The organism is Rhodopila sp., assembly GCF_035548095.1.
GTDB lineage: Bacteria > Pseudomonadota > Alphaproteobacteria > Acetobacterales > Acetobacteraceae > Rhodopila.
Window position 1 is genome coordinate 283,715 of sequence record NZ_DASZUV010000004.1, and the last position, 57,232, is coordinate 340,946.

Consider the following 57,232-nt stretch of genomic DNA (forward strand, 5'->3'; position numbering starts at 1 on the left):
ACTCCTCCACCGCGGCCGCCAGCGTGCCGTCCCCCAGGCCCCGGCGCAGCCAGTGGCTGACCGCACCGACGCGCAGCGCTTGCACGGACCGGCGCTGATCCAGGGTCAGCGCATAGGCCAGCATGCGGCTGTCGAAGATGCTGGCCTCGTTCAGCAGCAGCGGCCGCTGGCTGCGCCGCCGGGGCCGCGCGGCGACGCGGCGCGTACGGGCGGTCGCCGCGTCCATCAGCAGCCGGGTGGGCGAGCGATGGTCGGGATCGTCCTCCACCATGCCGCGCAGCAGGTCGGCCAGATAGGGCGGCAACGAGGCGCCGGCGGCCAACGCGGCGAAGCTGCCAAGCTCCAGCTTGTGGCGGGCGATCGCCGCCGCATCCAGCTCCGCCATCGGTACGCGGCCAATGGCCAGGGTGATCAGCAGCACGCCCAGTGCATAGACATCGTCGGCGATGCCGCCGTCGCCACGCCCGACCGGGTGGCACAGCGCGCTGAACGGCGATTCGAACACCGCGGGCTGATCCAGGGCCGGCGGCGCCACCCAGGCGGCACCCAGGGTGACCGGCTGTGACCAGCCCTGCGCGAAGACGTTGTTGGGGCGGATGGCCCGATGCGTGATGCCCAACCCCTGCAACGCCGCCAGCACCTGCACGGCCGGACGCAGGACCTGCTCCAGCAGCGCGGCTTCCGGCCACGGTGTCGGATCCGCCGAGACCGGGCGGCCCATCGGTGCATTGCAAACCACGTAGTAGCACCGTCCGCCGTTCGGGCCCGGTCCCAGCCCGTGCGCCACCGGCACCATCAGGTTGTCGATCGGCCTGTCGAGCACCGCCAGACAGCGATGACGCGGGCTGGCGAACGGATCGGCTGCGAGAGCCACCAGCCGGCCGTCACCGGCCTTGCTGTCGCTGACCTGGAAAGCCGGGCGGCCGCCACCCAACTCCGGCAAGGGAGTATGCGGATCGATGCGGTACCGGCCATCGATCGACGCGTCGGCGGAATCAGGCAACAGCATGCGGACAAACCGTTTTGGTCGGGCCGCGGCAAGGTAAGGTGACAACGGTTGATCGAAGGTTAACGCGACGCGCGAACTGCAACCGACAAAGCGCCAACAACCAGTCCGGGCACAACAACCAGTCCGGGCTTGCAAAGCGTTGCCGCCGGTCCCCTTCTTCGTCCGCCTGGAACGACCGCAAGAGACCATGAGGACCACCACCACAGCGAGGGCTCGCCGCCCGGGGGATTGGGGCGAGATGTTGGACCTGGCGATCGACCGCGGCGCGGCCGAACCGCTGTTTCGTCAGCTCCATACGGCGATCCGCGACCTGATCGTGCGGGGCGTGCTGCCCGCCCACACACGCCTGCCGGCCACGCGGCGCCTCGCCACGCGACTGTCGCTGGCTCGCGCATCGGTGGTCGCCGCCTATGAGCAGCTGCTTGCCGAAGGGTTCATCGTCGCCCGTGCCGGGTCCGGCACCTATGTCGCCGAACAGGTGTCGCCCACGCCGCCACCGCCCCGCGGGGAAGCCCCCGCGGCTCAGGTCAGGAGCCCTGCCCTGTCGGCCTATGCGCGGCGGCTCAGCCGCTTCGACTGGCGGCAGGCGAGCTTCGAGGACCTGCCCTTCAATGCCGGCCGGTGCGGGATGGATGCCCGCACGCTGGATGCCTGGCGCCGGTTGACGGTGCAGACCATGCGCGGCTTCGACCGCATGCACCTGGGCTATTCAGACCCGCGCGGCACGCCGGCGCTGCGAGAGGCGGTTGTCGAATACCTGCGCATCGCCCGCGCGGTGCGATGCGAGCCCGACCAGGTGATGATCGTCGGCGGCGCGCATCATGCCATCGACCTGGCACTGCGCATCCTGATCGACCCTGGCGACGCCGCCTGGATCGAGGATCCGGGCTATCCCGGCTTCCACGCCGCCCTGGCCGCCTCCGGCGCGCGTATCGTGCCGGTACCGGCGGATGAGCACGGGCTCTGTGTGTCCCAGGGCATCGCCACGGCTCCGGATGCGAAGCTGGCCTACGTCACGCCATCGAACCAGTTCCCGTTGGGCGGCGTGCTGTCGATGGAGCGCCGGCACCAGCTTCTCGCCTGGGCTCGGCAGACCGGAGCCTGGATCATCGAGGACGATTACGACAGCGAGTTCCGCTACCTGGGCCGCCCGCTCGCCTCTCTGCAGGGCATCGATCCGGACAACCGGGTGATCTATGTCGGCACCTTCAGCAAGGTCCTGCTGCCAGGCCTGCGGATCGGCTACGCGGTCATCCCGCCGGCCCTGCTGGATATCTTCATGCGCGCCCGCTACTTCGCCGACCGCCATCCGCCGACGCCCGAACAGATGACCCTGGCGGCCTTCATCAAGGAAGGCTTCTTCGCCAGCCACATCGCCCGCATGCGGCTGATGTACCGCGACGCCAGGGACGCCCTGGTTTCCGCCATCGACGAGCGCCTGCCGGGCCTCGTCGAGGCCGCCTGCCCGGACCACGGCCTGCAGGTGCTGGCGCGGCTCGACGGTGGACTGAGCGACACCGCGGTGGCCGCAGCGGCGTTGCGGCATCGCATCGTGACCCGGCCGGTCAGCCCGATGTACCTGCGTGCCCCACCCGTCCCGGCCCTGCTGCTGGGCTTCAGCGGCCACCGGCCGGACCGCCTGCGCCGCGCGGTGGACTCACTGGCACTGGTGATCGAATCGGAAGCCGACCGAGCGCCGCGGCGCGACCGGCTGCGGCAATGGGAATCCGACGGCCGGCACCGCGGGGACGAGCCGATGTCAGGCTGACGCCGCGCGGCGGATCGTCCGCCGCAAAGTGGACTGGCCCATCATCCGCAAGTGGTCTTCTTCAGCCGCTCCACCCGCACCCTATGATAGCGGGCAATTGAACCGGAGATCGAAACGGATGGAAGAAGAACCCGACGAGCCCATCGTCACCACGGCCGATTCCTACGAGGTAACGCCACGCAACCGCGTCAGGCGGCGGCCGCAACGCGGCTTCTATGACCGGGAGACGGTGCATGGGATCCTCGATTCCGCTTTTGTCTGCCATATTGCCTATACAATCGACGGGCAGCCGTTCTGCACCCCGACCGGTTTCTGGCGGGAGGGTGAGCACCTGTACTGGCACGGGTCGTCGGCCAGCCGGATGATCCGCAAGCAGGCGGAAGGACTCCAGGTCTGCCTGACGGTGACGCATCTGGATGCGATCGTGCTGGCGCGCTGCGGCTTCAACCACTCGGTGAACTACCGTTCCGTCATGGCCTATGGCCGGACATTTCCGATCACCGACGCGGATCAGAAGCTGAAGCTGATGGACAATTTCCTGAACCGGTATTTTCCGGGCCGGGCGGGGCTGATGCGGCCGGCGACGGCGCAGGAGACGAAGGCGACCACTTTCATCGGCATGGAGATCGAGCAGGCGTCGGCCAAGATCCGTGACGTGCACGTGCACGACGATGAGGAGGATTATGCCGTGCCGGCCTGGACCGCGCTGTATCCGGTGCGGCAGGTGCTGGGTGAGGTTGAGGAGTGCCCACGCCAGCTTCCCGGCGTGACGATGCCCGAAGGCATGCGGCCGTACCGGGCGGGCCGCCGCCTTGATGCGGTGTTCCTCGAAACGATGAAGACGTACGAGAATTGAGACCGCGCGATCGGGCCCCGCCGCTCCACGCGGCTTCGGCCCGATCGCCTGACGCCGTTGCACGACGTATGAACCCGCCCGACCGCCGGGCGGCAGGAGAGTTCCAGACCCGAGCACACCAGTCACACAGATCGGAGACAGCCATGCTGCGACGCCGCACCCTGCTTGCCTCGGCCACCGCTGCCGCCCTGCCGCTGCCATCCCTGGCACGGGGCGACGCGTCGAAGGTGCTGACGTTCACGCCGCAGGCAGGGCTGTCGACGCTGGACCCGATCTGGACCACCGCGGCGATCGTCGGCAACCACGGCTACCTGATATTCGACACGTTGTACGGCATCGACAGCAAGGTGCGGGCGAAACCGCAGATGGCCGCTGGACACACCGTGTCCGATGACGGCCGCACCTGGACCATCCGGCTGCGCGAGGGCCTGAAATTTCATGACAACGAGCCGGTGCGCGCGGTGGACTGCGCCGCCAGCCTGCGGCGCTGGTCGGCCCGCGATCCGTTTGGTCAGACCCTGGCGCAAGCCGTGGATGACTGGGTCGCCACCGATGATCGCACCTTGACGGTGAAACTCAGGACACCTTTCCCGATGCTGCCGGACGCGCTGGCCAGGGCGGCCTCCAACGCGCCGTTCATCATGCCGGAACGGTTGGCGAAGACGGATCCGAACACCCAGGTCAAGGAGATGATCGGGTCCGGACCGTTCCGTTTCCTGGCCGACGAATTCAACCCCGGCAGCAGGTCTGTCTACACCCGGTTCGACGGTTACGTGCCGCGGCAGGAGCCGCCGGAATGGACCTCGGGCGGCAAGGTCGCACATTTCGAACGCGTCGAGTGGCAGACCATTCCGGACGCCGCCACCGCCTCAGCGGCGCTCCAGACCGGCGACGTGGACTGGTGGGAGCAGGTGCAGCCCGACCTGGTGGCACCGTTGCGAAAGATTAACGGCATCGTCGTCGGCCAGGGCGATCCGCTGGGCTACGTCGCGATCATTCGCTTCAATTGCCAGCAGAAACCGTTCGACAATCCCAAGCTCCGCCACGCCGTCATGATGGCGGTCAACCAGGCCGACTACATGGCGCCGGTCACCGGCAACGACCCGTCCGCCTGGCGCGCCTGCCATGCCATGTTTCCCTGCGGCACGCCGCTGGGCGATACGCCGTCACCCGATCCGATGGCGCGCAACGACGTTGTCAGGGCCAAGGCCGCCGTCGAGGCCGCGGGCTATAACGGCGAGAAGATCCTCATCATCAACCCTTCGGACTTCTCCACCATTGAGCCGCTGGGCCAGGTCACGTATGCCACGCTGAAGGAGCTGGGCATGAACGTCGAGCTGGTGGAAACCGACTGGGCGTCCGTCGTGCAGCGCCGCGTCGTGCGGTCACCGGTCGACCAGGGCGGCTGGAGCATCTTTCACACGTGGTGGCTTGGCGTCACCGTGCTGAACCCGGTGACCAACAGCTTCATCCGCGGCCAGGGCGACAAGGGCTGGTTCGGCTGGTACAATAGCCCGCCGGCCGAGGAACTGGTGGCCAGATGGGTCACCGCCCCGACCGAGGCGGAGCGCGCGAGCCTGGCCATGCAGTTGCAGATGAACGCATTCGACAATGCGCCGAGTATCCCGGTCGGCCAGTTCTTCATCCGGACCGCCTGGCGCGACAGCCTGAAAGGCATCGTGGAAGGTCCGGGCGCCTTCTTCTGGAATGTCCGGCGTGTCTGACCCGGCAGTTCCCGCAAGCGCGGAAGACCTGTGCTTCCTGCCCGCCACGGATCTGGCGCCGCTGATCCGCGCGCGGAAACTGTCGCCGGTTGAGGTCGTGCGGACGATTCTGGCCCGCATCGAGGCCTGTGAGCCCCAGGTCAACGCCTTTTCCTACATCGCCGCGGAGGATGCATTGGCGGCCGCCCGCGTGGCCGAGGCCAAGGTGATGGCCGGCGAACCACTCGGCAGGCTGCACGGCGTCACGGTCACCATCAAGGACCTGGCGCCGGTGAATGGGATGCCGACCCAGCGCGGCTCCCGCATCCAGCACAGCCTGGCACCGGTGACCGAGGATGCGCCGCTCGTGGAACGGCTGAAGCAGGCCGGCGCCATCGTGCTGGGAAAGACGACAACGTCGGAGTTCGGCTGGAGCGGCGTCAGCAACTCACCCTTGACCGGCATCACGCATAATCCGTGGCAGCATGGGATGAACGCGGGGGCGTCCTCGGCCGGGGCGGGCGCGGCCGCGGCGGCGGGCTACGGCGCGCTGCATCAAGGTTCGGACGGCGCCGGATCGATTCGAATGCCATCGCATTTCTGCGGCATCTACGGGTTGAAGCCCACCTTCGGCCGTGTCCCCTACGCGCCGCCGGGCAACAACGACCAGATGTCCCATATGGGACCGATGGCCCGCACGGTCGGCGATGCCGCGCTGATGCTGGCGGTGATGGCCGGCCCGCATCCCGGCGATTATACGAGCTGCGAGGCACCGCCGCCGGCCTACACCTCGTTGCTGGAGGCCGGCAGCCTGGCCGGCAAACGCATCGCCTTCAGCCTCGATCTGGGGCACGCCAGGGTCGATCCCGAGGTTGCTGCCCTGGTCCGCGAGGCGGCCGCCGTGTTCGCGTCGGACCTGGGTGCCACGATCGAGGAAACCACGCCCCCCTGGGCCGCCGAGGGACCGGAGCTGATCCGCTTCTTCTGGCCCGCGCACATGGCCGGGTTCGCGCGCTTCCTGCCCGACTGGGAAAGCCGCATGGACCCGGGCCTGGTCGCCTGTGCGAAGCAGGGCGCGCCGCTGACCATGCTGCAATATCAGCAATTCCGCGAACGCAAGATCGCCTGGTCCTGCGCCATCAGCCGCTGGTTCGAGGACTGGGATTTCCTGCTGACCCCCGCCGTGTCGGTCGCCGCCTTCCCGGCGGAGCGGCTGATGCCAGCGGACTGGCCGCAGCATGACTGGGACTGGATTCAGTGGGCGGAGTTCTCCTACCCGTTCAACGCATCCCACAATCCCGCCGCGTCGGTACCCTGCGGCTTCACGCCGGCGGGCCTGCCGGTGGGGTTACAGATTGTCGGCCGCCGGTTCGACGATCTGGGCGTGCTGCAGGCTTCGAGGGCGTTCGAACGGGCGCGCCCGTGGGCGCACCGCCGGCCGGCGCTTGAATATCCATAGCGCTCTGCCGCCAGGATCGTTCCCGTGCCGGGTCGTTTCCGTGGGGATCGCCCCCAAAGGAGGTCGCTCCGCGGTGGTCGTTCCCGCATTGGATTGTTCCCGAGCAAGATCGTTCCCACAGTTTTTCGTTTCTGCTCGGGTCCGCCCCTGTTCCGTCATGGTCGCGCCGCGGACCGCGGCCATGACGAGAAGGCAGCATCCAAAGATCCGCACGCGACGGCCGCGGACCGCGGCGCCGACGTCTATTCCGCGGCGAGATTTGGCGTGAATTCCAGCGGCAGGCCCTTGTGGCCGGTCAACCGCTCACCCTCCTCATACATCTCGAAGGCCCGCTTCTTAAGCGCCGGCAGGACCTCGGCTATCTTGCCCTCATCCAGATCGGCCGCGATGCCGGGATAGCCGGCGCGTTCGATCATCGCGCGCAGGCGGCGATTCTCCAGCTGCTCGAAGGTCCATGCCAGCGGATCGTCGACAACCGTCAGGTCCCAGTTGATCCGGTGGTTCTTGTTGCGCGGACCATAATGATAGTGCGCGCCGTTCCAGAAGCAGTCGAACGCCAGAAGCTCGGTCTCCTCCACATAGGCCTTGCCCTTCGAACCGCCGATATCGGCCAGGACATGCAGGGCCAGGCCGCCATCGCCATTCTTCAGGCGCCGCATCTCCAGGCCGAAGCGGATATTGCCGGCCTCGAACATGTCAGTGCCACGGTTGTGCTTCACCGTGTTGCGCTTGGCGACGAACATGTCCCGCGCGCAGGCCTCGACCTCGGGCAGCAGACGGCGCACCGCATCCATGTCGGTCGACGCGGCGATCGCCGGATAGCCGGCCCGCTCGAGCATCTGCGGCAGCTTCCGGCCCAGAACCCGAATGGTCCAGCCGATCGGGTTGCCGTCGACGATCGGGTCCATCCGGCAATGCACGCCCATCCCGCCGCCGACCCGGCCGGGCGTGCTCAGCTCGGCGTTCTCGGGACCATAGATATAGCTGGGCTCGAGGTCGAAGCAGTTGAACCGCAACAGCACGGCCTCCTTGCCCAGGATCTCGGCCGTCACCTCGATCGAGACGCCCTGGTCGACATGGTCCTCGACATTGCCGTCCCAGAGCTGGTGGCGGACGATGAAGCTGAGCGGCGCGGCGGTAAAGCGTGTTCCCGGTGATTGGGGCATGCGTGAGCGCTCCTCTGTCTGGGTTTTGCACCAGCGTAGGAGAGGATGGACCCCGATCGCAAGACCGGCCCGCCGACCAACCGGTAAACCGAGTTCAGGCGATCGCGCTCTAACCGACGCGGCGGAACTTCCGCAGCGACCGCAGATCATCGGGCCGCGGCTGATCGGGGAAGGTCTGCGGCCAGTTGGTCCAGGAGACTTCGCCGACATAGATGTCACCACGACTGTCGACACACAGACCGTGCGGAGCCATGAACTGGTCAATCCCCAGCCCCGGGCCCAGGCCGCCCAGACGGGAAATCCGCTTGCCGGTGTGATCGACGATCGACACGCGGGGGCCCAGGTTCGGCAGGTTGCGGTTCACCGGCTGCGTCGGTCCCAGCTCGCCTATGTAACAAACAGGACATTTCCCGGCCGGCATGAACAATCCGCATGGCCGGTGCAGGTTGTTCCACTGCGTCTCGTATTTTCCATTGCCGTCGAAAACCTGGACCCGGTGGTTCTCCCGATCCGCGACATAGACCCAGCCATCCGCGTCGCATGTGATGTTGTGGGCAATGTTGAACTCACCCGGATCGGTGCCGGGACCGCCCCAGGACAGCAGCAGCCGGCCGTCCGGCGCGTATCTGTGAACGCGCGAATTGCCGTAGCCGTCCGAGACATAGATGTCCCCGTTCGGCGCCATCGCCGTATGGGTGCAGCGGTGAAACGGCTCCCCGCTCATATACGGCGCGGGTTTGCCGGGCGTGCCCAATGTCAGCAGCACCTTGCCGTCCAGGCTGCATTGCCGCACCGAGTGATCGCCGTCATCGGTCAGCCACAACGTCTCATCCGGCGCCACGTAAACGCCGTGCGCACGGGTGAACAGGCCCTCCCCCCAGGAGCGCACGAAATTGCCGTCGCGGTCGAATACGATCATCGGATGCTCGCCGCGGTTGAAGACGTAGACGTTGTCCTTGCTGTCCACGCCGACGCCGCCGATTTCCTTGAACGACCAGCCGGGCGGAAGTTTCGCCCAACCCTCCACCGGTTCGTATCGATATTCGCCGCTGCCGAGCATGACCATGCGTCTTCTCCCTTGCTTGTACGGGTGCTTGTACGGGAACTGGCACGAGGCGGTGCCAGCGCCAATCCGATGACGGATGCGCGAGGGTTGTGCCCGGAACGGCCTGATCCTTGGTGCCTGATCACCAGCGTCCGTTCCGATTCAGATACGACATCGGTGTGCGCCCAGGTGCTGGAGATGCCACCGTCCATGCAGAAGCGCTGGCCTAAAAAGCATGACAGGGTCAGGTTGACCCTGTGGTGCTTTATCAACTCTTTGATTCAAGGGGCCGATTCGCGGATTCACGAGCACGATTCGCGCCGGCGGCCAGCCACTGCCCATCCCAACCACTGCCCATCCCAGGCACTTCCTATTCGAGCCACTGCCCATCATGGCAGCGCCAATGTCCCCCCGTCGATGGGCAAAGCGTGCCCGGTGATGCCGCGCGAGCCCGGACGCAGCAGCCACACGACCGCGTCGGCGACATCCTCCGGCGTCGCCACATGGCCGGTCGGCACGGTGGATGCCGCCTCGGCGGGCGTGATCCCAAGCTCCGCATAGCGTTGATGCGCCATGGCGGTCTCCACCCAGCCGGGGCACAGCGCATTGACCGTGATGCCACGCGGGGCCGCCGCCAAGGCCAGCGCGCGGGTGAAGCCGATGACGCCGTGCTTGGCCGCGCAATAGGCGGTCTGGTCCGCCACGCCGCGCAGCCCCAGGACCGAGGCGATGGTGACGATCCGGCCGGTGCCGTCCGGCAGCTTCGGCAGCACCGCCTTGCAGGCATGGTAGGTGCCATGAAGGTTGGTATCGATGATGGCGTGCCACAGCGCGTCATCGCCCTCCAACCGGTTGGCCCCCGCCAGGCCGGCGCAGGTTACCAGCGCGTCCACCCGGTCCAATGGCCCAAGCGCCGCCCGGACCGCCGCCGGATCGGTCACGTCACACGCCGTGAAGCGATGCGGATGCGCCGCGACCGGCCTGCGCGCCAGGGTCAGGACCGACCAGCCCTCGGCCGCCAGCCGGTCGGCCACCGCCAGGCCGATACCCCGCGTGCCGCCGGTGACAACCGCCTGGCGCGCCGCCGGTGCCGTCATTGCGCCGTCCCGCCGCCATCCACCGGCAGGATCACGCCGGTGATGAAGGACGCCGCGTCGGATGCGAGGAAGGCCACCGCCATCGCGATCTCCCGCGGGTCGGCGAAGCGGCCAAGCGGCACGCCCCCCTTGTACGCGTCGGCCGAAGACACCGGAAACCGGTCCGGATATCTCGCCGCCAGGTCCCCGATCACCGTCGCCAGCATGGCGGTATCGGTGCTGCCGGGGGCGATGCAGTTCACCCTTATGCCATGCCGCGCCCAGTCGAGCGCAGCGGATCGCGACAGTTGGGCAATGGCGGCCTTCGACGCACCGTAGGCGGCGCTCACCTGCTTGCCGATCAGGGCCTGGTCGGAGGCAATGTTGACGATCGCCCCCCTGCCCCTTGCCACCATCCCCGGCAGCACCGCACGCATCAGCGCGTAGGCGGCGAGGAAATTCACCCGGAACACGCGCTCGACCTCGGCCAGTGATGTTTCCAGCACCGATCCCAGGACGGTGACGCCGGCATTGTTGACCAGGATATCGGCCGGGCCCCGCGTCTCGATCACCGCCGCCAGGCGGGCTTCCAGCGTGTCGGTGTCGGACAGGTCGAAATCCGGCAGGTCCAGACCGATCACCTCGGCACCATCCTCCGCCAGAACCGACGCGATGGCGCCGCCAATGCCGCCGCGATGCCCGGTGACGATGGCGCGCCGTCCCGCCAGGCCAAAACCGATGCTGCCTGCCATCTTGCCTCCTGGTTCATTGCTGCCATTCTCGGCGCGATCGATCACAAACGGGAATGTCCGATGCGCCGCCTCGCCGCGATGCTGATCCTGCTGCTGGCCCCTTTCGCCGCGCAGGCCAATGACAAGATCACCTTCGGGCTGGATTGGAAAGCCGAGGCCGAATATGGCGGCTACTATCAGGCGCTGGCCACCGGGCTATATCAGAAGGCCGGTCTCGACGTCACAATCCGCCAGGGCGGCCCGCAGGTGAACCACACGCAGCTTCTGCTGGCGGGGCGGCTGGACTTCAATATCACCGGCAACTCCTTTCTGGCGCTGAACTTCGTGAAGGAAAACATTCCGTTCCGGGCGGTGGCAGCGATGTTCCAGAAAGACCCGGCGGTGCTGATCGCTCATCCGGGCCAGGGCAATGACAGCTTTACGGCACTGAAGGGCAAGCCCATCATGATCAGCGGCGACACGCGCGTCGGCTGGTGGAACTTCCTGAAGGCGAAATTCGGCTATACCGACAGCCAGATCCGGCCCTACACATTCAATCTGGCGCCGTTCCTGGCGGATCCGAAGGCGGTGCAGCAGGGCTATTTGGGGTCGGAGCCGTTCTCCATCCAGCAGGCCACCGGGCAGCAACCGGTTGTGCTGCTGGTCGCGGATGGCGGGTTCAAGGGCTACTCCAGCCTGATCGCCACCTCCGACAAGTTGATCAAGGACAAGCCGGACCTGGTGCAGCGCTTCATCGACGCGTCGATCCTCGGCTGGGTGTCCTATCTGAACGGCGATCCGGCCCCTGGAAACGCTCTGATCCTCAAGGAGAATCCGGAGATGACGCAGGCGCTGCTCGATTACGGCCGCACCGCGCTGAAGACCAACGGCATCCTTGAATCGGGCGACGCGGCGAAGCTGGGGATCGGCGCCATGACGGATGAGCGCTGGGCGGCGTTCTACAGGACGACCGTGGAATGGGGCCTGTATCCCAAGGACATGGATGTCACCAAGGCCTATACGTTGCAATTTGTTAACAGAAAGGTCGGCCTGCAACCCTGACGCATCCGTGCTGAGCATCTGCCAGGTCGGACGCCGTTTCCCGAACGGGACCGAGGCGTTACGCGACGCCACCCTGCGGCTGAACAAGGCCGATTTCATCGCGCTGCTGGGTCCGTCCGGTTGCGGCAAATCGACCCTGCTGCGGCTGATCGCCGGCCTGGACCAGCCCGATGGCGGCCACCTGGCGTGGGATGATCGGGCACCCATGGCCGGCGATATCGGGTTCGTGTTCCAGGACGCCACCCTGCTGCCCTGGGCCACCGCCGAGGACAATGTCTTCCTGCCGCTGCGCCTGCGCGGCCAGTCCCGCGGCGAGGCGATGCCATTGGTGCACCAGGCGCTGGCACGCGTGGGCCTGCAGGGCTTCGAGCGTTCGCATCCGCGCCAGCTCTCTGGCGGTATGCGCATGCGGGTGTCGATCGCCAGGGCGCTGGTGACCCGGCCGCGCCTGTTGCTGATGGATGAGCCGTTCGCCGCGCTGGACGAGTTCACCCGCAACCGGCTGCAGGAGGATCTCCGCCTTCTGTGGCGATCGGCCGGCTGCACCGTCGTGTTCGTGACCCACTCGATCTATGAGGCGGCCTTCCTCGCCCGCCGCATCGTGCTGATGACACCCCGCCCCGGCCGTATCGAGCGGGAGATCGATTCGACGCTGGAGGACGGGCCGCAACGGCGGCTGTCAGCCGAGTACGCCGCACTGGTCGCCGATATCAGCCGGACCATGGCCGAGGCGCTGCGGTGAGATATGCACCGGCCCTGTTCGGCCTGCTGGCCCTCGCATTGTGGCAGGGCGCGGTCGGCCTGTTCGGCGTGCCGGTCTATCAACTCCCCGGTCCGATCGCCATCATCGGCGCCTTTGCCGCCGATCCGTTGGGTCTGCTCGGATCGTTGGCGTCCACCCTGCTGGTGACCTTTGCCGCGCTGGGCGTGGCGGCGGTGCTGGGCGTGGCGATGGCGGTCGCGATGTCCGCCAGCCGCCTGGCGCAGGCGGCGATCCAGCCCTGGGCCGTGGCCATGCAGGTGACGCCGCTGCCCGCCATCGCGCCGCTCATCATCATCTGGGTCGGCGATCCCTTCTCCGCGCTGGTGGTCTGCGCCACCATCGTCGCGTTCTTCCCGCTGTTCGCCAACACGGCAACCGGCCTTGCCTCGCCGCCCGCGGAGCTGAACGACCTGTTCCAGCTCTATGGAGCCGGGCGGTGGCAGACGCTGCGCCTGCTGCGCCTGCCTGCCGCGCTGCCGTATTTCCTGACCGGGCTGCGCATTTCCGGCGGGCTGGCGCTGGTTGGCGCGGTGGTGGCCGAGTTGGTGGCGGGATCGGGCGGCTTCGCCTCCGGATTAGCCTACCGTATCCTGGAAGCCAGCTTCCGGCTGGAGATGCCGCGCATGTTCGCCGCCCTGGTGCTGCTGGCGCTGGCCGGGATCGTGATGAATTTCGGACTGGGCGCGATCGGCCATGCGATCCTGCGCCGGCGAGGAGAAGCATGAGCCGCCTGCTGATTTTCGGCCTCGGCTATAGCGGCACGGCGATCGCTCGGAACGCCGCGGCGGCGGGGTTTTCCGTCACGGCAACATCGCGTTCCGGGACGCCCGGCACGATCCCGTTCGAGGCCGCCGACACCGCGATCGTCGAGGCCACGCACCTGCTGACCACGGCAGGCCCGCAGGACGGGGTCGATCCGGTGCTGGCCCGCTATCGCGACCGGATCGAAGCAGCGCCGGCGCTGCGCTGGATCGGCTACTTGTCCACCACCGCGGTCTACGGCAATCGCGACGGCGGCTGGATCACGGAGGACACGCCCCCCGCCCCTACCCAGACCCGCGGCGTGATCCGCGCGACGATCGAAGCGGAGTGGGCGGCGTTCGCCGATCGCCACGCGGTGGATTTGTTCCGGCTGGCGGGAATTTACGGCGCCGGCCGCTCCGCGCTGGATGACATCAAGGCGGGCAGGGCGCGGCGGATCATCAAGCCTGGACATGCGTTCGGGCGCATCCATCGCGATGACATCGCCCGGGCCGTTGTTGCGGCGATGCGTCAGGATGCGCCGCCCGGCCGTCGTGTGTTCAACCTGTCCGACGATGAACCGGCCGAACCCGCCCGCGTGGTGGAGGAAGCCGCCGCGCTGCTGGGCGTACCACCGGCAACCGCCTTCCCCTTCGCCGAGATCGAGGCCGGCATGAGCCCGATGGCGCGCAGCTTCTGGATGGAAAACCGCAAGGTCGCCAACGCGAAGACCAAGGCGACGCTGGGAATATCCTGGCTGTATCCGACCTATCGCGAGGGGCTACGCGCCATCCTGGCCGAGCAGGCCGAGCAGGGTCGTTCGTAGCAGCGCGAGATCGGATGGCCGGGACAGCCGATGGTCGCCGTCCTTCACCAGGATCACGCGCACATCCGCCGTCTCCGCCTGCTCCGCGATACGCAATGCCAGTTCCCAAGGCACGTCCGGGTCCGCCTGGCCGTGCAGCAGGCGCATGGGGCAACGGATCGGCATGGCGCCCGTCAGAACGTGATGACGCGCGCCGTCCTCGATCAGCTTCATCGTGATCGGCGTCGGATCGCCATACTGGCTAGGTACATGCAGCACGCCATCGCGGCGAAGTGTGGCTTGCTCCGCTGGCGTCATCGAATCCCACATCAGGCGCTGGGTGAAATCCGGCGCGGCGGCGATGCCGATCAGGCCGGTCACGCGTGCGGGGCGTGCCAGCGCCGTCAACAGCGCGATCCAGCCCCCCATGGAGGAGCCGATCAGGATCAGCGGGCCGGCTGTCAGCGCGTCGATCGCCGCCAGCGCGTCGGCTGCCCAGGTCCCGATGGTACCCTGAAGGAAATCGCCGCTGCTGGCACCATGGCCGGAGTAATCGAAGCGCAGCATGGCTTGGCCTCGGGCCGCGCAGAATGCCGCCAGGGCGGTAGCCTTGTCGCCGCTCATGTCGCTGCGGAAACCGGGCAGGAAGACGACCGTGGGGCCGGTGCCTTCCAGCTTGATCCACGCGAGGTGGGTGCCATTGCCGCGATCCAGGCGGCCTTGCGTCTCTTGCATCTGGGTCGGAGTCCCGGAAAACAGCCCGTTCAGGATGGAGGGCCTGCCGCCGGCCAGCGGGGACGGTGGCGCGGCAAACCCCGGTGCCACTGTCGACGATATCCGCCTGCGGTGCCACCGCCAACCGGAGGCCGTCGCGATCCCGCGCCGTCGCGTTCCCGCCATGCCGTATGGCCCGTCCCGGCGTCTTCAATCCATGTTACCTTGCCGCGATGCCAGATCCGGCCGAGTCGCCCGTCATTCTTCAGGTGTTGCCGTCGCTGGTGACCGGCGGAGTGGAGCGCGGCACCGTGGAGATCACCCAGGCCATCGCAGAGGCCGAGGGCGTCGCGCTGGTGGCCAGCGCCGGCGGCCCCATGGTGCGGCTGGTCGAGCGGGCGGGCGGTACGCATCTGACGCTGCCACTGGCCAGCAAAACCCCCTGGCGCATCTGGCGCAACGCCGGCCTGCTGGAGCAGATCATCCGCGAGCACCGCGTGTCGCTGGTGCATGCCCGGTCACGGGCGCCGGCCTGGTCGGCCTGGCTGGCCAGTCAGCGGACCGGGGTACCTTTCGTCACCACGTATCATGGGACCTATAGCGAGGATCTGCCGTTCAAGCGGGCTTATAATGCCGTCATGGCGCGCAGCCAGATCGTGATCGCCGCCAGCCGCTTCATCGCCGACCTTGTGATGCGGCAACATGGCGTGCCGGAGCAGCGAATCCGCGTGATCCCACGCGGCGTGGACCCGGCCCTGTTCGACCCGGCGGCGGTCAGCGGGTCGCGCATCGCCAGGCTGGCCGAAGCCTGGTCCCTGCCGCACGATGCCCACGTGGTCATGCTGCCCGGTCGGCTGACCGCCTGGAAGGGCCATGGCGTCCTGCTGGATGCCGTCGCGCGCCTCGGCAGGCGCAACGTGATGGCGGTGCTGGTGGGCAGTCATCAGGGCCGGCACCGTTACGCCGAGGCGTTGCAGCGGCAGGCTGCGACGCTGGGCATCGCAGAGCAGCTCCGTCTGGTCGGCCAGTGCGACGACATGCCCGCGGCGCTGATGCTGGCCGATGTCGTGGTGCACGCCTCGACCCAGCCGGAAGCCTTCGGCCGCGTGGTGATCGAGGCGCAGGCAATGGCACGGCCGGTGATTGCCGCCGACCTCGGCGGCCCGGTCGAGACGGTGCGGCATGGGGAAACCGGTTGGCGCGTGCCTCCGGGCGACGCCGAAGCATTGGCGGGGATGCTGGCCCACGCGCTGGACCTCGATCCGGAAGTCCGTGCCGCGCTGGGCGCCCGGGCACGCGCCTCCGTGCCGACGGTGAGGGCCATGCAGGAGGCGACGCTGGACGTCTATGAGGCGGTGCTGACGCCCGGGGAGGCGGTGCTGACGCCCGAGCAGCCCTGATCCGCCGACCGCCGGCGTCCCAAGGCATCGCATCAAGGCCCATGGCGGGAAACCCCGCCTTATGGCATCGTCGCCGCAGGCCAAACCCCCGTCGTCCGAGGATCGGCGTGAACGCAGTCGATGTGATGATCGATCCCGACTTGTATCCACAAGCCGTCCGACGAGACGGCAGGCGATCGGGTGCAATCATCCTATAGAAGACAACCGTACGACGAACCGTGCAACGAGCCGAGTCCGGAGCCGCCAATCGCATGTCGCGTGAGACCGATGCCCTCGCCCAGATCCATCGCCAGGTCATGTGGAACCGCCTGATCGCGGTGGTGGAGGAGCAGGCGCAGATCATGATCCGCACCGCCTTCTCCACCACCGTGCGCGAGGCCGGGGACCTGTCCGCCGGCATCTTCGACCTGCAGGGGCGGATGATGGCGCAGGCGGTGACCGGCACGCCGGGTCATGTCAATTCGATGGCGGAATCGGTCGGCCACTTCCTGAAGAAATTCCCCGCCGAGACCATGCGGCCCGGCGATCATTACATTACCAATGATCCCTGGCTGGGCACCGGCCACCTGCACGACCTGACCGTCGTGACGCCGGCCTTCCATCGCGGCGAGATCGTCGGCCTGTTCGCCAACACCGCCCATGTCATCGACATCGGCGGCCTCGGCATGGGCCCCGAGGCACGATCGGTGTTCGAGGAAGGCATGTACATCCCGATCGTCAAATGCTTCGACCAGGGCCGGGCCAACGAGACCTTCTTCGACTTCATCCGAGCCGGTTCCCGCCTGCCGGTGGAGCTGGAGGGCGACATCTATTCGCTGTGCGCCTGCAACGATGCCGGTGTCCGCCGGCTGCGGGAGATGATGGACGAGTTCGAGATGGACGGTCTGGACGAGCTGGCCGGCTTCATCTTCGACAGCTCCCGCCGCGCGACGGTCGCCGAGATCGCCAGGCTGCCGGCCGGCACCTACAGCAACGACATCTTCTCCGACGGGTATGAGGAACCGGTCCGCCTCGCCGCCGCCATGACGATCGGCGGCGATACGATCGAGGTGGATTTCACCGGCACGTCCGGCCTGTCGTCGCGCGGCATCAACGTCCCGGCGGCCTATTGCCGCGCTTATTCCTGCTTCGGGATCAAATGCGTGGTGGCGCCGGACATTCCGAACAACTGGGCGTCCTTGGCGCCGTTCCGGATGAAGATCCCGGAAGGCTGCATCCTGAACGCCCCGCGTCCCTACCCGGTCTCGGTGCGCCATGTCATCGGTCACCTGCTGCCCGACCTGATGATGGGCTGCCTGCACCAGGTAGTGCCGGAACGCGTGACGGCCGAGGGTGCCTCCGCGCTGTGGAACCCGCCGTTGCGCGGCGGCAGCGGCGTGTCGGGCCAGGGAAGCGGCAACCGGCCGGTGATCGACGATTTCGAGATCATCACCTTCAACTCCGGCGGCACCGGCGCCCGGCCGACCAGTGACGGGCTGAACGCCACGGCCTTCCCCTCCGGCGTGCGGACCATGCCGGTGGAGGCGACCGAGAACGTTGCCCCGATCGTGATCTGGCGGAAGGAGCTGAAGCCGGATTCAGGGGGCGCCGGCCGCACCCGCGGCGGCGTCGGACAGGTGATGGAAATCGCCACCAAGGGCGACCTGGAGTTCGCGGTGAATGCGAGCTTCGACCGCATCGGTCACGCCCCGCGCGGGCGGGAGGGCGGGCTGGATGGCGCGAAGGGCCGTGTCGCCCACAAATCCGGCACGGTCCTGCGGGTCAAGGGCCTGCAAGTGATCCCCGATGGCGAGCGGCTTATCCTGGAACTGCCCGGCGGCGCCGGCATGGGCAACCCGACGGACCGCGATCCGGACCTGGTCGCCCGCGACGTCCGCGACGGCCTTGTGTCCCGCGACAACGCCAGGACGCTCTATAAGGTCGCCGTCAATGCCGAGGGTGTGGCGGATCCCGAGGAGACCGCTCGCTTGCGTGCCTGATCCCTCGTGTTAGTCTCTCATTACCGAATGGTAAGCCGAAAACGGCACACACCCTGAAGGTGGGAGACTTCCATGACTGATGCCGTCCAGCGGTCGGCGCTGCGCAAGGTTTATATGCGCCTGTTGCCGATCGCGCTGCTGACCTATTTCCTGTGTTACATCGACCGGATCAATGTCGGCTTCGCCGCGCTGACAATGCGCGGCGACCTGCAGATGAGCGCGGCGGATTTTGGTTTCTCGGTCGGAACCTTCTACTGGGGCTACTTCCTGTTCGAGGTCCCCAGCAACATCGTCATGGAAAAGGTCGGCGCCCGCCTGTGGATCGCGCGGATCATGATCACCTGGGGCATCCTGTCCGGCCTGACCGCCTTCGTCGCCGGCCCTACCAGCTTCGCGGTCGTGCGCTTCTTTCTCGGCGTCGCCGAGGCCGGCTTCTTCCCCGGCCTGGTATTGTATTTCACGTACTGGTTTCCGCACTACCACCACGCACGCATCATGTCGGGCTTCCTCGTCGGCCTGCCGGTCGCGGTCGCGCTGGGGGCGCCGGTCTCCACCGCGCTGCTGTCGCTGGACGGCCTGCTCGGCCTACGCGGCTGGCAGCACATGTTCATCTTCGAGGCTGTGCCGACCATCCTGATCGGCATCGTCGTCCTGCTGGTGCTGGTGGACAAGCCCGCGCAGGCGAAATGGCTGACGGAGCCCGAGCGGACCTGGCTCGTCGGCACCATCGAGCGGGAGCGCGTGTCCAAGGACTCGGTGAAGAAGTTCGGTATGTGGCAGGCGATGTTCGACTGGAAGGTGCTGCTGCTGTCGCTGAACTACCTGGGCATCGTCACCGCCAGCCTGGGACAGCTGATCTTCATTCCGCAGATCATCAAGTCGCTGGGTGTTACCAGCAACATGGCGGTCGGCTGGCTGACGATGATCCCCTATATCGCCGCCACCTTCTCGCTGCTGGGCTGGGCCTGGCTGTCGGACCGGTTGAATGAGCGGCGCTGGTGCCTGTTCTGGACCTGCATGCTGTCCACCGCCGGCCTGGTCCTGGCAGGACTGACGATGGGCACCTGGTGGGCCCTGGTCGGCATGACGATCGCGGCGATGGGCTTCTACGGCACGAAGGGACCGTTCTGGGCGATGCCGCCGATGTTCCTGACCGGCACGGCCGCCGCGGCAACGATCGCGTGGATCAACTCGATCGGCAACCTGGGGGGCTTCTTCGGTCCCTGGTATGTCGGCGTGATGAAGGATCTGACCGGCAGCTTCTCGGGCGGATTATACGGACTGGCCATCTTCGGCTTCATCTCCGCGGCCGTGTGCGCCTTCTTCCTCGATATCCAGAACAACGCCGTGGACCGGATTCCCGACGCCGCGGAATCCCAAGCGAACTGACCCGGTTCAGATCGGGCGGGTCCGGACTGGGATTTTATCGGACTGGCTGCTGCCGGGCTGGCGCACTCCTGGCCCCTTGCCGAACCCGGCTCTTTTGCACCGGGCCGGGTCCGGCCGTCCCCGATCCATGCCGGCATCTATGTCGTCGGCCGCACCCGGTCGCGTAGCCGGTTGCGGCCCAGCAGCCGCACGACGGCGTTGGGCGCCATCGCCTTGATTTCGGACTGCAACGACGCCCGCTGCTCATGAATGGTGGCGATGACCGGCCCCATCGGAACCCCGACATCGACCAGCACGGCCTCGGACAGCTGCAGGCTTGCCTCGATCGTCTCGGGGACCGCGTCCGAGACGCCTGCCCGATAGAGCTGCGCCGCATGCCGGGCATCCCGGGCCCGCGCGACGATCATGAGGTCAGATCGTTCGGACCGCGCGGCGGCGACCAGTGCCTCGGCGATCGGCGGGTCATCCAGCGTCACGACCAGGGCGCGCGCGGTGTCAAGATGCAGGTGCCGCAGCAGATCGACCTGTGTCATGTCTCCGTAATAGACCGGCTTGCCGCGGCCACGCTCCTGCGCGACCCGGTCCGGGTCATTGTCGATCGCGACATACGGCACCTTGTGGACCGCCAGCATGGTGGCAACCGTCTGGCCGACGCGTCCGAAGCCGGCGATGATGACGCGCGGCAGCGCATCCGATACCTGTGGGATTCGCAAGCTCGCTTCGATGTCGGCGACCTGGCGGGGCGCGAGCGCCTGGCCCAGCTTTGACAGCAGCGGAATGGCCGCCATGGTCAGCGCCGTCGCGAACAGCAGCACTTCCGAGGTCTGGGCATCCAGAAAACCGTCCGCCTCCGCCAGGCCCATGGTGACGAACGCGAACTCACCGCCCGGCCCCAGCAACAGCCCCATGCGCAGGCCATGCCGCCAGCTCATGCCGAACAGGCGGCCCAACGGCACGATCACCAGCGCCTTCAGCGTGATCAGCCCGACCACGGCCACCGCGACCATCAGCGGGTGAGCCACCAGGGTCGGCAGGTGCAGGCCCATGCCGACCGAAATCAGGAACACGCCGATGAACAGGCCTTTGAACGGGTCTATCGTCACCTCGACCTGGCGGCGGTATTCGGTGCCGGCCAGCAGCAGGCCGCCGACCAGCGCACCGACCGCCATCGACAGGCCGGCCGATGAGGCCGCCAGGCCCGTGGCGATCACCACCAGCAGGCAGGCGGCCACGAACAGATCGCTGCTGTGGGTGCGGGCGACGCTGCGGAACAGCGGGCGCAGCACCAGCCGGCCGACCCCGACGATCAGGACGACCGCCGTCACCGCGCGAATGGCGGCATAGCCCAACCCGGCCAGGGAATCGGTGTCACTGCCCGGGGCCAGCGCGGTCAAGGCAAACAGCAGCGGCACCACGGCCAGGTCCTGAAACAGCAGGATCGCGAAACTGGCCCGGCCGAAAGGCCTGTGGACCTCCTTCCGCTCCGACAGCACCTGCAGCACCACGGCGGTGGACGACATCGTCATCACGAACCCGATGATGATGGCGCTGCCATAGCTCTGTTTCGCCAGGATGGCGACGCCGGCCAGCACCAGGGCGCACAGCGACACTTGCAGGAAGCCAAGGCCGAACACCAGCCGGCGCATGAGCCACAGCCGCTCGGCCGACAATTCCAGGCCGATCATGAACAGCAGCAGGACGACGCCCAGCCGGGCGATCGGCGTGATCGAGTCCGCCGACGAAATGGTGACCGCCGATATCCAGGGCACGACCGGTGTCAACTGCGCAAGTCCGAACGGCCCGACGACCACCCCGATCAGGATGAACCCCAGCACCGGGCTGACCCGCAGGCGATGGAACAACGGGATGACCACGGCGGCCGCGCCCAGAACGATCAGAGCTTCCTTGTATAGATAGATGTCAAGCGCTTCGGATTCCATCACCTGCTTTTAACAGCCACGCATGGCGGTGGTGTTACCGTTGTGACAGATTCCCGAGGTCCACCGCGCCCGATCGCGCTTTTTTGTCCCGGAGGATGGCGGCCTCACATGCCGCCGGCACCCCGCGCGAACCACCACGGCAGGAAGAAGATCCCCAGGTTGCAGGCAAAGCCCGCGCCCCACACCACGGATCGCATGGTGGGACGATCCGCCAGATAGGCGCCCACATAGGCGAACCGCAGCAGGATGAACGCCACCGCCAGCCCGTCCACCCACGCCTGCGGCGCGTGACGCATCTCGGCCAGGATCACGGCGGCGGCAAGGAAGGGAAACACCTCGAACCCGTTCTGATGCGCCGCCAGGGCGCGGGCGCGGAACGGGTCCTGATAGAAGCCGGGATCACGCGGGCGGGCATTGTCGAAGCCTTTGACATCCGTCGCCTTCGCGATGCCGATCGTGGCGATGGTCAGCAGGACCGCCGCGAGCAACATCAGGTCGGCGAGGGTCATGGCGGCGGCTCCGCAAACGGCTTATCCTGCGACCATCATCCTCACCACCACGGACTGGACAAGCCATGCCGGCGCATTTTGACCTGGTCATTCGCGACGCAACGATCTTTGACGGCACCGGCGCGCCGCGGTTTCGGGCGGATGTCGGCGTGCTGGGCGACCGGATCGCAGGCGTCGGCGACCTCGGCTATGCCACGGCGGATCGGGAGGTGCTGGCGGACGGGCTGGCGCTGGCCCCCGGCTTCATCGACGCCCACACACATGATGACAGGGCGGTGCTGTGCGGCCCGGAATGCATGCTTTGCAAGATGTCGCAGGGCGTCACCACCGTCGTGATCGGCAATTGCGGGATCTCCCTGTCACCCGTCACGATGAAGCAGCGACCGGTTCCGCCGCTGGACCTGCTGGGGGACGAAAGCTGGTGGACCTTCGGCAGCTTCGGTGAATACGCGGACCGGCTGGCGCGCGACCCCTCGCCGGTGAATACCTTCGCCCTGATCGGCCATATGTCGCTGCGCGTGGAGGCGATGAACGGCGACACCCGGCGCGCCGCCACCGACAAGGAAGCCGCGCACATGCAAAAGCGCCTGGCCGAGGCGCTGGCGCAGGGCGCCTCGGGGTTTTCCACCGGCCTCTATTATCCGCCGAACATGATGGCGCCCACCGATGAGGTGATCGCGGTCGCCGAGGCGCTGCAGGCGGCGGGCGGCCTGTATGTGACGCATATGCGCGACGAGGCGAACGACGTCCTGAAATCGATCGAGGAGACGCTGAAGATCGGCCGCTCCGTCAATGCGCCGGTGGTAATCAGCCACCACAAGTGTTCGCAGCCGGAGAATTTTGGCCGCAGTGTCGAGACGTTGCCGCTGATCGAGCGGTCGGCCAAGAACCAGCCGGTCGATTTCGACGTCTATCCCTATGCGGCGGGGTCCACGGTGATGATGCCGGACCGCCTGCGTCCTGATGTTCCGGTGCAGGTCACGTGGTCGGTGCCACATCCCGAGGTCGCCGGACGCATGCTGGCGGACGTCGCAGCCGAATGGGGCATGAGCCAGCGGGATGCGGCACAGAAGATGCTGCCGGCCGGCGCGATCAGCTTCCAGATGGACGAAGCCGACGTGCGGCGTATCCTGGCGCATGAGCGGGCGATGATCGGCAGCGACGGGCTGCCGCATGACGCCTATCCGCATCCCAGGCTGTGGGGCACCTTCCCGCGCGTACTGGGGCACTATGCGCGCGACCTCGGCCTCTTCAGCCTGGAACAGGCGGTGCGCAAGATGACCGGTCACACCGCATCGGTCTTCGGCATGACCGACCGCGGGGTGATCCGTGAAGGCGCCTATGCCGATCTGGTGCTGTTCGATCCGGCCACGGTGCGCGACACGGCCACCTATGACTCGCCCATCCGGCCGGCCGACGGCATCCGGGAAACCTGGATCAACGGCCAGTCCGCCTATGTCTTCGGCGAAGGCGCCACACGCGCCAGGGCAGGCCGGCTGGTGACCCGCAATCAGCCCTGAAAGCCCGGATACGCCTTTGATGCGGTCATCGAAATGACACGCATCAAAGGGTGACAGGACAGCAGAACGCGGGCAAACAGCCGTCGAAATCCGATCGCCGCGCGGTACCATGCCAACCACCCTGTTTCCCTCCATGGCCGCGAGCCGGCGGCTGCCGAATGCCTGGGACCTGCTGGCCATCCTGTGCGTGTTCGCCGCGCTGATCGGGATCGGCCATGTCGCGCAGGGCACGCTGGTCTCGGTCAGCACGCCGGGGGCGGTCGATGTCAGCCTGGATCCGTGGCGCCTGCCGGAATATGCGGTGCGCACGACGCTGCGCATGTTCGCGGCGCTGCTGGCCTCGCTGCTGTTTACCTTCACCTACGGCACCGCGGCGGCGAAGAGCCGGCGGGCCGGCCTCGTTCTGATCCCCATTCTGGATGTGCTGCAATCGGTGCCGATCCTGGGGTTCCTGACCTTCACCGTGGTGTTTTTCATGGGCCTGTTCCCCGGTCGCGTCATCGGGTTGGAACTGGCGGCGATCTTCGCGATCTTCACCAGCCAGGCATGGAACATGGCGTTCAGCCTGTATCAGTCCCTGAAGACGGTGCCAGCCGACCTGACCGAGGCCTCCAACGCCTTCCATCTGAGCCCCTGGCAGCGCTTCTGGAAGCTGGAGGTGCCGTTCGCGGCGCCGGGCCTGGTGTGGAATACCATGATGTCGATGTCGGGCGGCTGGTTCTTCGTCGTGGCATCAGAAGCGGTGTCGGTCGGGGACAACACGTGGAAGCTGCCGGGTATCGGCTCCTATGTGGCGGTCGCGCTGGAGCAGCGGGACATCGCCGCCGTGCTGTGGGCGATCGTGGCGATGCTGGTGGTGATCCTGGCCTACGACCAATTGCTGTTCCGCCCGCTGGTCGCCTGGTCGGCCAAGTTCCGGTTCGAGACCACGGCCGGCGCGATCGCTTCGGACCCGTGGATGCTGCGGCTGATCCGGCGGACGCGGCTGCTGAGCCTGGCCGGCGAAGCGATCAGCGACGCCGCCGGTATCATCACGGGCCTGCGGCTGTTCGGCGGCGGATCGGCCCGCGGCGGCTACCGAGCACCATCGCGTGTTGTCGATGCGATCTGGCTGGCGGTGCTGGCGGTGATCGTTCTGTACGCGTGCTGGCGACTGAGCAGCTTCGCTGTCGGAGCACTGAACCTCGGGGAGATCGAGCATGTGGTCACCCTTGGGTTGATCACCATGATGCGCGTTATCGTGCTGATGGCCCTGGCCACCATCATTTGGGTGCCGATCGGCGTCTGGCTCGGCCTGCGTCCGGAATGGGCCCGCCGGGCCCAGCCGGTGGCGCAGTTCCTGGCCGCGTTCCCCGCCAATCTGCTGTTTCCGCCGGCGGTCCTGGGCATCGTCCATTTCCACCTGAATCCGAATATCTGGCTGACCCCGCTGATGATCCTCGGCACGCAGTGGTACATCCTGTTCAACGTCGTCGCCGGCGCCGCGGCGTTTCCCGGCGATTTGCAGGAAGCAGCGAAGAATTTCCGCATCGGCGGGCTGCTGTGGTGGCGCAAGGTGATCATCCCCGGCATCTTCGCTTATTACGTTACCGGCGCGATCACCGCCTCGGGCGGCTGCTGGAATGCCGCGATCGTGGCCGAGGTCGCGTCCTGGGGTGATACCAGGCTTCAAGCGACCGGGCTCGGCGCCTATATCGCCGATGCCACCGACAAGGGCGACATGGCCAAGGTCGTGCTGGGTGTCGTGGTGATGTCGGCCTTCGTCGTGCTGTTCAACCGGCTGCTGTGGCGACCGATGTACAGCTTCGCTCAGCGCCGCCTGACATTGGCCTGAGAACCGAGATCTGAGAGCAGGAGAACAGACGGATATGGATGCCGCCGTCGACGTCCGGCCGAACCTGGTCCAGGTGACCGGCTGCCGCCAAGCCTACCATAAGGACTCGAACGCCGACCTCGTGGTGCTGGACAACGTCGATCTGACACTGAACGAGGGCGAGATCGTCGCGTTGCTGGGACGCTCCGGCTCCGGCAAGTCGACCCTGCTGCGCATCGTATCAGGCCTGCTGAAGCCCACCTCGGGCGAGGTGCTGTGGCGCGGTGCGCCGGTCGTCGGGCCGGCCGAGGGCGTGGCCATGGTATTCCAGAGTTTCGCCCTGTTCCCCTGGCTGACCGTGCAGGAAAATGTGGAGTTGGGGCTGGAAGCCCGCGGGGTGCCGAGGGCGGAGCGCGAGGCGCGAGCCGAGACGGCGATCGACATGATCGGCCTGGGCGGGTTCGAGAATGCCTATCCCAAGGAGCTGTCCGGCGGCATGCGCCAGCGCGTCGGCCTGGCACGCGCGCTGGTGGTGCATCCCGACCTGCTGCTGATGGACGAACCGTTCAGCGCCCTCGACGTCCTGACCGCCGAGACGCTGCGCACCGACCTGATCGACCTGTGGATGGAAGGCAAGCTGCCGCTGAAATCGGTGCTGATGGTGACGCACAATATCGAGGAAGCGGTGCTGATGGCGGACCGCATCCTGGTGTTCTCCTCCAACCCCGGACGGGTGGCGAGCGAGCTGAAGGTGCCGTTCGCCCACCCGCGCAACCGCCTCGATCCGGATTTCCGCAAGATGGTGGACGACATCTACGCGCTGATGACCCGGCGCAAGCCGGTGTCTCGCGGCGCGGCACAGCCAATCGCCTCACCGCTGGCGAGCGCGCTGCCGCCGGTCGGCACCAATATCATGTCGGGCCTGCTGGAGACGCTGGCCGCGGAGCCCTACAAGGGCCGCGCCGATCTGCCCGCCATCGCCGGCGTGCTGCAATATGAGGTGGACGATATCCTGCCGCTGGGTGAGGCGCTGCAGCTTCTGGGCTTCGCGCTGTTGGAGGAAGGCGACATCACCCTGACCGCGCAGGGTCGCAGCTTCGTCAACGCCGATGTCGACGAGCGCAAGCGGCTGTTCGGCGAGGCGTTGCGCCAGCACGTGCCGCTGGTGGTGATGATCCGCCAGGTCCTGGACCAGCGCTGGAACCACCGCGCCTCGGCGGAACGGTTCCGCGACGAGTTGGAGGACCACATGTCCCCCGACTACGCGGACCAGACGCTGCGCACGGTCATCGCCTGGGGGCGGTACGCGGAGATCTTCGCCTATGACGAGGAGGCGGAGCAGTTCAGCCTGGAGGATATCGACTGATCATCCGGGTTCCGGCCTCGGCCGCCCCTTGGCCGATCTGCTACTCGATCGCCTCGGCGGAGCGGGCGATCTCGCGCAGCGCGAACTTCTGGATCTTGCCGGTCGACGTTTTCGGAATCTCCCGGAAGATGAACGTCTTCGGCACCTTGAACCGGGCGAGATGCTGGCGGCAGAAATCACGCAGCTCGTCGGCGGTGACTGACTGACCGGGCTTCACCTCGATGAAGGCGCACGGCGTCTCGCCCCATTTCTCGTCCGGCTGCGCGACCACGGCCGCGTTCAGCACGGCGGGATGGCTATACAACGCGTCCTCGACCTCGATGGACGAAATATTTTCGCCGCCGGAAATAATGATGTCCTTCGACCGGTCGCGGATCTTCACGTAGCCGTCGGGGTACATCACCGCCAGGTCGCCGGTGTGGAACCAGCCGCCCTCGAACGCCTTCGCTGTGGCGGCGGGGTTCTTGAGGTAGCCTTTCATCGTGATGTTGCCACGGAACATGATCTCGCCCATGGTCTCGGCATCCCACGGAACCGGCTGCATCGTTTCCGGATTCAGCACGGTCATCGCCGCCTGCAACGGTGTCCGCACGCCCTGCCGTCCGTTGCGCTCGGCGCGCTTCTCCACCGGCATGTAGGCCCATTCCTCCTGCTTGGCGCAGACGCCGGCGGGGCCATAGACCTCGGTCAGGCCGTAAACGTGGGTCAGTTCGATGCCCATCGTCTCGGCGCCCTCGATCACCGCCAGCGGCGGGGCCGCACCGGCGATCTGACCATGGATGCGGTGGCTGATCCCGGCCCGCAGCTCCGGCGGCGCGTTGATCAGCATGGCATAGACGATCGGTGCGCCGCACATATGCGTCACGTCATGGTCGCGGATCGCGTCCAGGATCGCCTGCGCCTCCACCCGGCGCAGGCAGACATTGGTGCCGGCGCGTTCCGCCACGCTCCACGGATAGCACCAGCCGTTGCAGTGGAATAACGGCAACGTCCACAGATACACGGCGTGGTGCGGCATCTGCCAGTTCAGGATGTTGCTGATCGCGTTCAGATAGGCGCCACGGTGATGCGTGACCACGCCCTTGGGATCGCCTGTGGTCCCCGACGTGTAGCTGAGTGCGATGGCGTTCCATTCGTCGTCCGGCGGCTGCCAGTCGTACTCCGGGTCGCCCTCGGCCAGCAGCGCCTCATAGTCCAGCGCGCCGAGGCTTTTCCCGTCCGGCACCGCCGGGTCGAGGATGTCCACCACCAGCGGTTTCGTCTCCATCTCGGCCAGCGCGGCCTCGATCACCGGGGCGAATTCCCGGTCGGTCAGCAGGACCTTGGCGCCGCCATGCCGCAGCATGAACGCCAGCACCGAGGCGTCCAGCCGGGTGTTCAGCGTGTTCAGCACCGCGCCGCACATCGGTACGCCGAACGCGGCCTCCACCATGGCCGGTGTGTTCGGGGCCATGATGGCAACGACGTCGTTCTTGCCGATGCCGCGCCGAGCGAGCGCGGAGGCAAGGCGGCGGGTGCGGGCATAGGTCTGTTTCCAGGTGGCGCGCTGGTCGCCGTAGATGATCGACAGCCGGTCCGGATAGACATAGGCCGCCCGCTCGATAAAGCTGATCGGCGTCAGCGCGGCGTAGTTGGCCTGATTCTTCGGCAGGTCGTCGAACGGGCTGGTCATGATGGGCTCTCCCTGCGGGGCCGTCATCCGGTCGCGCGGCCCGTCCCGCTGCAATACAGCGCGAGACGGTCAGGCGGCAATGTGCCGCCGAACGTACGAGGAATCAGTTTCCGTAGACGAGCTGCGGCAGCCACATGGTGAGGGGCGGGTAATAGGTGATGATGCCCAGCACGATGACCAACAGGATCAGGAACGGCAGGATGCCGCGGATCACCTCCCCGATCGGCGCGTCGGAAATGGTGGACAGCACGTACAGGTTGAGCCCCACCGGCGGGTGAACCAGCGCGATCTCCATGTTGTGGGTGAAGATGATGGAGAAATGAACCGGGTCGACGCCCAGGGGCTTCAGTGCCGGCGCCAGGATCGGGATCACCAGCAGCAACGCGGCCACCACCTCCAGGAAACAGCCCAGCACCAGCAGCAGGACGTTGACCGACAGCAGGAACATCCAGGTCGACATCTGGTGCGCCAGCGTCCAGTTCACCAGCTGGGCGGGCACGCCGGATTCCGTCATCCAGTGGCCGAAGGCCAGCGCGGTGGCGACGATCAGCATGATCGTGCCGGCGCTGCGCAGCGCGTCGGCGATCACCGACAGCGTCTGGCTGACGCGGAAGCCGCGATAGAACAGCAGGCTGACCACCAGCGCCGTCGCCGCGGCCAGCGCCGCCGCCTCGGTCACGGTCACGATGCCGCCATAGATGCCCACCAGCACGATGATCGGCACCGCCAGCGCCGGCAGCGATTTCACCGTCGCGTCGATCTTCTCACGGAACGGCAGCGACGGCTCCACCGGGAAATTCCGCCTGCGGGCGTCGTACCATACCCAGGCAAAGAACGCCGCGGCCTGCAGCAGGCCGGGCAGGATGCCGGCGAGGAACAGGCGCGGCACCGACTGCTCCGCGACGATGCCGTACAGGATCAGCGCCAGCGATGGCGGGATCACGATGCCGATGGTGCCGGACGCGCCGATCACGCCCAAGGCGAAGGAGCGCGGATAGCCTTTCTCGATCATCGCCGGCAGCAGGATGGTGCCCATCGCCAGCGCGGTCGCCACCGAGGACCCGCAGATGGCGGCGAACAAGGTGCAGGCGACGACCGTCACCAGGCCCAATGAGCCGCGGATGCCGCCCAGCCAGGCGGCCGACACATCCACCAGGGCCTTCGCCACGCCGCCCTGGCGCATGAAGGCCGCCGCCATCACGAACAGCGGCAGCGACATTAGGGTGGAGGAATTCAGGTGATCGATGATCACCTGCGCCACGCCGATCAGCGGCTGGCCGGATACCATGAACAGCACCGCCGCGCAGGCGCCCAGCACCAGGAAGATCGGCATGCCCGCGGCGAGCAGGCCGAAGAACAGAGCCAGGAACAGCAGCGTCCACATGGTCAGCGCGGCTCCTGCATGGTCAGCGAGCCGGAGATCTCATGATCCGGCGGCAGATGGTGTCCCACCGTCATGGTCGCCGGATCGAAATGGAACAGATATCGGTACAGCCGGATCAGGTAGCGGACGGTCATCAGCACGCCGCCGCCCGGCAAGGCCGCATAGTAGATCCACATCGGAAATTGCAGATCGCTGGAACTGCGCTCATCCAGCATCAGCGACGTGTCGACGATCTGCCAGCCGTACCAGACCATGCCGACCGAGAAAGCCAGCGCCACCAGGCAATTGAACGATTCGACCCAGCGCTGGCCCGCCGGCGGGATCAAGCGCAGCACCAGGTCGGGCCGCACATGCCCGTCGGTGCGGACCAGCTGGCTGGAGATGATCATCACGCCCCAGATGATCAGATAGACGATCACCTCTTCCGCCCAGGAAATGGCATAGGCCGGGAACAGGTAGCGCCCGACCACCTGGACCAGGCCAATCACCATGGCGATGGCACCCAGGAGGCCGACCAGCGTGCGCTCGATCGTATCCCAGATCGTGTCGGGGCGCTGGTTCACGATCAGATCGTCGCCTTGACGGCTTCTTCCGCGGCCTTCACCACCTCGGCCGACAGTTTCGCGTCCTTGATCAGCGCCGCGACATCGGCCTGCAATGCCTTGCGGGTGGCTTCCAGCACATCGTCAGACGGATCGGTGAACTGAACGCCATTGCTGGTCATGAGCTTGCGCGCATTTTCCTGCGACGCCGCGGCGTTGCTGCGATAGGTCGGCACGTTCTGCGCCCACAGGTCAATCATCAGCTTCTGCAGATCGGGCGGCAGCTTGGCCCAGAACGCGCCATTGATCAGCGGCATGTACTGACCGACATACTGGTGATCCTGGTAGGAGTACCTGACGCCGGCTTCCCACAGCTTCGCGGTGGCCACGCTTTCATTGGTCGACACGAAGCCGTCGAACGTACCCTGCGACAGCGCCAACGGCACGTTCGGCCAGGCCGTGGTATTGGGAATGGCGCCGAAAAACGCGATGCGCCAGCTGATGCCGGCACCGCCCGGACTGCGGATCTTCAACCCCTTGAGGTCGGCGGCCGTCTTGATCGGGGTCTTCGTCGTGTACCAGTTCTGGAAACCCAGATCGATCCAGGGCCCCAGCGACTTGACGCGCAGCTTGGTTTCCAGCTGCCTGTTGACGATCTCACCCGGCTTGCCATCCGAGGCGGCATGCGTCGCCGCCAGCGGCCGGCCATAGAACACCGGCAACTGGCAGTAATCGGCATCCGGCACGATCCCGGTCTGCGTCCAGGTCCCAGGCACCGCCATTTCCACCTGGCCTTGCAGCAGCGCCTTGGCCACGTTCAGGTCGGCGAATAACTGGCCGGCATGAAAGACCTCGGCGGTGATCTTGCCGCCGGACGCCTTCTCGACCTTGTTCAGGTAATCCACCACCGACACGTTGCGGATATGCGTGGGCGCGGTATCGAGCGAGCAGCGGATCTTGAAACCGTCCTCACCCCGTGCATGCCGGAGGATGGCAAAGCTGCCGAGCGCGGCGGCGGACGCGCCGAATGCACGGCGGGTCATGCGTGTTTGCATGGAGAAGGCCTTTCCTGGACGTCTGACAATTAGGCGGCGGAGTGATGGCGACACGGGAAAGAGCCGTCAAGGCAGTTGAAATACGGATATCACTTTCAGAAGTATTTTGACATTCAGCATCCCGAATCGGCAACAGCGAACGGCCGGCCGCTTGGGCGCTTCGCCGGCGCCGCCTATACTGCCGCCGCATACTGCCGCCGAACCGGGAGAGGCCCCGGACAGCGAAGCACGCCGCACGCACACACCGCGTGCAAAACAGCCCGGACATCCAGGAACCCGGGCATGAAAAACCCAACCGGGAGACACCAGGATGCAGACCGAAGCCGCGGTATTCCGCAGAATCCATGAACCGCTGACCATCGAGACCGTCACGCTGGACAAGCCCTGGCGTCGCGAAGTGCTGGTGCGCACCGTCGCCACCGGTGTCTGCCATAGCGACCTTCATGTCGTCGACGGCCTTGGCCGTTTTCCCACCGACCGGCCGATGGTGCTGGGCCATGAAGGCGCCGGGATCGTGGAAGCGGTGGGCGAGGACGTCACCAGCGTGCGCGTCGGCGACCATGTCGTGGCCTGCCTGTCGGGCTTCTGCGGCACCTGCCCGCAATGCCTGAGCGGCCACCCGAATGTCTGCACCGGCGGGCTGGTGGCTCGGGCGGATGACGGCCCGCCGCGCGTGTCCCAGGATGGCGCGCCCTTCCGGGTCTTCGCGTCGATCGGCAGCTACGCGACCCGTATGCTGCTGCACGAGAACTCATTGGTGCGCATCGATCCCGACCTGCCGCTGGATCGTGCCGCCCTGGTGGGATGCGGCGTGCTGACCGGCGTCGGCGCGGCGCTGCGCTCGGCCGGGCTGCAGCCGGGCCAGACCGTGGCGGTATTCGGCTGCGGCGGCGTCGGCCTTTCCATCATCCAAGGCGCCCGCATCGGCGGCGCTCGGCAGATCATCGCCGTCGACCAGTTCGATTCCAAGCTGGAGATGGCGAAGCGCGCCGGCGCCACGCACACCGTCAACAGCACCCGGGACGACGCGGTCAAGGCCGTGCGCGCATTGGCCGGCGGCCTGGGCGTCGATCACGCGTTCGAGGCGGTGGGGCTGAAGACCCTGTGCCGGCAGGCGATCGAAAGCCTGGCCGTGCGCGGCACCGCCACCATCGTCGGCGTGCTGCCACCCGACGAAACGATCGAGTTCCCCTGGATGGCGATCCGCCCGGAATGCAGGGTGCAGACGTCCCGCATGGGATCGAACCAGTTCCGCACCGACATCCCGACCTATCTGGAATTCTACCGCCAGGGCCGGCTGGACCTGGATTCCATGATCAGCCGGCGCGGCCGGCTTGGGGACATCAACGATGCGTTCCGCGCCATGAAGGCCGGCGAGGTCGCGCGATCGGTGCTGATGTTCGATTAAAGAATGATGGGGTCAGGTTGACCCTGTCATGCTCCATCAACTCTTTGATTCAAGCGCACGGTTCACGCCCTCTGATCGCCGGCTTCAGGCGATCGCGCTGTCGGCAGGCGGCCGATGCGGCGTTCGACGACAATGGAGGAAACCACCCATGCTGAGCGTGACCAAGGACCTGATGCTGCCGACCGCCATCACCGGCTCCTACCCCCGACCGCTCTGGTTCGACATGAGCCTGAATGGCCGCTCCTTCAAATCGGCGCTGGGGGAATCCCTGTTCCGCGAGCAATACATGGACGCCGTCGCCGCCATCATCAACGCGCAGGAGGCGGCTGGGCTGGATATCGTCACCGACGGGGATTCCCGCTTCGACCTGGCGGTGGGCGGCAAGTCCTGGTTCTTCTACCCGATCGAGCGGCTGGGCGGGATTCAGGGCGCGCGTGACACCTCGCAAGGCTGGATGCGCCGGGGCCTGCGGCCGGGACAGATCCTGTGGGAGGTGCAGGAGGCGTATCAGCCCGCCGTCGTGAAAGGGAAGCTGACACGCGGGCCATGGGACTATGCCGCGCTGTGGCAGGTGGCACAGCGCCTGACCAACAAGCCGGTGAAGTTCGGAGCGATTTGCGCGCCGATCCTGTCATCGATGCTGTGGAACGAATATTATGACGACGACAAGGCCATGATCCTGGACCTGTGCGACATCATGAACGCGGAGCTGCGCGAGCTGGCCGGGGTGGGATGTCCGCTGATCCAGTTGGAGGAGCCGCCGCATCACAGCCGCGCGCTGCTGCCGACGACGACCGAGGCCGATCTGGCATTCATGACCGAGGCGTTCAACCGGCAGCTCGTCGGCGTCGACGCGGAGATCTGGGTGCATACCTGCTGGGGCAACCCGAACCAGCAGCGCACCTATTGGGAGACCCCCAGCTATGAGCGGGCGATGCCGCACCTGCTGCAATTGAAGGCGGATGTCATTACCTTCGAATGCGCCAGCAGCAACGGCCAGGATCTGCACCTGTTCGGCAAATACAAGACCGACAAGAAGATCGGCATCGGCGTGGTGAACCACTGCAATACCGTGGTGGAACCGCCGGAATACGTCGCAGGGCTGATCCGCCGCGCGCTGGAGTTCATCCCGCCGGAGCAGCTGGTCATCACGACGGATTGCGGCTTCGGGCGGGAGGGCCTGAGCCGCCGCATCGCCTATTACAAATGCGTCTCCCTGGTCGAAGGGACGAACATCGTGCGCAAGGAGCTGGGGCTGCCCGAAGCGCATATCCGCGCCTCCGATCCCAAACTCTATTTCGCGAGCAACGAGGCATCCCACTGACCGGCAGGGAACCAGCCCCAGGACTCTGTCCCCGAACTCTGCCGCAAGGACTCTACCCCAGGGGAACTCTACGCGAGGGGGACACCGCCCCGGGGACACCGCCCAGGGACCCTGCCCAGGGACCTTGCCCAAGACCTTGGCCAGGGACCCTGCCCAGACTCGAGGCCGGATGATAGGATGGCCGGATGCCGCACGCGTCCTTCGTCCATCTGCGTACCCACTCGGCCTACTCGCTGTCCGAGGGCGCGATGCGGCCGGACAAGATCGCCGCCATGGCGAAGGCCGACGCGATGCCGGCCGTCGCCATCACCGATACCGGCAATCTGTTCGGCTCGCTGGAATTTTCCCAGTACTGCACCGGCAAGGGCGTGCAACCGGTCATCGGCTGCCAGATCGCGGTCGCCCGCGCCGACAATCCGCGCCTGCCGCCGGACCCGATCGTCCTGCTGGCGCAGGACGCGGCGGGGCTGGCCAATCTGCAGCGGCTGTCCTCGGCGGGGTTTCTGGACACCGATCCGACGCTGAAGCCGCAGGTGCCGTTCGCCACCATCGCGGCCCACGCGGACGGGCTGCTGCTGCTGACCGGCGGCACCACCGGCCCGATCGCCCGCCTGCTGGCCGAGGGCCAGAAGCCCGAGGCCGAACGCCTGCTGGCCGCCATGGCCGAGGCTTTCCCGGAGCGCACGATCCAGGAACTGCACCGCCATGGCCTGCCCGTGGAAACCGCCATCGAACCCGGGCTGATCAGCCTGGCCGACGCGCGAGGCGTCCCGCTGGTCGCCACCAATGACTGCTATTTCGCCGCCCGCGACATGCACGAGGCGCACGACGCGCTGCTGTGCATCGCCGAGGGCCGCACGCTGGCCGAGACCGACCGAAGGCGGGTGACCCCGGAACACTGGTTCAAGCCCTCGGCCGACATGCGGGCCCTGTTCGCGGACCTGCCGGAGGCCTGTGACAATACGCTGGCCCTCGCGCGCCGCTGCGCCGTCATGGTGGAAACCCGCAAGCCGCTGCTGCCGATCTGCCCCAAGGTGCGTCCCGGCCAGACCGAGGAGGAAACCGTCCGGGCGATGGCAATGGAGGGGTTGGAGCGGCGGATGGAGACCGCCGGCGCCGATGCCGCGGCCCGCGAGGTCTATCGCCAGCGCCTGACCTATGAGCTGGACGTCATCGCCAAGATGGGCTTCTCCGGCTATTTCCTGATCGTCGCCGACTTCATCCAGTGGTCGAAGGCGCAGGGCATTCCGGTGGGGCCAGGCCGCGGTTCCGGCGCCGGGTCGGTCGCCGCCTGGGCTCTGACCATTACCGATCTGGATCCGTTGCGCTTCAACCTGCTGTTCGAGCGGTTCTTGAACCCGGAACGCGTGTCGATGCCGGACTTCGACATCGACTTCTGCCAGGAAGGCCGCGACCGGGTCATCGATTATGTCCGCAACGAGTATGGCGGGGACCGCGTTGCGCAGATCATCACCTTCGGCAAGTTGCAGGCCCGCGCCGCCGTCCGGGACGTGGGCCGGGTGCTGGGCCTGCCCTTCGGACAGGTGAACAAGGTCGCGGAGCTGATCCCCAACAATCCGGCCAAACCGGTGACGTTGCAGCAGGCGATCGACGGCGAGCCGCGGCTGCAGGCGATGCGCGAAGACGATGAAGCGATCTCCCGCCTGATGGAGATCGCGCTGCGCGTCGAGGGGCTGTATCGCCACGCCTCCACCCATGCCGCCGGCGTGGTGATCGGCGACCGCCCGCTGGTGGAGCTGGTGCCGCTGTATCGCGATCCGAAATCCGATTTCCTCGTCACGCAATTCTCGATGAAGCACGTCGAGTTGGCCGGTCTGGTGAAATTCGATTTTCTCGGATTGACGACGCTGACCATCCTGCGCCGCGCGGAAAACTTCCTGAATGCGCTGAACACGCCGGTGGACCTGAACGCGCTGCCGCTGGACGACCAGAAAACCTATGAGATGCTGCAGAAGGGCGATGCCGGCGGCGTGTTCCAGTTGGAAGGCCAGGGCATGCGCGACTGCCTGCGGCAGATGAAGCCCGACCGGTTCGAGGATCTGATCGCCGCCGTCGCGCTGTATCGTCCCGGCCCGATGGCCAACATCCCCGATTACTGCCGACGCAAGCACGGAGAGACATGGGAGGCGCCGCATCCGGAGATCCACGACATCCTGGCCGAGACCTACGGGATCATGGTCTACCAGGAGCAGGTGATGCAGATCGCCCAGAAGATGGCCGGCTACAGTCTGGGCGGTGCCGACCTGCTGCGCCGAGCGATGGGCAAGAAGATCGCCGCCGAGATGGAGGCGCAGCGGGAGACTTTCACCAAGGGCGCGATCGCCCGCGGCATCGATCCGGCGAAGGCCACGGAAGTCTTCGACCTGATGGCGAAATTCGCCGATTATGGCTTCAACAAATCGCATGCCGCCGCCTATGCCCTGGTCGCCTACCAGACCGCCTGGCTGAAGGCGAACCACCCGGAAGTGTTCCTGGCCTCCTGCATGAGCCTGGCGATCAGCAACACGGACCGTCTGGCGGCGCTGAAGCAGGAGGCGGAGCGCGCCGGCATCCGCATCCTGCCGCCCGACATTAATCGTTCCGGCGCCGATTTCACAGTGGAACGGCTCGACGATGGCAAGCTGGCCATCCGCTATGCGCTCGCCGCGGTCAAAAAGGTCGGCTTCGCGGCGATGGAGGCGGTGGTCGCCGTGCGTGCCGACGAACCCTTCACCGATATCGCGGCCTTCGCTGCCCGCGTCGATCCGAGGCAGCTCAACAAGATGCAGATCGAGAACCTGGTGCGCGCCGGCGCCTTCGACCGGCTGGACAACAACCGCGCGCACCTGTTTGCCGGAGCGGAAACGATCCTGCGGCGGGCCCAGGCCGTGCAGGGGGAAAAGGCGAGCGGCCAGATCGGGTTGTTCGGCGGGTCGGCGACGACGCCGGAGCCGCTGCGTCTGCCCGCCCTGCCCGACTGGCCGCCGCTGGAGCGCCTGGCGTTCGAGGCCGAGGCGATCGGCTTCCACCTCACGGCGCATCCGCTGGACACCTACGCGCAGGCTCTGCGGCGGCTTGGCGCCACCCAAGCCGCGCAGGTGGAGACCAGGGCGGCGAACGGCATCGGCAAGGTGAAGATCGCCGGCACCGTCGTCGCGGCGAAGGAACGGATCACCCGCACCGGCAGCCGCATGGCCTGGATCCGCATTTCCGATGCCAGCGGCTCGATCGAGGTGACGTTCTTCAGCGAGGTGCTGAACCGGTCCCGGGATATCCTGACATCGGGCTCGAACGTGTTCGTGACGGCGGAGCTGAAGACAGAGGGCGATGCGGTGCGCGTCACGGCACTGGACGTGGCGCCGCTGGACAAGGCGGCGGCGCAGGCCGGCGCCTCAATCCGGATCTGGCTGCACCAGACCGAGGCGGTGCCGCATATCCGCGAAGTCCTGTCGCGGGAGAGCGGCGGCCGTGGCCGGGTATCGCTGGTGCCGCGGCTGGACGACGATCAGGAGGTCGAAATCGCCCTGCCCGGGGGCTACAACGTCACGCCGCGCCTGGCGCAGGCGTTGAAGTCACTCCCGGGGGTGGAGCAGGTGGAGGAAATCTAATCCGCCGCCGCCTCGGTTGGCGCGTCCCCCGTGTACAGGTGCGGCCAGCGGCGGCGCACCAGCGGGCCCTTCTCGTCATAGGCCAGGCAGGTGTTGATGATCTTCCGCCCACTGCCCCATTTCTCGGTGATGCGCTTGTCCACCGCGTCGCTGCCGGCATGCCGCCCGGAGGCTGCCTGAGCCGCCTCCACCTCCCGCTTCGCCTTTGCCGGGCCGATGGTCTGGAATGCCGTCGTCGCCATCTGCTGCAGCAGCTCCCGCAGATGGGTGCAGCCCACGGTGCCGCCGACGAGATGGTTCGCCTCCCGCAGGAAGCCGGCCTTGATCCGCAGGCCGACCAGCTTCTGGAAATTCGGCGCCGCGGTCGGGCACATCACGTAGGGGGTGTGGTCGCTGACCGCCTCTACCGCACGGATGTCCATGTGCTCGTCCACGGTCAGGCGCAGCCACATGTCATGCACGGGCTCCCCGGCCGGGATATGGCCGCGGTCGTAGTTGTCCTGGCTGTAGCTCTTGCAGTCCGTCAGATGCGCTTCGATGTCGTACCATCCATCGGCTCTGCGAAAGCCGTTGATCTCGATCGACCGGCGATGAAGCTGTTCGCGTTGGGCAGGCGGGGGCAACGGCATGCAGACGACGTCCTGGTTCGAGTCCCGGCGGATGGAGGGTGCAGCGCAGCATAGTGCTATGCCATTGCAGCGGCGTGGTGAAAAGCCTTGCAACCGGCGGGGGCCTGACGCACACCCCGTGGGATGCGGCCAGGGTTGACGCGAGGCGCAATTCGCGCAAGTTCGCCGTCGTTTGGCGGTGCTGCCATATTACCAGGAGTCCATGTTGATCACGATCAAGCCGGTCGGTCAGCATTCTGATAATCAGGCAGCGACGCACACCTGTTGGCACGCCTGTCCGATCGCCCCCATCAAGGCTCCGCTTGCATGATATCGTTCAAGGAACACTGCCGCCGCGCCCTGGATTCGATCCGGGATCAGGGACGCTACCGGGTCTTCACACCCTTGCAGAAGCGGGCTGACATCTTCCCCTTCTACCGCCGCGCCGATGGCAGCACCGTGCTGGTCTGGTCGGCCAACGACTATCTGGCGATGGGCGGTCACCCGGTTCCGGTGAACGCGGCATGTGAGGCGGCGATGTCCATGGGTGCCGGAGCCGGCGGCACGCGCAACATCAGCGGCACCAGCCCGGTGCATGACGCGCTGGAGGCCGAACTGGCGGATCTGCATGGCAAGGAGGCCGGGCTGCTGTTCACCTCGGGCTTCGTCTCCAACCAGGCGGCGCTGTCCACCATCCTGAACAGCTTTCCGAACGGGCCCGCGCATCCCTGGCACTGCTTCTCGGATGCCAAGAACCACGCCTCGATGATCGCCGGCATCAAGGGATCGCGGGCGGTGGTCAGCATCTTCCGCCACAACGACCTGGTCCATCTGGAATCGCTGCTGCGCGCCGCCCCGTCCGAGGCGCCGAAGCTGATCGCCTTCGAATCCGTCTATTCGATGGACGCCGATATTGCGCCGCTGGCCGGGCTCTGCGACCTGGCCGAAAAATACGGCGCCATGACCTACCTGGATGAGGTGCACGCGGTCGGCATGTATGGCCCGAACGGCGGTGGCGTCTCCGAACGCGACGGCGTAGCCCGGCGGATCGACATCATCGAAGGTACGCTGGCGAAAGCCTTCGGCTGTCACGGCGGCTATATCACTGGCGATGCCGAGGTGATCGACTTCATCCGCTCCAACGCGCCAGGCTTCATCTTCACCACCTCCCTGCCACCGATGGTCGTTGCCGCGGCGTTGGCCAGCGTCCGCCACGTGCGCCAGGACCACGCGCGCCGCGCCCAGCTGTTCGAACGCGCGGGTGCGTTGAAGGCGAAGCTGGACGCGGCCGGCCTGCCGCGCATCGATTCCACCAGCCATATCGTCCCGGTGCATGTCGGCGACGCGGCCCTGTGCATGGAGGTCAGCCGGCGCCTGCTGCAGGATTTCAGCATGTACGCGACCCCGATCAACTACCCGACGGTACCGCGCGGCGAGGAGCGTCTGCGCCTGACACCCACCCCGCTGCACACCGACGCCATGATGGACGACCTGGTTTCCGCCCTGCTGCGCATCATCCCCCAGGAACAACGCCGCCACGCCGCGTGATCACGCACGGCGGCGCTGGTAAGACGCAGGCGCCGCCCCTGCACCCCGCCAAGGGCGTAACGCCCTTGGAACCCGTTTATTGGGGGGAATGAGGGAGGGGCGACACGGACCTTGCAACCGGCACGGTTGCCCCTCCCTCATTCCCCCCAATGGACGGGGATCCAAAGGGGCTTGCCCCTTTGCGGGGGTCCAGGGGGCAGCGCCCCCTGGTCGAACAAAGGACCACCGCATGATCCTCGAGCTCGGGCATTTTGCGTTGGTACTGGCGTTGTTCGTGGCGCTGGTGCAGGTGGTGGTGCCGCTGGTCGGCGCGGCCCGGCGCAACCTGGCCTGGATGGCGGTGGGGCGGTCCTGCGCGCTGGCGGGGTTCGGGCTGATCGCGCTGGCGATGCTGGCGCTGATGCATGCCTATGTGACGTCAGATTTCTCGGTCCTGAACGTGGCCGAGAACAGCCATACCGACAAGCCGTTGCTGTATCAGATCACCGGCGTTTGGGGGAACCATGAGGGCTCGATGCTCCTGTGGGTCCTCATGCTGTCGCTGTGTTCGGCGGCGGTGGCGCTGTTTTCCGGCAATCTGCCGCCGGTGTTGCGGGCCCGGGTGCTGGCGGTGCAGGGCATGATCGCGGTCGGCTTTCTGTTGTTCATCCTGTTCACGTCGAACCCGTTCCTGCGGACGTTTCCGCCGCCATTGAACGGCAACGGCCTGAACCCGGTGCTGCAGGATCCGGGTCTGGCATTCCATCCGCCGTTCCTCTATCTGGGCTATGTCGGGTTTTCCGTCGCGTTCGCCTTCGCCGTGGCGGCGCTGATCGATGGCCGGGTCGATGCCGCCTGGGCTCGCTGGGTCCGGCCCTGGACCCTGGCCTCCTGGTGCGCGCTGACCATCGGCATCGCGATGGGCTCCTGGTGGGCCTATTACACGCTGGGCTGGGGCGGCTGGTGGTTCTGGGACCCGGTCGAGAACGCGTCGCTGATGCCCTGGCTGGCGGGGACGGCGCTCATCCATTCCTCGATCGTCGTGGAAAAGCGGGATACCCTGAAGTCCTGGACCATCCTGCTGGCGATCGTGACGTTCTCGCTGTCCCTGGTCGGCACTTTCCTGGTCCGGTCGGGCGTGCTGACGTCGGTACACGCCTTCGCCACCGACCCGGCGCGCGGCACCTTCATCCTGCTGCTGCTGGTGGTCGCGATCGGCGGTTCGTTGACCTTGTACGCCATCCGCGCCCCCGCCCTGAAGGGCGGCGGCCTGTTCGCCCCGATCTCCCGCGAGGGGTCGCTGGTTCTCAACAACATCCTGCTCTCCTGTGGCTGCGCCACCGTGTTCCTGGGCACGCTGTATCCGCTGTTCCTCGATGCCATGGGCGGCCCCAAGCTGTCGGTCGGCTTTCCGTTCTTCAACCGGACCTTCGTGCCGATGATGGTGCCGATGCTGCTGGCACTCGGCGTCGGCCCCATGCTGGCCTGGAAGCGCGGCGACCTGCTGGGCGCGCTGCAACGCCTCTGGGTGGCCTATATCGCCGCCGGCCTTGTGCTGTTGACCGCCTTCTACGCAACCCATGGCGGTCCGGTCCTGGCGGTGCTCGGCCTCGGCCTCGCCGCCTGGCTGGCGGCTTCCGTGATGACGGAGCTGGCGGAGCGGCTGCGCCTGTTTCGCATCCCGCTGGTTGACAGCGCCCGCCGCGCCGCGCACCTGCCGCGATCGGCCTATGGAATGTCGTTGGCCCATCTGGGCCTGGCGGTCTCGGTTGCCGGCTTCTCGGCCTCCGCCTGGGACCGGGAGGCGATCGAGATCCTGCATGCCGGAGGCAGCGTCTCGCTGGCCGGTTACGAACTGCACCTGGACAGCGTGGACAAGGTGCCCGGCGCCAACTTCATCGCCGATGAGGCGAATATCCGCGTCACCCGCGACGGCGCGCCGGTCACCACCCTGCACCCCGCGCGCCGCTTCTTTCCGTTGCAGAAGCAGACCACCAGCGAGACGGCGATCCGCACCAACTTCCTGGCGGACCTCTACGTCGCGCTGGGTGATTCGGACGGCGCCGGTGCCTGGACGGTGCGGATTTACTGGAAACCGCTGGTGCCGTGGATCTGGATCGGCTGCGTCATCATGGCGGCGGGCGGCGTGGTCAGCCTGAGCGATCGGCGCTGGCGGGTGGGGGTCGCCCGACGCGCCCGCGTCACAAGCGGTCCGCTGCCGGCGGCCGGAGAATAGACATTCGTCATGGTCCGCGTCCTGTTCCTGCTGCCGTTGCTGCTGTTCGTGCTGCTGGCGGCGTATTTCTTCGCCGCGTTGCGGCCATCCCATGACCCGCAGGTATTGCCGTCGGCGATGCTGGAGAAACCGGCCCCGGCCTTCGACCTGGCGGAGCTGGGCACCGACCGGCGCCTGACCCTGGCGTCCTTGAAGGGCAAGCCGGTGGTGATCAACTTCTTCGCTTCCTGGTGCGTCCCTTGCCGCATCGAGCATCCCCTGCTGATGCGCCTGGCCAAGGAGAATGGCGTGCCGATCTACGGCATCGCCTACAAGGACAAGCCCGACGCCGCCTCCACCCTGCTGGGCACTTACGGCGACCCGTACCGCCAGGTCGGGCTGGATCTGGAAGGACGCACCGGCTTGAATTTCGGTGTCTACGGTGTGCCGGAAACCTATGTGATCGATGCCGGCGGCATCATCCGCAAACGCTTTGTCGGCCCGCTGACCGCCGAGGCGGCGGACAAGGAGTTGCTGCCGCTGCTGAAGCGGCTGGGCGCATCATGAGGCGCGTGCTGTTGACCGCGTTGCTGCTGCTGGTAACCGTCGCCGCCTATGCGGTCGAGCCGGGGGAGAAGCTGGCCGATCCGGCGTTGGAAGCCCGAGCCCGGTCGATCAGCGCCGGGTTGCGCTGCCTTGTGTGCCAGAACGAGTCGATCGACGACTCCGGCGCGGAGCTGGCGCACGACATCCGCATCTTCGTCCGCCAGCGCCTGACCGCCGGCGATACCGATGCCCAGGTGGTGGACGCCGTCGTCGCCCGCTACGGCAGTTTCGTGCTGCTCAAGCCGCCGGTCGAGCCGGCCACCTATCTGCTGTGGTTCGGCCCTCCGGTGCTGGTGCTGATCGCCCTGGGCGGAACGCTGATCTGGCTGCGCCACGGGCGTGGCAGCCGGCCGGCTGCCGCCATCCCGCTCAGCCCCGAGGAGCAGCGGCGCCTGCGGGACCTGCTGGGGGAAAACGACGGGTGATCTTTCCCTTCCTTCTGGCCACCCTCGCCTTCCTGACATTGGTGGCGGTCGTGGCGCCGCTGCTGCGCGGTCGGTCCGGCTCGGCGGCCAGCGCCGAGTATGATCGCGCGGTCTATCGCGATCAGCTGGCGGAACTGGATCGCGACATCGAGCGCGGCCTCATCACCGCCGATGAAGCCGTCTCTGCCCGGCTGGAGATTCAACGCCGCCTGCTCGTCACCCAGCGCCAAGGCGATGAGCCGGCCGCCCCCGCGCGGTCATCACGGCGCGGTACGGCGGTGGCGGCCGTGCTGTTCCTGGTGATCGCCGGCGGTTCATTGGTCACCTATCTGTGGATCGGCACGCCGGGCCTGCCGGACATGCCGTTTGCCGACCGGCCGCCTGCCTCGGCGACCGCCGCGGGCAAGGAGCAGAATGCGCTGCAGCAGGCCGCGGAGCAGCTCGCCGCCAAGCTCAAGGACGATCCCAAGGATGGGCAGAGCTGGGCGATGCTGGGCCGCACCAGGGCCATGCTGGGCCAATTCGACGACGCGGTCAGCGCCTATCGTGAAGCCATCGCGCAAGGCCAGACCGATCCGGAAACGATGGGCTCCTACGGCGAGGTGCAGGTCCTCGCTACCGGCGGCACCGTCACACCGGCGGCCGAGGAAACGTTCCGGAAGGTACTGACGGCCGATCCGACCAGCGGCATCGCCCGCTATTACCTGGGCGTTGCCGCCAACCAGGCGGGCGAGCCGAAGAAGGCGATCACGCTGTGGCGGGCGCTGCTGGCCGATCTGCCATCCGACTCGCCGGAACGCGCGCAGATCGCCGGGCGGATTGCCGATGCCGCCCGCACCGCCGGTGTGCCGATGCCCGACCTGCCGCCGGGCACGGCGCCCGCGGCCCAGGCCGCGCCGAACGGCGAACAGCAGCAGGCGATGATCGCCAGCATGGTCGCGCGGCTGGCCGCGAAGCAGGATGCCGATCCGACCAACCTGGATGGCTGGCTGCGGCTCGGCCGCGCCTATTCCGTGCTGCACGACACGGACAAGGCGATGGATGCCTTCGACAAGGCGATGGCGCTGAAGCCGGACGATGCCTCGATCCCGCTGCAAGCGGTACAGGATTTGACCCGCTCGCTGGATCCGAGGCAGGCGCTGCCGCCGCGCGTCGTCGCGCTGCTGCGCAAGGTGCAGTTGATGCACCCGAAGGAGCCGGTCGTGCTCTGGTTCCTGGGGATCGCCGCCCTGCAGGGCAAGCACCCGGAAGACGCCAAACGATACTGGACCGAACTGCTGACGGTGTTGCCGGCATCCAGCGCCGACGCGAAGACGGTTCAGGAGGCGTTGGACATGCTGGCAAAGGCGACGGCGCCAAAGACCGGCGGATAGGAAACCGGCGGGTTGGAAAGAAGCCGCAAGCCCATCATCCTGGCGGTGCTTGCGGGAAACGCATCGCGGCGGCGGCTATCTGCCGGCCTTGCTGCCGCGACCGGCGCGGGCCAGTCAGGCAGCCGGCCGCGCCATTTCGGCGTAGCGTGAGCGAGGCAGTGGGCCGTGGCCGGCGCCAGCATGCCCTACCTCGGTCGCGGCATTTCGAAAATAGTTCAGGATGAAGACACGCACCGCGCTGGTACGGCCGCCGGCATGACCGGCTGCCTCCACCTGGCGGACCAGCGCGCTCATGTCCTGGCCTTCACGCTCACAGATTTCGATCAGCGCATCCCACAGCTCCGGCTCCAGACGCATGCTGGTCCGGCCGCGTTCCGCTACGACGTTTCGGTTCACAAGGCGACTTGTTGACATGCCCACCTCCTATTGGCGGGCCCAACAAGATCATACGGAGGTTAACAGAAGGTTGTCAGCGCCCGGAAAAACCGAGCGATTCGATACCGGTGGGGAAACCGGCCGAGGCTGAGGGCGATGACAGCCGCAAGCGGTCACACCGGCAGAGGCGCGGCCTTCATCCGTTCCATGCTGAAACGGCTGCTGACGTTGCGCAGCGGCACCGCGCCGATCAGCCGGCGGTAGAAATGGTCATATGCGGCGATGTCCGGCACCACGACATGCAGCAGGTAGTCGACATCGCCGCTCATGCGCCAGGCATCGACAATCTCCGGCGTGTCGCGGATGACCTCGGCGAAGCGGGCCAGCCATTCAGCGGAATGATCGGCCGTCTCGATCTCCACGAACACAGAGACCGGCAGACCGACTTTTTCGGCATCCAGGATCGCGACGCGGCTCTTGATGATGCCGTCCTGCTCCATCCTGCGGATGCGTTTCCAGCACGGCGTCGGGGTCAGCCCGACCTTGCCGGCGATATCGGCCAGCGACAGCGACGCATCCACGGACAGCAGCCGAAGGATCTCACGGTCGAGACGGTCGAGGCCCTTGTCCGCCGACATGTAGCACAAACCCTTTCCTGCCATCGCGTTAGCGCGCTTGGAATTTCTACGACAGGACGCTTAATCCGTTCAGAAAGAGAAGAAAATAGCAGAGATTGGGAAGGTCGTATGTTTTTGCCGCCGGCCGCGACAACGCCGGCCGTGGCGGATGGCCGATCGCCTACCGTTGCGCCACCACCTCCTGCTCGGCCGGGGTGCGCAGGGTCAGCGCCAGCGCATGCAGGCCGCCCTCCTGCTTCTCGCCAAACTCGTCGTGCAGAGCGGCATGAACGGCGCGGGAGCGGGCGACGCGGTTCATCCCCTCAAACGCCGCCGACACGATCAGCATGCTGTAATGTGTCTGCCCGGCGGGATGCGCGCCGGCATGCCCGGCGTGGCGATGGCTGTCGTCCTGGATCACCAGGACGCTTGGCGCGAAGGCACGGGTCAGGATCGACCGCATGCGGTCGGCACGGGAAGCGGATGTGGCTGCGTCGGTCATGCCGGTCTTATAGCACCAGTTCGGGTGCCGATATCGGTCATTCACCCCGGATGCCGGATCAGGGCGGCAAAGGCTTGCAGCTGCGCCGGCTCCACATCCGAAACCGCGACATAGCGCAAGCCCCCGGCCCGCCAGGAGACGACGTTGAACCCGTCCTTCTGCGTGAGCGTGGGAGCCGCATCCGGCTGGTCTGAGACGGTGACGAAGAGGTTGATGACATGCTTGTCGCGCCGGTAGACCAGCGCGGCGGCGTGCCGCCCGGCGATATAGTCCAGCCGCCCCCCCACCAGTGGATAGCCTTCGGTCGCAAAATCGCGTGTGACGGGCGAGAAATCCAGCCGGGCGGACAGCCAGGGCTTGACCGTATGCCGGTCGCTGGTGGCGATATCCGTCAGGTGGTCGGCCAGCATCGACCGCACATGGCCGGCAACGGCCTCGTCCACCAGCGTGTCGCGGGACGGCGAAGGGTGCGTCAGGGCCAGAGTCAGCGCCACGCCGGTCAGCGCCACGCCGGTCAGCGCCCCGGCGAGGCTGAAGCCAAGCGGCTGCCGCCAGGACCGGGCGGGTACCGACTCAGGGGGCGCCTCCCGCGGCAGAGCGGCACCGATCCGCGCCGCCAGGTCGGGGGGAGCACGATGATACTCCAGGGTCGCCCTGATCGCCGTCCGCATGCTCAGCAGCCTATCCTGTTCCGCTCGGCAGATCGCGCAACGCGCGACATGCCGGTCGAGCAGGAAGCCGCGCAGCGGGCCCACCTGCCGGTCGACGGCGGCCTGGAGCCAGCGCAGGGCAGTCTGGTGGTTCACGACGCCGCCTTCCCCGCTTCATGCCGATGCCAGGCGACCCGTAGCGCCCGCCGCGCACGGGCCAGGCGGGACATGACGGTTCCAACGGGCACATCGGCGATCCGTGCGATCTCCTTGTAGGACAGGTCTTCAAGTTCACGCAGGACCAGCACCTCCCGATATTCAGCGGGCAGCGCGGCCACCAGCACGGTCAACGTGTCGCGGTCCAGCTGCTCCAACAGGATCGCTTCCGGGCCCGGCGTCGGATCGGCCCAACTGTCCGCGCCGGTGATGTCGGTCAACCCCGGCTCGAACACCAGGTGCCCCGACCGGTTGTCCCGCACCCAGGTGAGGAAACTGTTGCGCACGATGCTCAGCAGCCAGACACGAAAGTCACCGCCGCGAAAGGAGTCGAAGTAACGGAAGGCACGCAGATAGGCATCCTGCACGACATCCTGGGCGTCGGCCGGGTTTCCAGTCAGCCAGCGAGCCAGATTGAACGCCGCCGCCAAATGCGGCATCGCCAAAAGTTCGAAACGTCTGGTGCGGCCATTGGTCGCCAAAACTGGTGAGTCCCCGGCAATCCCCCATCCTACCAGCGGCCGCCGCGATTTATTCCCGCCATGATTTCATTTTTTGGCGGGGAATAAGCCGCCGGTCATGCCGGTAGGGCGCCCAGGCGGATCATTCCGGTCCGCCGCGGCAGGAGGGGCTCTTATGAACGTCAACGCGATGGCGCCGGATCGGCGCGGCTTCCTGAAATGCATGAGCTGGGCGGGCAGCGCGATGCTGTGGACGGTCGCCGCCGGGGTGCCACGCTCCCGGCTGATCACGGAGGCCGAGGCGGCAGGCGGCGATTTCACCTTCGCCCAGGTCAGCGACAGCCATATCGGCTTCGACAAACCGGTCAACACGAACGTCACCGCGACCTTCCAGGACGCCTTGAGGCAGGTCGCCATGGCACCGGCCAGGCCGGCCTTCCTGATCCATACCGGTGACCTGACCCATCTTTCCAAGCCGGGTGAGTTCGATACCGTATCACAACTTCTCGGCGGGACGGGATTGCGGAGCTTCACGGTTCCCGGCGAGCACGACGTGCTGGAGGAGAATGGCCGGAGCTATCTGAACCGGTACGGCAAGGAAACCAGGGGCGACGGGTGGTACAGCTTCGACGTCGGTGGCGTTCACTTCATCGGCCTCGTCAACGTGGTGAACCTGCAAGGCGGCGGCCTGGGCAATCTGGGCAACGAGCAGCTCGAATGGCTGGAACGCGATGTGGCGCATCTGGGCGCCAGCACGCCGATCGTCGTCTTTGCCCATATCCCGTTATGGATGGTGGCCGAGGATTGGGGCTGGGGCACCGCCGACGGCGCTCGCGCGTTGAGCTACCTGAAACGGTTCGGCTCCGTCACGGTGCTGAACGGGCATATCCACCAGGTGATGCAGAAGGTGGAGGGCCAGGTCACCTTCCATACCGCGCGCTCGACCGCGTTTCCGCAAGGCACGCCCGGCCAGGCGAAAGGTCCGGGGCCTGTGGCGGTGCCGCCGGGGGCGTTGAAAGCCTATCTGGGCACGACCCGGGTCACACTGGTCCGCAGCGACGCGGCGCTGGCCATCGTCGATCACACGCTGGCCGAATGAGGCGGAGCGAGATCATGATCATTCCGGATCGGCTATCCCGCATGGGGCGTCGCGCCCTGTTGAGCATGAGCCTGAAGGCCATGCTCAGCGGCTCTGCGATATGGATCGCCTGCCATGGATCCGGCCGGTCGTCGGCGGCGGCCCGGATCACCATCGATAACTTCGCGTTCTCTCCGGCGATGGTGACCGTCGCGCCCGGCACTGAGGTGACCTGGAGGAATGACGACGACATCCCCCATTCGATTGTCCTGACGGATGGCAGCGATCGGTCGAAGGCCCTCGACACCAACGACACGTTCTCACATCGGTTCGATAAGCCGGGGCAATACGCATATATTTGCGGCCTGCATCCGCATATGCATGGCGACATCGTGGTCCGCTAGCGCGATCGCCAGACGTTCCCACGGCGCGTTATGACAGTTGACGCCCAGGAGGGACGCCGGCCCGGTCACCGGCGTCCTTTATCTCACCGTCCTCTATCCCACCGGCCCCCATCCCACCGGTAGGGTCGTCAGCCCCCGCAAGGTGAAGCTGGCGCGCCATTGCGGCGCATCCGGCTCCAGCAGGCGCAGGTCCGGCAGGCGGCGCAGCAGGGTCTCGAACACGATGGCCGCCTCGATCCGAGCGAGCTGGGCACCGAGGCAGAAATGGATGCCGCCGCCGAAGGACAGCGGCTTCAGGTCCTTGCGGGTGACGTCCAGACGGTCCGGATCCGGAAACACGGCCGGGTCGCGGTTGGCGGCGCCGATCAGGGTCACCACGATTTCGCTGCGCTGCAACGGCACGCCGGCCAGCTCCAGCGGTTCCGCGACGGTGCGCGCCACCGCCTGCACCGGGCATTCGTAGCGAAGGATTTCCTCGATCGCGTTCGGAATAAGCCCCGGCTCCGCGCGCAGGCGCTGCCACTGATCAGGATGGCGCAGCAGCGACAGGATGCCGTTGCCGATCAGGTTGACCGTGGTCTCGTGCCCGGCCGCGAACAGCAGGTTGACGTTGGCGCGTAGCTCATTGGTGGTCAGCCGGTCGCCGTTTTCCTCGGCCTGGACGAGTTTGGTGATCAGGTCGTCGCGCGGTTCCCGCCGGCGCAACTCGAACAGACGCTCAAAATACTGGCCGGTTTCCAGGACCCCGGCATTGGCGGCATCCAGCTCCGCCCGCGTCGGCGGGGTCGGGTTCAGCAGCGCGCCGCCCGAGGCGGAGCCGGTGACGAAGCGGGCCTGGTCTTCTTCAGGAATGCCCAGCAGGTCGCAGATGACCAGCACCGGCAACGGGAAAGCGAGGTCGCGGATCGCGTCCATGCGGCCCGGCCTGCCACCCTGCGCCTGGACCTTGTCGAGCAGCGCGTCGGCCAGGGCCTGGATGCGGCCGCGCAACGCCTCGATGCGCCGAGCGGTGAAGGCTTGGGTGACCAGGCTGCGCAGGCGTGTGTGATCCGGCGGGTCGCGCATCAGCATCATGTTGGTCAATTCGACCACGGCCGGTTCCTGTAGCGCGGTCGGGCCGAAGCGGCGGGTCAAGGCCTCGGGGTCCGTGTAATCCTTGCCGAAGCGGCGGTCCTTCAGGACCAGGGCGCAGTCGTCGTAGCCGGTGACGAACCAGCGGCCGATCGGCGCCTTCCAGACCGGCGCCATGCTGCGCAATTGGCGGAAGAACGGGTACGGGTCGGCGACGAAGGCCGGGTTGCGTGGATCGAAGCCAAGGCTGCCTGTCTGGGACACGACACGTCCTCCCTGAGTGCACGGCGGAGGACGCTACCATGGCCGCGACGCGGGTGCGCCGATGATTCTTGCCAATGGCCAGCGTCAGTAGCCCAGCATCAATGGCCAGGTCGGGTCCAGTCAGAACGCAGCCGGGATCACGCCATGGCCACGATCAACATGCGCGACGCCAAAACCCGGCTATCCCGGCTGGTGGACGCCGCCGAAGCCGGCGCCGAGGCCGAAACCGCCGTCGCCCGCAACGGCCGCTCTGCTGGTCCCTCTCGATCGCCCGCGCCAGCGCCATTCGCCGCATTGGTGTCGCCACGGGCACGCTCACCGCTCCCGCCGCCATCGAGGCGCAGGACGATGCGCCCGCCATCCCGTTCGCCGGTTCGGCGGCGTGACGCTGCCGCCGGACACGCATATCGCCCCATGGACGATCACGGACCATCCGGCATGCCGGCGCCGGCATGCCGGTGCCGACGATCATCCGGCCTTCGCGTCGCGGAAATAGGCTTCGACGGGCCCATTGATCTTCATCGTCATCGGGTTCCCGCGCCGGTCCAGCGTGCGGCCGACGGCGACGCGAATCCAGCCCTCGCTGATGCAGTATTCCTCGACATTCGTCCGCTCCTCGCCCTTGAAGCGGATGCCGATGCCCCGCCGCAGCAGCTCCTCATTGAAGAAGGGGCTGCGCGGGTCACTGGACAGGCGGTCGGGCGGGGCGTCGTCGGACATGGTCTACCTATCGGCACAAACGGAGCCGCCCCGATAGCGTTCCCGGGCTGGCCTGTCGATTCACCCGATCGGGAGATAGTGCTGGTACCAGGCGATGGTCGGCTCGATCACCTGGCGGAAGGCCTCGCCGGCATAGACCTCGTAATGGCCCCAGCCCTGCAGCACGATCAGCTTCTTCGGCTCCCTGGCATGGGCGTAGAGGGACTCGCTCTCCTCCGGCGGCACCAGCCGGTCATTGTCGCAGGTGATGAACAGGATCGGACGCGGCGAGATCCTGTCGACGATCCATTCCGGATGAAACCCCAGCGTGTCGTCGATGTATTCCAGCGGAATCTCCCCCACCGCGCCGGGATTGCCGCGACGCGCGGCCGCCGCCAGCTCGGCCGACTGGCGATCGGGCAGCAGGACCTCATTGCGATCGGCGAATTTCGATTCCCCGGTCATGACACGGCGAACGCGATCCTCCTCCGCCAGCTTCAGCAGGTCGGCGAACTCATCGGGGCGGCGCACGCTGCGCATCCAGCGGCGGCCATGCCCGATCCCGACCACCGAGACCACCACCTTCACGCGCGGATCCACCGCGGCGACCCAGGTGACGGTCGCACCGCCATAGGAGGTGCCGTAGATGCCCAGGCGGTCGGCGTCCACCATGTCCTGCGCGCCCAGAAAGGTCAGCGCCGCCTGCGAATCCAGCACGCGGCCATAGGGTGATAGACGCGATTTCGGTCCGTCGCTGTCGCCCCACCCCTTGTAGTCGAAGGTCAGCACCACATAACCGGCATCGGTCAACGCCTTCGCCGTGTCGGGCAGGTACAGGCTTCGCACACCCGTATAGCCATGGCACAGCAGGATACCCGGCCGCGTCTCACCCGGCTTCAGCCCGTCCGGCAGGAACAGATCACCCGACAGGCGCACGCCTTCGCTGTAGAAACTGACGGGCCGGCTGGACATTTGGCGTTTTCCTCCTCGCGTGCTTGGCTGGCGGCAAGAACCATCGGGGAGAGACGGCTACATGGCAACCTATGTCCTGCTGCACGGCGCCTATCAGGGCGGCTGGATCTGGCAGCGAGTCACGCCATTCCTGCGCGCCGCCGGCCACACCGTGTTCGCGCCCACGCTGGATGGCTGCGCGGAACGCCGGCACGCGCTGCGGCCCGGGATCACGACCGAGACGCAGGCTGCCGAGGTGTCGGAGATGCTGTTCTTCGAGGACTTGCGCGACATCGTGCTGGTCGGCACCAGTTGCGGCGGCATGGTCGCCGCCCGCGTGGCGGAAACGACCCGTGACCGCATCGGACGCGTCGTCCTGGCCGACGCGCTGGCGCTGTTCAATGGCGAAACGGTCGCCGATCACGTCAAGCGGCCGACCGCCGTGACCACCGATATCGGCACCGGCCCGTCGCGGGAGGACGCGGCCAGCCGCATGTTCATCTCGCTGGACGGGCCGACCAAGGCATGGGCGCTGGACCGCGTCACGCCGCATCCGGTGGCGGCGATGGCGTCACCGGTGAAGCTCGACAGTTTCTGGGATCAGAAATGGGACGCGTCGGTCATCTGGTGCAAGCAAAGCGTCAATCCGCCGGTGGCGCATCAGCGCCGCGCCGCCGAGACGCTGGGTGCCCGGTGGTACGAACTGGATACGGGACACTATCCGATGCTGACGGAACCCGAGGCGCTGGCGAAACTGATGATGAGGACGTAACGGTCAGTCGATCGGCGTCCATAGGGTGGATGCGAAGCCCCGCGCGTCGATGGGGAAGTTCCGGCCGCTGACCTTCGCCTTGCCATCCCGGCACCGGTAGCCAAACACCGTGTCGTGCCCGGTCGCATAGGCCGGAACGGCATCGGCTTGCGGGTGGTCACGGCAGAACGCCTCGGCGCCCGGGTTGGCGCGGTCGGTGTCGATCTTGCCACACGGCAGGTTGGCGCCCGTGAAGCAGACCAGCAACTGCCCGTCCATGCACCTGATATGCGTCTGCGCCCGCAGCGTGCCACGGCTCGGCCGCCCGGCACCCGGAAACCGGCGCTGGAACGCGGCCTCGATGCCGGGACGCAGCGACGGCTGGTACGACCGGATCGTGTCATCGTTGCCCAGCGCGGCACAGCGCGCGGCAAGCCCGCCGGCCCAGGCCAGGTTCGGCAACAGGACCGAGAGGACCACCAGAATCCCGGCAACGGCGCGGATGGTCGGCTGGAACATGCGGTCCGGTTCTCCTGCTGGTGAGCACCGCAGAGGGTTGATACGGCTGCGGGTTGATACGGCTGCCCGCCCCCTCCCCCCGGCGCGCGCGATGCGCTAGGGTCGTGGGATACGCATTCCCACAGGAGGGAGCAACCATGACCGAAGCCTGCATCGTCGGCTGGGCCCATTCGCCGTTCGGCAAGCTGGAAGACCCGGATATCGAATCCCTGATCGGCCGGGTCGCGGGCGCCGCCATCGCGGACGCGGGCGTCGAAGCGCACGAGATCGAGGCGACCTTCGTCTCCCTGTTCAATAACGGGTTCTCGGCGCAGGACTTCCCGTCCTCGCTGGTGCTGCAGCACGTGCCGGAGCTGCGGTTCAAGCCGATCACGCGGTATGAGAATGCCTGCGCCTCCGGCTCCGCCGCGATCCATGGTGCGCGTGACTTCCTGCTATCGGGCCGCGGCCGCTTCGCCCTGGTGATCGGGGTGGAGAAGATGACCGCGACGCCAGGCAAGGAAGTCGGGGACATCCTGCTGAAGGCGAGCTACCAGAAGGAGGAAGCCGACATCCCCGCCGGCTTCGCGGGCGTGTTCGGCAAGATCGCCGAGACATACTTCCAGCGCTATGGCGACCAGTCGGACGCGCTGGCGGCAATCGCGGCGAAGAACCACAAGAACGGTGTCGACAACCCGTACGCGCAGATGCGCAAGGACCTGGGCTATGCGTTCTGCCGCACCGTGTCGGAAAAGAACCCCTATGTCGCCCCGCCGCTGAAGCGGACCGACTGCTCCCTGGTATCGGACGGCGCCGTGGCGCTGATCATGGCCGACGAGGACACGGCGCGCGCGATGGGCAAGGCGGTGCGGTTCAAGGCGGCGGTGCAGGTGAACGACTACCTGCCGATCAGCAAGCGCGACATCACCGGGTTCGAGGGCGCGGCAGAGGCGTGGAAGCGAGCCCTGGCGGCGGCGGACAACACGCTGTCCGATCTGTCCTTCGTCGAATCGCATGACTGTTTCACCATCGCGGAGCTGCTGGAATACGAGGCGATGGGGTTAACCCCGCCCGGCCAGGGCGCCCGCGCGGTGCTGGAGGGTTGGACGCAGAAGGACGGCAGGCTGCCGATCAATCCCTCGGGCGGGTTGAAGGCGAAGGGCCATCCGATCGGCGCCACCGGCGTGTCGATGCACGCGATCACGGCGATGCAGCTCACCGGACAGGCGCCGGGCGGGATGCAGTTGCCGAAGGCCGATCTGGGCGCGGTGTTCAACATGGGCGGCGCGGCGGTGGCCAACTACGTGTCGATCCTGGAGCCGTTGCGCTGACCCGCGCGCCATGATCCCCACCAGCAACCTGGCGCACCTGTTGATCCAGACCGCCCGGCGGTTTCCCGACCGCCCGGCGATCATCTGGCGCGACCGGACCTGGACCTGGCGCGCGTTCCGCGAGCGTGTCCAGGCGGCCGCGGCGGCACTGGCCGCGCGCGGCGTGCGCCATGGCGACCGCATTCTGCTGCACGCCCGCAATGGCAACGCCGTATTGGAAACGATGTTCGCCAGCTGGATGATCGGCGCCACCTGGGTGCCGACCAATTTCCGGCTCACCCCGCCCGAGGTGGCGTATCTGGCGCAGTCCTCGGGTGCTTCGGTACATATCTTCGACCACGCCTTTCCCGACCACGCGGCGGCGGCGAAGGCGGAGAACCCGAGCTGCCGGCTGGAAATCTGGATCGGCGACAGCGGCCTGACCTGGGAGGCGTTCGCCACGCATCCCGATCGGATGGAGGTGCCGGCGGACGTGGAGCGTGACCATCCGGCCTGGTTCTTCTACACTTCCGGCACCACCGGGCGGCCGAAGGCCGGCGTGCTGACGCATGGCCAGCTTGAATACGTCGTCTGCAACCATCTGTGCGACCTGATGCCGGCGACGACGGAGCAGGACGCCTCGCTGGTGGTGGCGCCGCTGTCGCACGGCGCCGGCATCCATGCATTGCCGCAGATCGCGCGCGGGGCCGTGTCGGTTCTGCTGTCCGGCGAAAAGCTGGACTGCGAGGAAGCCTGGCGTCTGGTGGAAGCCCACCGCGTCACCAACATGTTTACCGTGCCGACGATCCTGACGATGCTGACCCGGCACGAATCGGTGGACCGCTACGACCATAGATCGTTGCGATACGTTATCTATGCCGGCGCGCCGATGTACCGTGCCGACCAGGTGCATGCGCTGCGGAAGCTGGGCAAGGTGATCGTGCAGTATTTCGGCCTGGGCGAGGTCACCGGCAATATCACGGTGCTGCCGCCGCACCTGCACAGCGAGGACGATTCCCGGATGCCGGTCGGCTCCTGCGGCTATCCGCGCACCGGCATGGAGATCGCGATCCTGGACGACCAGGGCCGGCGCCTGCCGGCCGGGACCACCGGCGAAATCTGCGTGCGCGGGCCTGGCGTTTTCGCCGGCTATCACGACAACCCGGAAGCCACCGGCAACGCCTTCGCCCATGGCTGGTTCCACACCGGCGACCTGGGCCATCTGGATGCGCAAGGCTTTCTGTTCATCACCGGCCGAGCGTCCGACATGTATATCTCCGGCGGGTCGAACATCTATCCGCGAGAGATCGAGGAAGTGCTGCTGACGCACCCCGCCGTGGCCGAAGCCTGCGTGGTGGGCATGCCACACGAGAAATGGGGCGAAAGCGGCACGGCCGTGCTGGTGCTGGAGGACGGTGCCACGGTGACATCACAGGAATTGCTGGCGCATCTGGACGGCAAGCTGGCCAGGTATAAATGGCCGGAACGGTTCGCCTTTTGGTCGGAGCTGCCGAAATCCGGCTACGGCAAGGTCACGAAGCGTGAGGTGAAACATTTGCTGCAGAAGGACATGTGATGACAACGCCGACCGATCCGGCCCGGATCTCCGATTACCACATGCATGTCTATTACGATCCGGCAACGCGCGAGACCGCTGCCCTGCTGCGTGAATGGATCCAGGCAAGGTTCCCCGTCCGCATGGGCCGCTGGCACGACAATCCGGTCGGACCACATCCGACCTCGATGTACCAGATCGCCTTCGCGCCCGACATGTTTCCGACGCTGGTGCCGTTCGTGATGCTCAATCGCATGGGCCTGACCGTGCTGCTGCATCCGGAATCAGGCCGTCCGCGCGATGATCACACCCTGCATGCCACCTGGATGGGCGCGGTGCTGCCGCTGAAGACGGAGATCCTGCGGGAAACCAGCGACGGCGCGGCGTGAACCCGCACGGCGGCATCCGACGCTGCTTCCGCCACGCCGAACTCCCCGGTCTCCACCCCGGACACCCCGATCGGCGCCGCCGCCATCACCCGGTGCCCCGATGACAGGTTCTTGACATCCCCCTGCCCGGCTTCATCATCCGAGGACCAAAGGGGATCGGAAATGGCTGCGCTCGACGATTGCTACAACGTGTTTGACCTGCGCGAAGCGGCGAAGAAGCGGCTGCCACGCGGGGTGTTCGAGTTTGTCGACCGTGCCACCGAGGACGAGATCGCCCTGCGTAACAATCGCTCTGCGTTCGAGAAAATCCGTCTCAAGCACCGGGCACTGGTGGACGTGTCGGGCCGGTCCACGAAGACGACGCTGTTCGGCAAGGAAATCAGCCTGCCGATGGCGATCGCCCCCACCGGCGCGGCCGGCCTGTGCTGGCATGAAGGGGAGCTGGAGCTGGCCAAGGCGGCGGCAAGGGCGAAGATCCCCTTCACCCTGGCCACCGGCGCCATGACCTCGATGGAGAAGATCGCCAAGGAGGCGAATTTCCGCCTGTGGTTCCAGCTTTACGTCTGGAAGCAGCGCGAGCTGTCCTATCAGTTGATCGAGCGGGCCAAGAACAACGGGTTCGAGGCGCTGATCGTCACGACCGATACGATCGTGCCGCCGAACCGCGAATACAATGCCAAGAACGGCTTCCTGCTGCCATTCCATCCCACCTGGCGCTTTACCTGGGATATCATGCAGCATCCCACCTGGTTCACCACGGTCCTGCTGAAATACTTCCGCACGATCGGCATGCCGCGCAACGAGAACTATCCGGACCCGTATCGTCGTCCGATCGGCACCGATCCTGGCACCCGGGAAGTCATGCGGCAGGACAGCCTGA

The 57,232-nt window shown here is 66.9% G+C and carries 51 protein-coding genes (2 of these 51 cut by a window edge); 29 read left to right on the top strand and 22 right to left on the bottom strand.

The features are described from left to right. Positions 1-1,009, bottom strand: partial view of a hypothetical protein gene (locus VHC04_RS05605; RefSeq protein ID WP_325678867.1) — the 5' portion only. 965 nt of this gene lie to the left of the window's left edge; only the first 1,009 of its 1,974 coding nucleotides appear in the window; its start codon is at positions 1,007-1,009; the stop codon falls past the left edge of the window. Between the two features lie 238 nt (positions 1,010-1,247). On the opposite strand from VHC04_RS05605, the gene VHC04_RS05610 reads away from it, so the two are divergent. The 4 genes from VHC04_RS05610 to VHC04_RS05625 all read left to right on the top strand — a co-directional run bounded on the left by VHC04_RS05610 (position 1,248) and on the right by VHC04_RS05625 (position 6,795). Beyond that, positions 1,248-2,777, top strand: a complete 1,530-nt coding sequence (locus tag VHC04_RS05610) for a PLP-dependent aminotransferase family protein (protein WP_325678869.1) — start codon at positions 1,248-1,250, stop codon at positions 2,775-2,777. A gap of 118 nt (positions 2,778-2,895) precedes the next feature. Continuing rightward, positions 2,896-3,633: a pyridoxamine 5'-phosphate oxidase family protein gene (locus VHC04_RS05615; protein WP_325678871.1), complete on the top strand. Its 738-nt coding sequence runs from the start codon at positions 2,896-2,898 to the stop codon at positions 3,631-3,633. A gap of 143 nt (positions 3,634-3,776) precedes the next feature. Next, positions 3,777-5,357: an ABC transporter substrate-binding protein gene (locus VHC04_RS05620; RefSeq protein ID WP_325678873.1), complete on the top strand. Its 1,581-nt coding sequence runs from the start codon at positions 3,777-3,779 to the stop codon at positions 5,355-5,357. Continuing rightward, positions 5,350-6,795, top strand: coding sequence for an amidase family protein (locus VHC04_RS05625; protein ID WP_325678875.1), 1,446 nt, complete (start codon positions 5,350-5,352; stop codon positions 6,793-6,795). Before VHC04_RS05620 ends, VHC04_RS05625 begins: the two co-directional genes overlap by 8 nt. A 242-nt stretch (positions 6,796-7,037) precedes the next feature. On the opposite strand, the gene VHC04_RS05630 is transcribed toward VHC04_RS05625, so the two are convergent. The 4 genes from VHC04_RS05630 to VHC04_RS05645 form a co-directional block, all read right to left on the bottom strand. Further along, positions 7,038-7,961, bottom strand: a complete 924-nt coding sequence (locus VHC04_RS05630) for a DUF7700 domain-containing protein (protein WP_325678877.1) — start codon at positions 7,959-7,961, stop codon at positions 7,038-7,040. A 109-nt stretch (positions 7,962-8,070) separates the two neighbouring features. Beyond that, positions 8,071-9,027 carry a peptidyl-alpha-hydroxyglycine alpha-amidating lyase family protein gene (locus VHC04_RS05635; RefSeq protein WP_325678879.1) on the bottom strand — a complete coding sequence of 319 codons (957 nt, stop codon included), beginning with the start codon at positions 9,025-9,027 and terminating at the stop codon, positions 8,071-8,073. A gap of 368 nt (positions 9,028-9,395) precedes the next feature. After that, a complete protein-coding gene (locus tag VHC04_RS05640) occupies positions 9,396-10,103 on the bottom strand; it encodes an SDR family NAD(P)-dependent oxidoreductase (RefSeq protein ID WP_325678881.1) in 708 nt (235 codons plus the stop codon). Then, positions 10,100-10,834, bottom strand: coding sequence for an SDR family NAD(P)-dependent oxidoreductase (locus VHC04_RS05645; RefSeq protein ID WP_325678883.1), 735 nt, complete (start codon positions 10,832-10,834; stop codon positions 10,100-10,102). The genes VHC04_RS05640 and VHC04_RS05645 overlap by 4 nt, the downstream gene beginning before the upstream one ends. Before the next feature lie 60 nt (positions 10,835-10,894). On the opposite strand from VHC04_RS05645, the gene VHC04_RS05650 reads away from it, so the two are divergent. The 4 genes from VHC04_RS05650 to VHC04_RS05665 are packed head-to-tail and all read left to right on the top strand — an operon-like array spanning position 10,895 to position 14,205. Next, a complete protein-coding gene (locus VHC04_RS05650) occupies positions 10,895-11,875 on the top strand; it encodes an ABC transporter substrate-binding protein (RefSeq protein ID WP_325678886.1) in 981 nt (326 codons plus the stop codon). A gap of 7 nt (positions 11,876-11,882) precedes the next feature. Continuing rightward, positions 11,883-12,617, top strand: coding sequence for an ABC transporter ATP-binding protein (locus VHC04_RS05655; protein WP_325678887.1), 735 nt, complete (start codon positions 11,883-11,885; stop codon positions 12,615-12,617). Then, positions 12,614-13,363, top strand: a complete 750-nt coding sequence (locus tag VHC04_RS05660; RefSeq protein ID WP_325678889.1) for an ABC transporter permease — start codon at positions 12,614-12,616, stop codon at positions 13,361-13,363. The genes VHC04_RS05655 and VHC04_RS05660 overlap by 4 nt, the downstream gene beginning before the upstream one ends. Further along, positions 13,360-14,205, top strand: coding sequence for an SDR family NAD(P)-dependent oxidoreductase (locus VHC04_RS05665; protein ID WP_325678891.1), 846 nt, complete (start codon positions 13,360-13,362; stop codon positions 14,203-14,205). The genes VHC04_RS05660 and VHC04_RS05665 overlap by 4 nt, the downstream gene beginning before the upstream one ends. Here the strand turns inward: VHC04_RS05665 and VHC04_RS05670 are convergent. Further along, on the bottom strand, positions 14,161-14,919 hold the full coding sequence (locus VHC04_RS05670; protein WP_325678893.1) for an alpha/beta hydrolase: 759 nt from the start codon (positions 14,917-14,919) through the stop codon (positions 14,161-14,163). The two genes, VHC04_RS05665 and VHC04_RS05670, sit on opposite strands and share 45 nt — an antisense overlap. Before the next feature lie 212 nt (positions 14,920-15,131). Between VHC04_RS05670 and VHC04_RS05675 the strand changes: the two genes are divergently transcribed. The 3 genes from VHC04_RS05675 to VHC04_RS05685 all read left to right on the top strand — a co-directional run bounded on the left by VHC04_RS05675 (position 15,132) and on the right by VHC04_RS05685 (position 19,666). After that, on the top strand, positions 15,132-16,298 hold the full coding sequence (locus VHC04_RS05675) for a glycosyltransferase family 4 protein (RefSeq protein ID WP_325678895.1): 1,167 nt from the start codon (positions 15,132-15,134) through the stop codon (positions 16,296-16,298). Between the two features lie 251 nt (positions 16,299-16,549). Next, positions 16,550-18,277 (top strand): hydantoinase B/oxoprolinase family protein, encoded by a 1,728-nt coding sequence (locus tag VHC04_RS05680; protein ID WP_325678897.1) that lies wholly within the window; start codon positions 16,550-16,552, stop codon positions 18,275-18,277. Positions 18,278-18,349: 72 nt separating this feature from the next. After that, positions 18,350-19,666: an MFS transporter gene (locus tag VHC04_RS05685; RefSeq protein WP_325678899.1), complete on the top strand. Its 1,317-nt coding sequence runs from the start codon at positions 18,350-18,352 to the stop codon at positions 19,664-19,666. Between the two features lie 137 nt (positions 19,667-19,803). Here the strand turns inward: VHC04_RS05685 and VHC04_RS05690 are convergent, their stop codons facing one another. Both VHC04_RS05690 and VHC04_RS05695 read right to left on the bottom strand, forming a co-directional pair. Continuing rightward, complete coding sequence (locus VHC04_RS05690) at positions 19,804-21,606, bottom strand: cation:proton antiporter (protein WP_325678901.1); 1,803 nt, start codon at positions 21,604-21,606, stop codon at positions 19,804-19,806. Positions 21,607-21,710: 104 nt separating this feature from the next. Continuing rightward, entirely contained in the window at positions 21,711-22,115 is a 405-nt protein-coding gene (locus VHC04_RS05695; protein ID WP_325678903.1) for an MAPEG family protein, read from the bottom strand. A gap of 65 nt (positions 22,116-22,180) precedes the next feature. On the opposite strand from VHC04_RS05695, the gene VHC04_RS05700 reads away from it, so the two are divergent. From VHC04_RS05700 to VHC04_RS05710, 3 genes are all read left to right on the top strand, one after another. Then, the gene (locus VHC04_RS05700; RefSeq protein WP_325678905.1) at positions 22,181-23,635 is read left to right on the top strand and encodes an N-acyl-D-amino-acid deacylase family protein; all 1,455 of its coding nucleotides are present in this window, start codon (positions 22,181-22,183) and stop codon (positions 23,633-23,635) included. Between the two features lie 109 nt (positions 23,636-23,744). Then, positions 23,745-25,469, top strand: coding sequence for an ABC transporter permease (locus tag VHC04_RS05705; RefSeq protein ID WP_325678907.1), 1,725 nt, complete (start codon positions 23,745-23,747; stop codon positions 25,467-25,469). 34 nt (positions 25,470-25,503) lie between these two features. Then, positions 25,504-26,814 carry a nitrate/sulfonate/bicarbonate ABC transporter ATP-binding protein gene (locus VHC04_RS05710; protein ID WP_325678909.1) on the top strand — a complete coding sequence of 437 codons (1,311 nt, stop codon included), beginning with the start codon at positions 25,504-25,506 and terminating at the stop codon, positions 26,812-26,814. 40 nt (positions 26,815-26,854) lie between these two features. On the opposite strand, the gene VHC04_RS05715 is transcribed toward VHC04_RS05710, so the two are convergent. The 4 genes from VHC04_RS05715 to dctP form a co-directional block, all read right to left on the bottom strand. After that, on the bottom strand, positions 26,855-28,486 hold the full coding sequence (locus VHC04_RS05715) for an acyl-CoA synthetase (RefSeq protein ID WP_325678911.1): 1,632 nt from the start codon (positions 28,484-28,486) through the stop codon (positions 26,855-26,857). 103 nt (positions 28,487-28,589) lie between these two features. After that, positions 28,590-29,870: a TRAP transporter large permease gene (locus tag VHC04_RS05720; RefSeq protein ID WP_325678913.1), complete on the bottom strand. Its 1,281-nt coding sequence runs from the start codon at positions 29,868-29,870 to the stop codon at positions 28,590-28,592. Positions 29,871-29,872: 2 nt separating this feature from the next. Next, on the bottom strand, positions 29,873-30,433 hold the full coding sequence (locus tag VHC04_RS05725) for a TRAP transporter small permease (protein WP_325678915.1): 561 nt from the start codon (positions 30,431-30,433) through the stop codon (positions 29,873-29,875). Between the two features lie 2 nt (positions 30,434-30,435). After that, positions 30,436-31,455, bottom strand: coding sequence for a TRAP transporter substrate-binding protein DctP (gene dctP, locus VHC04_RS05730; protein WP_325678917.1), 1,020 nt, complete (start codon positions 31,453-31,455; stop codon positions 30,436-30,438). Between the two features lie 322 nt (positions 31,456-31,777). Between dctP and VHC04_RS05735 the strand changes: the two genes are divergently transcribed. From VHC04_RS05735 to dnaE, 3 genes are all read left to right on the top strand, one after another. Next, positions 31,778-32,875: a Zn-dependent alcohol dehydrogenase gene (locus tag VHC04_RS05735; protein WP_325678919.1), complete on the top strand. Its 1,098-nt coding sequence runs from the start codon at positions 31,778-31,780 to the stop codon at positions 32,873-32,875. 148 nt (positions 32,876-33,023) lie between these two features. Further along, complete coding sequence (locus tag VHC04_RS05740; RefSeq protein WP_325678921.1) at positions 33,024-34,199, top strand: cobalamin-independent methionine synthase II family protein; 1,176 nt, start codon at positions 33,024-33,026, stop codon at positions 34,197-34,199. 185 nt (positions 34,200-34,384) lie between these two features. Next, positions 34,385-37,807, top strand: a complete 3,423-nt coding sequence (gene dnaE / locus VHC04_RS05745) for a DNA polymerase III subunit alpha (protein ID WP_325678923.1) — start codon at positions 34,385-34,387, stop codon at positions 37,805-37,807. On the opposite strand, the gene VHC04_RS05750 is transcribed toward dnaE, so the two are convergent. Then, positions 37,804-38,436, bottom strand: a complete 633-nt coding sequence (locus VHC04_RS05750; protein WP_325678925.1) for a DUF2889 domain-containing protein — start codon at positions 38,434-38,436, stop codon at positions 37,804-37,806. The genes dnaE and VHC04_RS05750 overlap by 4 nt on opposite strands. Before the next feature lie 306 nt (positions 38,437-38,742). On the opposite strand from VHC04_RS05750, the gene hemA reads away from it, so the two are divergent. The 5 genes from hemA to ccmI all read left to right on the top strand — a co-directional run bounded on the left by hemA (position 38,743) and on the right by ccmI (position 44,561). Beyond that, on the top strand, positions 38,743-39,963 hold the full coding sequence (gene hemA, locus VHC04_RS05755) for a 5-aminolevulinate synthase (protein WP_325678927.1): 1,221 nt from the start codon (positions 38,743-38,745) through the stop codon (positions 39,961-39,963). Positions 39,964-40,192: 229 nt separating this feature from the next. Further along, positions 40,193-42,178 carry a heme lyase CcmF/NrfE family subunit gene (locus VHC04_RS05760; protein WP_325678929.1) on the top strand — a complete coding sequence of 662 codons (1,986 nt, stop codon included), beginning with the start codon at positions 40,193-40,195 and terminating at the stop codon, positions 42,176-42,178. Between the two features lie 9 nt (positions 42,179-42,187). After that, positions 42,188-42,724, top strand: coding sequence for a DsbE family thiol:disulfide interchange protein (locus VHC04_RS05765; protein ID WP_325678931.1), 537 nt, complete (start codon positions 42,188-42,190; stop codon positions 42,722-42,724). Next, positions 42,721-43,188, top strand: a complete 468-nt coding sequence (locus VHC04_RS05770) for a cytochrome c-type biogenesis protein (protein ID WP_325678933.1) — start codon at positions 42,721-42,723, stop codon at positions 43,186-43,188. Before VHC04_RS05765 ends, VHC04_RS05770 begins: the two co-directional genes overlap by 4 nt. After that, the gene (gene ccmI, locus VHC04_RS05775) at positions 43,185-44,561 is read left to right on the top strand and encodes a c-type cytochrome biogenesis protein CcmI (protein WP_325678934.1); all 1,377 of its coding nucleotides are present in this window, start codon (positions 43,185-43,187) and stop codon (positions 44,559-44,561) included. The genes VHC04_RS05770 and ccmI overlap by 4 nt, the downstream gene beginning before the upstream one ends. Before the next feature lie 114 nt (positions 44,562-44,675). On the opposite strand, the gene VHC04_RS05780 is transcribed toward ccmI, so the two are convergent. The 5 genes from VHC04_RS05780 to VHC04_RS05800 form a co-directional block, all read right to left on the bottom strand. Further along, positions 44,676-44,975, bottom strand: a complete 300-nt coding sequence (locus tag VHC04_RS05780; RefSeq protein ID WP_325678936.1) for a ribbon-helix-helix domain-containing protein — start codon at positions 44,973-44,975, stop codon at positions 44,676-44,678. A 134-nt stretch (positions 44,976-45,109) separates the two neighbouring features. Then, complete coding sequence (locus VHC04_RS05785) at positions 45,110-45,574, bottom strand: Lrp/AsnC family transcriptional regulator (RefSeq protein WP_325678938.1); 465 nt, start codon at positions 45,572-45,574, stop codon at positions 45,110-45,112. Between the two features lie 160 nt (positions 45,575-45,734). Continuing rightward, on the bottom strand, positions 45,735-46,055 hold the full coding sequence (locus VHC04_RS05790; RefSeq protein WP_325678940.1) for a BolA family protein: 321 nt from the start codon (positions 46,053-46,055) through the stop codon (positions 45,735-45,737). 41 nt (positions 46,056-46,096) lie between these two features. Continuing rightward, entirely contained in the window at positions 46,097-46,861 is a 765-nt protein-coding gene (locus VHC04_RS05795; RefSeq protein WP_325678942.1) for an anti-sigma factor family protein, read from the bottom strand. Further along, a complete protein-coding gene (locus VHC04_RS05800; protein ID WP_325678944.1) occupies positions 46,858-47,361 on the bottom strand; it encodes a sigma-70 family RNA polymerase sigma factor in 504 nt (167 codons plus the stop codon). Before VHC04_RS05800 ends, VHC04_RS05795 begins: the two co-directional genes overlap by 4 nt. A 196-nt stretch (positions 47,362-47,557) precedes the next feature. Between VHC04_RS05800 and VHC04_RS05805 the strand changes: the two genes are divergently transcribed. Continuing rightward, positions 47,558-48,481, top strand: a complete 924-nt coding sequence (locus tag VHC04_RS05805; RefSeq protein WP_325678946.1) for a metallophosphoesterase family protein — start codon at positions 47,558-47,560, stop codon at positions 48,479-48,481. 65 nt (positions 48,482-48,546) lie between these two features. Continuing rightward, positions 48,547-48,864 carry a cupredoxin domain-containing protein gene (locus VHC04_RS05810; protein ID WP_325678948.1) on the top strand — a complete coding sequence of 106 codons (318 nt, stop codon included), beginning with the start codon at positions 48,547-48,549 and terminating at the stop codon, positions 48,862-48,864. 93 nt (positions 48,865-48,957) lie between these two features. Here the strand turns inward: VHC04_RS05810 and VHC04_RS05815 are convergent, their stop codons facing one another. The 3 genes from VHC04_RS05815 to VHC04_RS05825 all read right to left on the bottom strand — a co-directional run bounded on the left by VHC04_RS05815 (position 48,958) and on the right by VHC04_RS05825 (position 51,870). Continuing rightward, on the bottom strand, positions 48,958-50,199 hold the full coding sequence (locus VHC04_RS05815; RefSeq protein WP_325678950.1) for a cytochrome P450: 1,242 nt from the start codon (positions 50,197-50,199) through the stop codon (positions 48,958-48,960). Between the two features lie 468 nt (positions 50,200-50,667). Beyond that, positions 50,668-50,919 carry a DUF3297 family protein gene (locus tag VHC04_RS05820; RefSeq protein ID WP_325678952.1) on the bottom strand — a complete coding sequence of 84 codons (252 nt, stop codon included), beginning with the start codon at positions 50,917-50,919 and terminating at the stop codon, positions 50,668-50,670. 60 nt (positions 50,920-50,979) lie between these two features. Continuing rightward, on the bottom strand, positions 50,980-51,870 hold the full coding sequence (locus VHC04_RS05825; protein WP_325678954.1) for an alpha/beta hydrolase: 891 nt from the start codon (positions 51,868-51,870) through the stop codon (positions 50,980-50,982). Positions 51,871-51,931: 61 nt separating this feature from the next. Here VHC04_RS05825 and VHC04_RS05830 point away from each other — a divergent pair, with 61 nt between their 5' ends. Further along, positions 51,932-52,621 carry an alpha/beta fold hydrolase gene (locus VHC04_RS05830; RefSeq protein ID WP_325678956.1) on the top strand — a complete coding sequence of 230 codons (690 nt, stop codon included), beginning with the start codon at positions 51,932-51,934 and terminating at the stop codon, positions 52,619-52,621. Positions 52,622-52,624: 3 nt separating this feature from the next. Here VHC04_RS05830 and VHC04_RS05835 read toward each other — a convergent pair whose 3' ends face one another. Further along, positions 52,625-53,119 (bottom strand): hypothetical protein, encoded by a 495-nt coding sequence (locus VHC04_RS05835; RefSeq protein WP_325678959.1) that lies wholly within the window; start codon positions 53,117-53,119, stop codon positions 52,625-52,627. Between the two features lie 137 nt (positions 53,120-53,256). Here VHC04_RS05835 and VHC04_RS05840 point away from each other — a divergent pair, with 137 nt between their 5' ends. The 4 genes from VHC04_RS05840 to VHC04_RS05855 all read left to right on the top strand — a co-directional run. Further along, positions 53,257-54,429, top strand: coding sequence for an acetyl-CoA acetyltransferase (locus VHC04_RS05840; RefSeq protein WP_325678961.1), 1,173 nt, complete (start codon positions 53,257-53,259; stop codon positions 54,427-54,429). Between the two features lie 10 nt (positions 54,430-54,439). Further along, on the top strand, positions 54,440-55,984 hold the full coding sequence (locus VHC04_RS05845; protein ID WP_325678963.1) for an acyl-CoA synthetase: 1,545 nt from the start codon (positions 54,440-54,442) through the stop codon (positions 55,982-55,984). Further along, on the top strand, positions 55,984-56,352 hold the full coding sequence (locus VHC04_RS05850; protein ID WP_325678965.1) for a DOPA 4,5-dioxygenase family protein: 369 nt from the start codon (positions 55,984-55,986) through the stop codon (positions 56,350-56,352). Before VHC04_RS05845 ends, VHC04_RS05850 begins: the two co-directional genes overlap by 1 nt. 162 nt (positions 56,353-56,514) lie before the next feature. Beyond that, positions 56,515-57,232, top strand: partial view of an alpha-hydroxy acid oxidase gene (locus VHC04_RS05855; protein WP_325678967.1) — the 5' portion only. 467 nt of this gene lie beyond the right edge of the window; only the first 718 of its 1,185 coding nucleotides appear in the window; its start codon is at positions 56,515-56,517; the stop codon falls past the right edge of the window.

Coding starts and splice junctions, on each gene's coding strand:
- VHC04_RS05610 (WP_325678869.1), top strand. CDS start 1,248: ATGTTGGACCTGGCGATCGACCGCGGCGCGGCCGAACCGCTGTTTCGT.
- VHC04_RS05615 (WP_325678871.1), top strand. CDS start 2,896: ATGGAAGAAGAACCCGACGAGCCCATCGTCACCACGGCCGATTCCTAC.
- VHC04_RS05620 (WP_325678873.1), top strand. CDS start 3,777: ATGCTGCGACGCCGCACCCTGCTTGCCTCGGCCACCGCTGCCGCCCTG.
- VHC04_RS05630 (WP_325678877.1), bottom strand. CDS start 7,961: ATGCCCCAATCACCGGGAACACGCTTTACCGCCGCGCCGCTCAGCTTC.
- VHC04_RS05635 (WP_325678879.1), bottom strand. CDS start 9,027: ATGGTCATGCTCGGCAGCGGCGAATATCGATACGAACCGGTGGAGGGT.
- VHC04_RS05640 (WP_325678881.1), bottom strand. CDS start 10,103: ATGACGGCACCGGCGGCGCGCCAGGCGGTTGTCACCGGCGGCACGCGG.
- VHC04_RS05645 (WP_325678883.1), bottom strand. CDS start 10,834: ATGGCAGGCAGCATCGGTTTTGGCCTGGCGGGACGGCGCGCCATCGTC.
- VHC04_RS05650 (WP_325678886.1), top strand. CDS start 10,895: ATGCGCCGCCTCGCCGCGATGCTGATCCTGCTGCTGGCCCCTTTCGCC.
- VHC04_RS05665 (WP_325678891.1), top strand. CDS start 13,360: ATGAGCCGCCTGCTGATTTTCGGCCTCGGCTATAGCGGCACGGCGATC.
- VHC04_RS05670 (WP_325678893.1), bottom strand. CDS start 14,919: ATGCAAGAGACGCAAGGCCGCCTGGATCGCGGCAATGGCACCCACCTC.
- VHC04_RS05675 (WP_325678895.1), top strand. CDS start 15,132: ATGCCAGATCCGGCCGAGTCGCCCGTCATTCTTCAGGTGTTGCCGTCG.
- VHC04_RS05680 (WP_325678897.1), top strand. CDS start 16,550: ATGTCGCGTGAGACCGATGCCCTCGCCCAGATCCATCGCCAGGTCATG.
- VHC04_RS05685 (WP_325678899.1), top strand. CDS start 18,350: ATGACTGATGCCGTCCAGCGGTCGGCGCTGCGCAAGGTTTATATGCGC.
- VHC04_RS05690 (WP_325678901.1), bottom strand. CDS start 21,606: ATGGAATCCGAAGCGCTTGACATCTATCTATACAAGGAAGCTCTGATC.
- VHC04_RS05695 (WP_325678903.1), bottom strand. CDS start 22,115: ATGACCCTCGCCGACCTGATGTTGCTCGCGGCGGTCCTGCTGACCATC.
- VHC04_RS05700 (WP_325678905.1), top strand. CDS start 22,181: ATGCCGGCGCATTTTGACCTGGTCATTCGCGACGCAACGATCTTTGAC.
- VHC04_RS05705 (WP_325678907.1), top strand. CDS start 23,745: ATGCCAACCACCCTGTTTCCCTCCATGGCCGCGAGCCGGCGGCTGCCG.
- VHC04_RS05710 (WP_325678909.1), top strand. CDS start 25,504: ATGGATGCCGCCGTCGACGTCCGGCCGAACCTGGTCCAGGTGACCGGC.
- VHC04_RS05715 (WP_325678911.1), bottom strand. CDS start 28,486: ATGACCAGCCCGTTCGACGACCTGCCGAAGAATCAGGCCAACTACGCC.
- VHC04_RS05720 (WP_325678913.1), bottom strand. CDS start 29,870: ATGTGGACGCTGCTGTTCCTGGCTCTGTTCTTCGGCCTGCTCGCCGCG.
- dctP (WP_325678917.1), bottom strand. CDS start 31,455: ATGACCCGCCGTGCATTCGGCGCGTCCGCCGCCGCGCTCGGCAGCTTT.
- VHC04_RS05735 (WP_325678919.1), top strand. CDS start 31,778: ATGCAGACCGAAGCCGCGGTATTCCGCAGAATCCATGAACCGCTGACC.
- VHC04_RS05740 (WP_325678921.1), top strand. CDS start 33,024: ATGCTGAGCGTGACCAAGGACCTGATGCTGCCGACCGCCATCACCGGC.
- dnaE (WP_325678923.1), top strand. CDS start 34,385: ATGCCGCACGCGTCCTTCGTCCATCTGCGTACCCACTCGGCCTACTCG.
- VHC04_RS05750 (WP_325678925.1), bottom strand. CDS start 38,436: ATGCCGTTGCCCCCGCCTGCCCAACGCGAACAGCTTCATCGCCGGTCG.
- hemA (WP_325678927.1), top strand. CDS start 38,743: ATGATATCGTTCAAGGAACACTGCCGCCGCGCCCTGGATTCGATCCGG.
- VHC04_RS05760 (WP_325678929.1), top strand. CDS start 40,193: ATGATCCTCGAGCTCGGGCATTTTGCGTTGGTACTGGCGTTGTTCGTG.
- VHC04_RS05765 (WP_325678931.1), top strand. CDS start 42,188: ATGGTCCGCGTCCTGTTCCTGCTGCCGTTGCTGCTGTTCGTGCTGCTG.
- VHC04_RS05770 (WP_325678933.1), top strand. CDS start 42,721: ATGAGGCGCGTGCTGTTGACCGCGTTGCTGCTGCTGGTAACCGTCGCC.
- VHC04_RS05780 (WP_325678936.1), bottom strand. CDS start 44,975: ATGTCAACAAGTCGCCTTGTGAACCGAAACGTCGTAGCGGAACGCGGC.
- VHC04_RS05785 (WP_325678938.1), bottom strand. CDS start 45,574: ATGTCGGCGGACAAGGGCCTCGACCGTCTCGACCGTGAGATCCTTCGG.
- VHC04_RS05790 (WP_325678940.1), bottom strand. CDS start 46,055: ATGACCGACGCAGCCACATCCGCTTCCCGTGCCGACCGCATGCGGTCG.
- VHC04_RS05800 (WP_325678944.1), bottom strand. CDS start 47,361: ATGCCGCATTTGGCGGCGGCGTTCAATCTGGCTCGCTGGCTGACTGGA.
- VHC04_RS05805 (WP_325678946.1), top strand. CDS start 47,558: ATGAACGTCAACGCGATGGCGCCGGATCGGCGCGGCTTCCTGAAATGC.
- VHC04_RS05810 (WP_325678948.1), top strand. CDS start 48,547: ATGAGCCTGAAGGCCATGCTCAGCGGCTCTGCGATATGGATCGCCTGC.
- VHC04_RS05820 (WP_325678952.1), bottom strand. CDS start 50,919: ATGTCCGACGACGCCCCGCCCGACCGCCTGTCCAGTGACCCGCGCAGC.
- VHC04_RS05825 (WP_325678954.1), bottom strand. CDS start 51,870: ATGTCCAGCCGGCCCGTCAGTTTCTACAGCGAAGGCGTGCGCCTGTCG.
- VHC04_RS05830 (WP_325678956.1), top strand. CDS start 51,932: ATGGCAACCTATGTCCTGCTGCACGGCGCCTATCAGGGCGGCTGGATC.
- VHC04_RS05835 (WP_325678959.1), bottom strand. CDS start 53,119: ATGTTCCAGCCGACCATCCGCGCCGTTGCCGGGATTCTGGTGGTCCTC.
- VHC04_RS05840 (WP_325678961.1), top strand. CDS start 53,257: ATGACCGAAGCCTGCATCGTCGGCTGGGCCCATTCGCCGTTCGGCAAG.
- VHC04_RS05845 (WP_325678963.1), top strand. CDS start 54,440: ATGATCCCCACCAGCAACCTGGCGCACCTGTTGATCCAGACCGCCCGG.
- VHC04_RS05850 (WP_325678965.1), top strand. CDS start 55,984: ATGACAACGCCGACCGATCCGGCCCGGATCTCCGATTACCACATGCAT.